The following is a 56,376-nucleotide window of genomic DNA, read 5'->3' as shown; positions in this document are numbered from 1 at the left end:
CGACGAAGCGACCGGCGAGCTCGCCCTTCGTGCCCGTGTAGTTGCTCGGACCGGAGGAGTTGCGCTCGATGCCGTCGATCAGCAGGCGGCCGGTGAGCGAGCGGATGACGTAGTTCGCAGCGAGGGACTCGTCGAGGCGCACCGTGGTGCCGCCGGAGACCGAGTTCACGGTGATGGAGTTCACGTCGCCCGCGGCATCGACCAGTGTGGCGCCCGAGACGATGTCGACCGTGGCCTTGCGGACAGCACCGGTCACGGCCACATCTCCCGAGACGCTGTTCGCGCTGATCGAGCCGGTCAGTCCGCGCACCTGCACGTCGCCGGACACCGAGTTCACGGTGAGGTCGCCGATCAGGGTGTCGACGATGATGTCGCCGGACACCGTGTTCAGCCGGGTGTCGTTGCGGAGGCCGGAGACGAGGGCGCCGGCGCTGACGACGCCGAGGTTCAGCGCGATGGAGCGGGGGACGGCGACGCTCACCTCTGCACGGGGGCCGCCGGAGCCGAAGTTGCGGAACACCTCGAGGAAGTTGTCCCAGCCCAGCTGCGGGTGATCGATCTCGACCTCGCCGTCGTGGGCCTCCACGCGGAGGTCTTTGGTGGTGACGCCGTGCACCTCGATGCGGATGCCGGGTTCGTCATGGGCGATGATGTCGACCTGTCCTCCGACGAGACCGACCTTGAGCCGGGTCGCGGATGCGATGTCGATGACGCGTTCTTCGCCGGGGGCGATGAGCCACTTCTCGGTCATGTCTGCTTCTCCTGTGTCGTGGATCACGATATATCGTGTGTTGGAAGAGTAACACGATATATCTCGATGGTGTCAAGGGGGTGCTGGGAATCCGCAGGAGCAGCCCGCCACTCGATGGTGGCGGGCGCCTCCTGGTCGGGACTGTCCGGCTCAGTTCGGAGGTGCGACGTACTGCACCACCCTCGTCACGGCGTTGTTCGACAGGTTCGATTCGCTGGTGCCTGCCGGCGCGACCAGGGTGACGACCAGCGGTGCGAGGTCGCCGAAGAATGTCGAGCTGTTGATCGTGGCGAAGAACGGCTGGATCGGGACCGTCGTCCCATCGGCGGGGATCGCGATCGGCAGCGAGAACGTCACGGTCCGCGTGTTCCCGGCGATTTCGGAGGTGAGCTCGGTCGCCGGCTCGCCCTGCATCGACACCATCACGTCGTCGAGCAGACGGACATCGAAGCTCACGACCAGCGTCGTCCCCGGTGTGGCGCTCGGACCGAAGGTGGTGGCGTCGAAGGAGTACGGGACCGTCACGTCGAAGGCCAGCGTTCCCTCCGGATTCGTCACGATGATCCTGTCGCCGAACGGCTGCGCTGTGAGCTCGAGATCGATCACCGTGCTCGCGGCGGCGAGCGGTGCGGACATCGCGACGGCGACGACAGGCAGCGACCAGGCGGAGGCCCTGAGGATCGTCCGGCGGCTCGGGTGGATCGGCGTCGAGCGGGTGGTTTCGGGCATGCGAGTGCTCCTCCGGGTGAGATGGCGTAGCGACTCCTCCGGGAGTCCCACCCAGGGTAGGTGAGAGAGATGATGGTTGACCTTGACGCAGCGTCAACTTCTACAGTCGAGATATCGACAACGGAACGGAGGATGCCGATGGAGCGGAAGGACTGGTCGATCCAGGAGATCGCGCGACTCGCTGGGACCACGAGCCGCACGCTGCGTCACTACGACGACATCGGGCTGCTGCCGCCGTCGCGCATCGCGTCGAACGGCTACCGGCACTACGACGCCTCGGCGCTCGTGCGCCTGCAGCGCATCCTGCTGCTGCGGGAGCTCGGCCTCGGACTGCCGCAGGTGGCGGAGGTGCTCGGCCCTTCGACAGGCTCAGGGACCAACGGTGCGGGCTCAGGGACCAACGGTGCGGGCTCAGGGACCCACGGCGCGGATGAGGCATCCGCGCTCGAGACGCACCTCGCGCTGCTGCGCGAGGAGCAGGCCCGGCTGGCGCGGCAGATCGCGGCGGTCGAATCCACCATCCATGCAATGAGAGGAGGTGAAGAACTCATGGCAGAGCACATGTTCGACGGCTTCGACCACACCCGGTACAAGGAGGAGGTCGAGGATCGTTGGGGCAGGAAGGCGTACGCCGACAGTGACCGCTGGTGGCGGGGGATGACGGACGCCGAGCGCGCCGAGTGGCAGCAGCACGTGTCCGATCTCGCACGCGACTGGATCGCTGCGGCGGAGCGGGGCATCGATCCGGCGTCCGACGATGCGCAGGACCTCGCTCGACGCCACGTCGAGTGGCTGGCCGGTGTGCCGGGCACACCGGCCGCTGCCCCTGGCGGCGACGTCAAGGGGTACGTGACCGGACTCGGCGAGATGTACGTCGCGGATCCGCGCTTCGGCGCGAACTATGCGACGTCCGACGGCGGAACCCGTGGCGCGGAGTTCGTCCGCGACGCGCTCCGCATCTATGCGGAAGCCACCCTGTAGCGTCCCGCCCCATCCGCCGAGCGGCCCCCTTGCGTGCGAGCCACCCCCTTGTGGCCGTACCCAACGGGGCCGCTCGCACGCAAGGGGGTCGCTCGGCATCCGGAGGTCGGGCGTAGGGTCAGGGCATGAGGCAGCGACCACGGCGGACGAACGCAGCGCCGCTGTTCGCCGCCGCAGCCATCGCGTACGGTGCGAACGCAGCGCTCGGCACCGCAGTGGCGACGAAGACGATCGACACGCGGAACTTCCGCTGGGTGCACCACGCCCTCTACATCGCGACCTGCGTCACGACCGCCGCGGCGATCAGCGCCGCGGTCTGGGCTCGCCCCCGATCCGCGAGCCGACGCGCTGCGCTCGCGCTGCTGCCGGCCACCGCCCCGCTCGCGGCCATCCCCTACCTCGGCAGTCATACCGCGCGGCATCCGCTGGTCGCGCTCGCCGCAGCCCCGTTCATCGTCGCCGGCCTCGCCTGCTCGCGGCGTCCCTCCGACCGGAAGTGATCACATGAAACTGCTCGACGCCATCCGCCGCCGTAAGACCACGAACGGCCCGTTCCTGCCCGATCCCGTCTCGGAGGAGCATCAGCGGGTGCTGCTCGAGGCAGCCGGGCGGGCACCCTCGCAGTTGAACAGCCAGCCGTGGCGCTTCGTCGTGATCGAGAGCCGCGAGACGATCGACCGGATCGCGAGCATCTCGGGCGAGAGCATGACCGAGGCGATGTCGAACGGCACGTTCTTCGAGCGGTACAAGCCGTACTTCCGGTTCAGCCAGGCCGAGATGGACGAGAAGCGGAACGGGATGCTGTTCGACAAGCTCCCCGCGGCACTTCGCCCGTTCACGAGCCAGGTGTTCACGAAGCGAGGGCAGACGCTCATGAACACCTTCGGCGTGCCCAAGACACTCGGCGCCGAGAACCGCAAGCTCGTCGCCGGCTCGCCGCTGCTGCTCGGCGTGATGCTCGACCGCAGCGAGTACCGTCCTGGACAGCTGTCGTCGTTCTACTCTGTGTTCAGCATGGGCGCCGCGATGGAGAACATCTGGCTCACCACCGTCGAGCTCGGCATGGGCATCCAGTTCATCTCCTTCCCGATGGAGGTGCCCGGTCGCTGGGACGAGATCGTCCGCCTCCTGCACGTGCCGGACGACCTCGAGCTGATGGCCGTCTACCGGCTGGGCTACCTGCCGCCGGAGCAGCGCCGACCGGCGATCGACTGGTCGAGCAGCCAGCGTCGGCTGGCCTCGCAGTACGTCTTCCGCGAGAGCTGCGAGACACCGCAGCAGGGGTGGGACGCTCCGCCGGCAGGCGTCTGACCTCAGCGCCGACCGGTGCGCGGCAGCTGCGGCAGGTCTTTGAGCGCCGGGCCCTCGATCCTGGTGCCGTCGGGTTCGAAGCGCGAGGCGTGCAGCGGGCAGTCCCAGGTGCAGTCCGCATCGTTCCAGGCCAGCACGCCGCCGAGATGGGGACACACGGCGCTCACCGCGCGCGTGACGCCGTCGACCGTGGAGACGCCGACCGGCAGACCGGCGCGATTCGCGACCACGCCCTCGCCCTCGGCCGGCTGAGCGATCGGCACGGTGCGCGACTCGGCATCCGCCCATCCTTCGACAGCCGCCTTGCCGACCTTCGCGCCCTCCGTCGCGCCGCGTCCGAGGTCGGCCGCGACGGTGAGGCGCGTCGAGATCTTCATCATCCATCTGGGCCGGTCGCGGTAGCTCGTCCCGAGGATCTCGTCGGTCAGTCGTCGGGCAGCGGCCGGCGCGTTCGACAGCCCCCACTTCGCGTAGCCGGTGGCGAATCGGATCCGGCCGAGACCGCGGGGCAGGGCGCCAACGAACGGGATGAGGTTGTGCGACTCGTAGTCCTGCGCGGACCAGCGGTGCGTCTCCTCGGCATCCGGGAAGTGCCGGCGAGTCCAGGTGACGAGGTCCTCGATCGCGGCGGCCTCGGAGTCGGAGCGGCCGACCGGATGCCCGTTGCCGCCGACGACGAGCTGCGCCGTGCCGACGGGGCCGTCAGCGGCCGACACCGGACGGATCGATCTGGTCGGGTCATCGACCGAGAGGAAGGTCGTGTCGAGCACCTCGCCGGGCACGCGGAACGAGACGCAGTACGACCGCAGACCTCGGGTCTTCGCGAAGTACAGGCCCCGATCGAGGATCGGGGCACCGGTCGCCAGCACGATGTGGTCGGCTGACATGGGGCCGGCGTCCGTGTCGACGTGGGCAGAGGGCAGTGCATGGGCGCCGGTGACGCGGATGCCGGTGTGCAGCGTCCCGCCCGAGGCGAGCAGATCCGCTGCCAGCGCCCGCGCGACGAGCGCCGGATCGATCATGACCTGGTCGTCGAGCGCGACGGCACCTGCCACCGGGAACGGCAGGGTCGACAGCTCGCTGGTGGCCAGGATCCGTGTCGGCAGCCCGGCTTCGCGCGCCGCCGCGTGCTGTGCGCGCACGGTGTCGACGCCGCTGCGCCCCTGCGCGTAGGAGTGATCCGTGCGGCGGGTGTACGAGACGCCAGCGGCGTCGGCGAAGGCGAGCAGCCAGTCCATGCCGTCACGGTTCGCGTCGACGTAGGCGCGCACGAGCTCGGCCGGGTGGTGCCGACGGATCTCGGCGAGGCGCTTGCCCTGCAGGAGTGAGAGCTTGCCCGTGTTCCCGCCGGTCGCGAGCTCCGCGACGGCACCGGACTCGATCACCGCGACGTCGAGACCGGCGCGGGAGAGCATGACCGCGGTGGTCAGTCCCGTGATGCCGGCTCCGACGATGACGACGTCGTGGTGCGCATCCGCCTCGAAGGGCGAGCCGGCGGGCATGGTCGTGTCGGTCTTCCAGAGGGGCAGCATGTGGTCAGTGAACGCCCGCGAGCGTCAGGCACCCAGCGCCTTGACATTCGGGGGTCGGGCTGTCATCGGCGACTACAGTGGCGATCGTGAACCTCCGCCGCATCCTGCTCGTCGCGCTCGGCGGCACGGTCGGCACCGCCGCCAGGCTCGCGCTCGGGCTCCTGCTGCCGGAGCAGGGCGGGTTCCCGACGGCGGTGCTGCTCGCGAACGTCGTCGGGGCGTTCCTGATCGGCGTCCTGGCGGCACGACCCTTCGGCAGGCTCAGGGACTCAGCGGCGGCCGAGGTGCGACTCCTGATCGGCACCGGCATGCTGGGCGGCTTCACCACCTACAGCTCCTTCATGACGGGAACGCTCGCGCTGTGGGCGGATGCTCCGATCGTGGCCGTCGCTTACGGCCTCGGCTCGCTCGTGCTCGGCCTCGGCGCCGCCGCGCTCGGTCTCCGGCTCGGTCGACCGCACAGTGCGGGGGATGCCGCATGAGCCCGCTGCTGTTCCTCGCCGCCGCGCTCGCCGGGGGTGCGGGCGCCGTGCTCAGGTATCTCGCCGATCTCGGGGTCGCCCGGCTCGCAGGACGCCGCTTCCCCTGGGGTGTCTTCCTCGTGAACCTCACCGGTTCCTTCGCCCTCGGACTCGTGACGGCTGCCCTCCCCGATCAGGCGTTCGTGCTCGGCGCCGGGCTCCTCGGCGGCTACACGACCTTCAGCACGGCGATGCTCGACACGGTCGCGCTCTGGCGCGACGGCGAGGGCAGATCGGCGGCGTTCAACGCGATCGGGATGCTGGCGTCGGGACTCGCCGCGGCAGGACTCGGTCTCGCGCTGGGCACCGCGCTCGTCTGACCGGGAAGCGCGACCTCTCCTGCTCCCAGCATCCTCCCACCGAGGAAATGTACAAATGTACATGTACAGATGTCCTGGGGGTGAGCATGGCGGAAGCAACGCGTCGCCGACGTGACCCCGAGGCACGTCGGCGAGAGATCGCCGCCGCCGCAGCCGAGCTGATCGTCGAGGTCGGCGCCGACGCGATCACGCACCGCCTCGTCGCCGCCCGTGCCGGCGTGCCGCTCGGCTCGACCACGCGGTACTACGACACGCTCGACGACCTGCGCACCGCAGCATTCGGGGTGCTCGCCGACGAGGTCGACGCGCGCCTCGAGGGCATCCGCCGCATCGTCGAGGAGCGCGGCGCCAGCCCTGCCGTGCTCGCGGGCCTCATCGCCGACAGCCTCGACGATGCCAGGACCGTGCAGGCCGACCGCGCCGTCGTGACTGCCGCAGTGCACGATCCGCGCCTCCGAGAGCTCGCCCGCCACCTCTCCGAACAGCTCGTCGCGATGCTGGAGCCGAGCTACGGCGCCGACCGCGCGACCGCTGCCATGATCTTCATCGACGGTGTGATGTGGAACGCGCAGATCCGCGACGCGACGCTCGATCGCCCCTTCATCGAAACCGTGCTCACCAGAATCCTCGGCATGCCCGAGACTGATACCAACCCCGGTCGCATCGTCGCGTCCTCCGCACCCTGAACCGAGGAATCCGCTGTGTCGAATCTCGCAGTCCTGAGCCTGAAGAACCGGGCGCTCATCGCCCTCATCACCATCGTCGCCGCGGTGTTCGGCGGCCTGGCGCTGACCAACCTCAAGCAGGAGCTCATCCCCTCGCTCGAGCTCCCCAACCTCATGGTGATGACCACGTACCCCGGCGCATCGCCCGAGGTCGTGGAGAACGACGTGTCGACGCCGGTCGAGTCGGCGATCCAGGGCGTGCCCGGGCTCGAGGGCACGACAGCCACCAGCACGACGAACGCCTCGATCGTGCAGGCGACCTTCGCCTACGGGACGAACCTCGCAACGGCTGAGCAGAAGATCCAGCAGGCGCTCAACCGCATCTCGAGTCAGCTGCCCGAGGATGTCAGCCCGCAGGTGCTCGCGGTCTCGATCGACGACTTCCCGGTGATCCAGGTCGCCGTCACCGGATTCGAGGACGCAGACAACGCGCAGGCGGAGCTGCAGAGCGTCGCGATCCCCGACCTCGAGGATGTCGACGGCGTCAACGCCGCGCAGATCATCGGTGGCGTGGGACAGCGCATCAGCATCACGCCCGACGTCGCGAAGCTCGCGGCCGAGGGTGCCAGCACGCAGGAGATCAGCTCGGCGCTGCAGCAGAACGGCACGCTCTTCCCCGGCGGCGACATCACCGCCGACGGCCAGACCCTCACCGTGCAGACCGGCGCGAAGCTCGCATCCGTCGAGGAGATCGCTGCGCTCCCGCTCGTCGGCACCGCGGTGACCATCGGCGATGTGGCGACCGTCGTCCAGGAGTCCGACCCGATCAGCTCGATCTCGCGCGTCGACGGCAAGGACGCGCTCTCCATCTCGATCACGAAGCTCCCGGCCGCGAACACCGTCGAGGTGTCGCAGGGCGTGATCGCCGCACTCGACGAGATCGGCAAGGCGTTCCCGGACGCCGAGTTCACGATCATCTTCGATCAGGCGCCATTCATCCAGCAGTCGATCGAGAGCCTCGCGACCGAGGGACTGCTGGGCCTCGCGTTCGCGGTGATCGTGATCCTCGTCTTCCTGCTCTCGATCCGCTCCACCCTGGTGACGGCGATCTCGATCCCGACCTCGGTGCTCATCACCTTCATCGGGCTGCAGGCCTTCGGCTACTCGCTGAACATCCTGACGCTCGGTGCGCTCACGATCGCGATCGGACGAGTGGTGGACGACTCCATCGTCGTGATCGAGAACATCAAACGGCACTACGTCGGCGATGCCGACAAGGGCGATGCGATCAGGCTCGCCGTGCGCGAGGTCGCGATGGCCGTCACGGCATCCACGATCACGACCGTCGCGGTGTTCCTCCCGATCGTGTTCGTCGGCGACATGGTCGGCGAGCTGTTCCGGCCGTTCGCCGTGACCGTCGCGATCGCGATGGTCGCCTCGCTGCTCGTCTCGCTCACGATCGTGCCGGTGCTCGCGTACTGGTTCCTGCGCCCCGGCAAGCCGCTGCTCGACGAGCAGGGCGTCGCGATCGACCCGGAGCACCAGGACGCTCCGCCGACCAAGCTCCAGCGCGCGTACCGGCCGATCCTCGGCTGGACGCTCAAGCACTCCGGCATCACCGTGATCATCGCGATCGTGGTGCTGGGCGGCACGCTCGCGGCGGCGCCGCTGATGAAGGTCAACTTCCTCGGAGACTCCGGCCAGAACACGATGACGGTCACGCAGGACCTCGGCCCGACCGCGAGCCTGCAGGCCAAGTCGGATGCCGCGGTCAGCGTCGAGGACGCCCTGCTCGACATCGACGGCATCGAGCACGTGCAGGCCTCGATCGGGTCGAGCGGCTCCGCCCTGCGCGACGCGTTCTCGGGCGGCGCCGGCATCACCTACTCGGTGCTGACCGACGGCGACGCCGATCAGGAGAAGCTGCGCGCAGACGTGCAGAAGGCCATCGACGGACTCGGCGACGAGGTGGGCGACGTCTCCGTCGCCGCATCCGCCAGCTTCGGGTCGAGCGACATCGAGATCTCGGTCTCGGCTCCGAACGCAGACGACCTGCAGACCGCGACGACCGCCGTCGTCGACGAGCTCGACGGCCGCGACGGCGTCGGTCAGGTGACCGACAACCTGGCCGCATCGCTGCCGTACATCGCCGTCGTGGTCGACCGCGAGGCAGCCGCCCAGCGCGGACTCTCCGAGGTCGCGGTCGGGTCGATCGTCTCGAACACGATGCGTCCGCAGCAGCTCGGCTCCGTCGAGATCGACGACACCGCGCTGACCGTGTACCTCGTCGCACCCGAGCCGCCGACCACGGTCGACGCGCTCAAGCAGCTCACGATCCCGACGCCGCTCGGCGTCGTGCAGCTGCAGGACATCGCGACGGTCGAGCAGCGCAACGGCCCCACCTCGATCACCACCGAGCAGGGACGCCGCACGTCGACGATCACGGTGCCCCCGGCATCCGACAACCTGGCCACCGCGACGGCATCGGTCAACACCGCGCTCGAGGCGGTCGACCTGCCGGACGGTGCGTCGGCCGAGGTCGGCGGTGTCGCGTCGCAGCAGGCCGACTCGTTCTCGCAGCTCGGTCTCGCGATGCTCGCCGCGATCCTGATCGTGTACGTCGTGATGGTCGCGACCTTCAAGTCGCTGCGTCAGCCGCTGCTGCTGCTCATCTCGGTGCCGTTCGCGGCGACGGGCGCGATCCTGCTGCAGGTCGTCACCGGTGTGCCGCTCGGCGTGGCCTCGCTGATCGGTGTGCTGATGCTCATCGGCATCGTGGTCACGAACGCGATCGTGCTGATCGACCTCGTCAACCAGTATCGGGAGAAGGGGCTGTCGACCGCCGATGCGGTGCGGGCCGGTGGTGAGAAGCGACTGCGTCCGATCCTGATGACCGCCCTCGCGACGATCTTCGCGCTCACCCCGATGGCGCTCGGCATCACCGGGCACGGAGGCTTCATCTCGCAGCCGCTCGCGATCGTCGTGATCGGCGGACTGATCTCCTCGACCGTGCTGACGCTGATCGTGCTGCCGACCCTCTACAACCTGGTCGAGGGCGCGAAGGAACGCCGCCGGGCGCGCAAGGGTCTGGATGCCGATGGTCGGACGCCGGTGCTCGTCGGGGCGGATGCCGCGGCGTCCGTCGACTCGAGTGCCGCTGACTCGAGTGCCTCAGACGCCCACGCGCTCACGCGTCGGGAGCTGCGCGAGCGCGGCGAGTAGTCGCCGACCGCCGCTTCATCGACGAGACCCCGCCCTGCAGTCAGCAGGGCGGGGTCTCTCGGTGCAGGGGCGCGCATCGCTCAGGCGAAGGTGATGCCCCACTGCAGGGTCCAGGTCTCGTCGGATGCGAGGCGGCGGATGCCGAGCCCGCTGTTCAGCGCGTCGGCCGGCGCCGTCATCGGCTCGATCGCGACCGCGAGCGACTGACCCGGGTACTTCGGCGTGGTGTACACCTGCACGAAGTCGAAGCCCTCGCCCTGCCACAGCGTCAGGCGGCGTCCGTCCGGTGCGGTCAGCGTGTGTCGCACGAGCCCGTCGGCATCGCGAGCGAGGCCGGTGAACCCGGTGTCGAGCTCGACGTCGCCGAGGCGCACGCCCTCACGGAGCGCGGCATCCGCCGGACGGGTGCCGGTCGGCAGCATCCGCTCGTCCGTCTCGAAGGCGGTCTCGGCCGGCACCTGCAGCACCAGCTCGTGCGGATCGACATCGCCGATCGTGACGAAGGGGTGCGTGCCGAGGGCGACGGGCGCCGGCTCGGCAGAGCGGTTGGTCAGCGAGTGCGTGACCTGCACGCCGTCGGCGGTCAGCGTGTAGGTGACGGAGGTCTCGACCAGGTACGGGTAGCCGGTCTGCGGCACGATCGTCGCGCGGAGCACTGCGGCCGTCTCGGTCTGGGCGACCTCGTAGGCGGTGAAGCGAAGCAGTCCGTGGCTGGCGTTGTGGAACTTCGGCTCCGTGACCGCGAGCCGGCGGGTGGTGCCTGCATCGTCCCACTCGCCGTCGCGCACCCGGTTCGGCCATGGCGTGAGCACGACGCCGGAGCACGAGGGGGTCGGTGCGTCCTCGGGATACGGCGGGACGAGGTCGACACCGCCGATGCGCAGGGAGCGGAGCGAAGCGCCGACCTGCGCGATCTGCGCGGTGACGTCGCCGAGCTGCAGGACGATCTGGGTGCCGGTGGGGGAGACGGAAATCACTCCATCAGCGTAGGGGTCTGGGTGCTCTCTCAGGCGCGTCGGCTACACTTGTGTGGTCGGCTTCGGACACCCGCGCAAGGCGCGGACGTTTTATGTGTGTGAAGTGTGAGTCCAGGGGCCGATGGTGAGCGTCCATCGACGCACATGAACCATCACATGAATGGCCCCCGGCTCCTCCCAACCGGCCCCCTGAGCGTTGCTCATGGTGCGCGCGCGTGCGCGCAGTGCTGTTCTCGTGCGAGAAACGAAAGCAGATACTTCCATGCCGAAGAGCAAGAAGCCCCAGGGCGGCCGCCCCGCCCGCAATTTCGAGCCGCGATACGGCGCGAACAAGACCTCCTTCCACGATCGTCACCACGGCGCTCCGTCTCGCGACGGCGCCCGCGACGAGCGCGGCGGACGCGCGGATGCCGGTGACCGCCGCTCCGCTCCCGCGGCCGGCGGTTACGACCGTCGTCCCGGCAGCCGCAGCGCGAGCCACCGCGGCTACCGCCCGGCCGAAGCCGAGTCCGGTGCACCCAAGCAGCGCTGGAGCGCGCAGGAGCGCGCGGGCCGCGACGAGGCTCGTGGCATCCGCAACCGCGCGGAGTCCGGACGCCGCGAGGCTCCGCACCACCGCGGCGACGAGCGCACCGAGCGCCCCCGCTTCAACGACCGCCCGGCCCGTTCCTTCGACCGTGGCGCAGAGCGCCCTCGTTTCGACCGTGATGACCGCCCGCGTCGTGACGAGCGTGGCGGCCAGCGGCCCACCGGTCCCGGCACCTACCGCGACGCTCGTCCCGGCCAGCGCGACGAGCGTCCGCGCCGCGACGACCGCGGTGCGAGCACCCAGCGCCAGGGCTTCCGCGACAACGACCACCGTGACGGCGGGCGTCCGGGTCGCGACGACCGTCGTGGCCAGCGTCCGACCGGTCAGGGCGGTTACCGCGACGACCGCGGTGGCCAGCGCTTCGACCGCGACGAGCGTCCGCGCCGCGACGCAGGCGCGCCGAGCCGTGGTGGCGAGCGCTCCTACGACGCCGACCGCGCACGTCGCGCATTCGACCGCGATCGCACGCAGCGCTCCTTCGAGGGCGGCCGCGATGAGCGTCGCCCATCGACCGGTGGCGCCTACCGCACCGAGCGCCCGCGCCCGCTGACCTCGGACACCCGTGGGCGTCCGTCGCACAACGAGCGTCCGAGCCGCAACGACTGGAATGCTTCGACGGGCTCAGCAGCCCAGGGTCGCTCCGGCGCGAAGTTCGCACCGGGTGAGGACGTCGTGCATGAGCGCCTCGAAGCCAAGGCCGTGGCCGCTGTCGAGGTCGACGGCGTGACGTTCGGCGATCTCGGCCTCGGCTCGAACATCGTCGAGACGCTGGCCGGACTCGGCGCGGCATCGCCGTTCGCCATCCAGGCCGCCAGCATTCCCGCAGTGCTCGAGGGCCGCGACGTCCTCGCGCGTGGCCGCACCGGCTCCGGCAAGACGATCGCCTTCGGCGCACCGCTCGTCGAGCGCGTGCTGCAGTCGCAGGCGGGCAAGCGCCGCGAGTTCGGCCGTTCGCCGCGTGCGATCATCCTCGCGCCGACGCGTGAGCTCGCACTCCAGATCGACCGCACGATCCAGCCGATCGCCCGCAGCGTCGGTCTGTTCACCACGCAGATCTACGGTGGTGTGCCGCAGGGCCGTCAGGTCGGCGCGCTCAAGAAGGGCGTCGACATCGTGATCGGCACCCCCGGTCGTGTCGAGGACCTGATCAACCAGGGCAAGCTCGACCTGTCGGACTGCCGGATCGCCGTGCTCGACGAGGCCGACCACATGTGCGAGCTCGGATTCGTCGAGCCGGTGCAGCGCATCCTGCGTCACACCGCAGACGGCAGCCAGAAGCTGCTGTTCTCGGCGACGCTCGACCGCGAGGTCGCAGCCCTCGTCGACGAGTTCCTGATCGATCCTGCCGTCTTCGAGGTCGCCGGTGAGGACCAGGGTTCCAGCACGATCGAGCACCGCGTGCTCGTGATCGAGCACCGCGACAAGGCCGACATCCTCACGTCGCTGGTCGACCGTGCGGGCAAGACGCTCGTGTTCGCCCGCACTCGCGCCTACGCCGACATGCTCGCCGAGCAGTTCGACGACGCCGGCATCCCCGCGGTCTCGCTCCACGGTGACCTGAACCAGGCGAAGCGCACGCGCAACCTGGAGCGTCTCACCTCCGGCCGCGTGAACGTGCTCGTCGCGACGGACGTCGCCGCCCGCGGCATCCACGTCGATGACATCGACCTGGTCGTGCAGGCCGACGCACCCGACGAGTACAAGACGTACCTGCACCGCTCGGGTCGCACCGGTCGCGCGGGCCGCTCTGGCCGGGTCGTCACCCTGATCACGCGTCAGCGCCAGCGTCGTATGACCGAGATGCTCGAGCGCGCCGAGATCGACGCGCCGTTCGAGAACGCTCGTCTCGATGACGACATCATCGAGGAGATCGCCGGTCGCGTGCCGACCGCGGCCGACCTCACGAGCTGACCGCCGTCCGAGTCACCGGCCCCGTCTCCGCTTCTGCGGGGCGGGGCCGTGCTCGTCTCCGAGCGGTGTGGCCACGGCGTCGGGCTGAGTACGCGGCGTCGGGCTGAGATCTCCGCGTGGGGCTGACGTGCAGCCCCGAGGGCTCCGCCCATGGGGGAGAACTCCTCCCTGTCGCGTGGCGGTCAGGCGATCTCGTGCTCGTGGATCGTCGTCGTCAGCGAGGTGCCGTTCAGGTCGAGGTAGACGACCTGTTCGGTCACGGTGAGCGTCATGGTGTTGCGGCGCTCCAGATGCGGGACCGCCGAGTCGATGAAGCCGGGGTCGAAGCTGTAGACGCGGATCGCCTCGGACTTGTGGATCTTCTTCCCGGCCCACGGTGCCATGACCTTCGCGGGGTCGCGGTGCGTGTAGACGACCGTGCGCTCGGCGAGGCGGCTGCCGTAGTGCAGGCGTTCGGCGTCGGGGGCTCCGATCTCGACCCAGGCCATGATCGCGCCGGTCATATCGCGCACGATCACCGCGGGCTCCTCGGTCGAGGAGATGCCCTCGCCGAACGCGATGCCCTCGGCGTACTCCAGCCCGTAGGCGAGCATCCGGGTGAGCATGTACGCGTCCGTCTCGGACGGATGCCGCGCCACACGCAGCGAGAAGTCCTCGTAGACGCCCCTGTCCGTGTCGGCCAATTGGACGTCGAACGTGTGCATCGTGGAGCCGGTAGCCATAACTGTCGAGCCTACGCGGCCGCGGCGCTCCGCCGGTTCAGAAGAGCATCGGCTGCGCCGCCGCATCGGATGCCGCGGTCGGCGGGGTGGCCTTCTGCACGCCTCCCTGGCGCCAGATCGAATCGACGTGCCCTTGGCCCGGACGCACTCCGCGCTGCGGGTAGTCGTCTTCGTGGCGGGCGTCGAGGCCGTGCGAGCGGATCAGCGGGCGTGCGCGCTTCGCGAGCCACTGTCGATACCCCTTGGGCGCCTCGGCGGAGACGCCGGGGTAGAGGCCGCGATACGACGACACCAGGTCAGGACGCGCCTCGCCGAGCCATTGGAAGAACCACGGCTTCACGCCGGCCCGCAGGTGCAGTGCCCCGTAGATCACGGTGCGCGCACCTGCTGCCTTGATGCGGGCGAGTGCCTCGTCGATCGCCGCGACCGAGTCGGTCATGTGCGGCATGATCGGCATCAGGAAGACGGTCACCCGGAATCCGGCATCCGCCAGTGCCCGCACGGTGTCGAGTCTCGCCTGCGTGGTCGGAGCACCCGGCTCGATGGCCTTCTGCAGCTCGTCGTCGTACATCGCGATCGACATCTGCACGTCGACCGGCACGCGCTCAGCCGCCTTCACGAGCAGCGGGATGTCGCGGCGGATCAGCGTGCCCTTGGTGAGGATCGACATCGGGGTGCCCGATGCCGCAAGCGTCTCGATGATGCCGGGCATGAGCCTGTAGCGCCCCTCCGCCCGCTGGTACGGATCGGTGTTCGTGCCGAGCGCGACGGTCTCGTGCTGCCAGCTGCCCTTGCGCAGCTCCCGCGCGAGCACCTCGACGACGTTGACCTTCACGACGATCTGCGAGTCGAAGTCGGAGCCTCCGTCGAGGTCGAGATACTCGTGCGTCCCACGGGCGAAGCAGTACACGCAGGCATGCGAGCAGCCGCGGTACGGATTGATCGTCCACGCGAACGGCATGCGCGAAGCGCCTGGCACGTGGTTCAGGGCGGACTTCGACAGCACCTCGTGGAACGTCATGCCAGCGAACTCGGGCGTGGTGACGGTGCGCAGCACGCCCCGGCGCTCCTCCAAGCCGGGGAGCGCAGCGGCATCCGTCTCTTCGAGCTTCTGTCCCTGCCAACGCATACTTCATTCGAACATGTGAACGAACTTCGCGCAAGTGAGATTCGAAGAAAAGGACGATTCGGTTATCCGGTCGGCTCCGTGGCGCGGATCAGCCCGCACTCGACGCACGACCACACGACGAGGAACCGCTCGTCGTCGAGGATCTCGAACGTCAGCGCGCCGCCGCAGGTCGGACAGACCCGGGGATCCAGCGCTCGTGCGTGCATCCCCCCAGCCTACGGACCGTGGAGCGACCCGCTACCCCTGCGTGGGCAGGAACGGATCCGCGCGAGTCGCAGCAGCCAGCGGATGCAGGCGCGCAGCGTCGGGCCGGGGCCCCGCACCGCGCACGTCTGGCACCCTGATGCCGAGTTCCTCCGCCGGGGACCCGGCGCGCACGCGCAGGTCGCGCGCGGCCAGGTCCTCGAACAGCGGGTCCGCCGCGAGCGAGTGCCGGTCATGCCCGAGCCGCGCCCACTCGTCGTCCAGGCGCTCGATGATCTCGAAACCCACGCGTCCGTCGGTCCCCGTCTCACGCGCCGCGTTCGCCGCCCTGGACGCGCCTTCCAACGGCGCGAGGTCCCAGAACAGGTTCAGGTCGCTGTCGATGCCGAAGTTTCGGATGTCGCGGTGGTCCGGATACCCGACGAACGCCGGCATCCCCTCGCCCACCACGATGTTGCGGTGGAACGTGAACGACACGTGGTCCTCCGGGCGGGTGATCGACACCTGCCCGTTGCGCCCGAACGCCCACACGTTGTCGCGGATGATCACCTCGCGGCCGTAGTGCTGGTGGTACGCCTGGCTCGAGACGTCGTGCACGACGTTCTGCTCGATCACGACGTGCGACGACCCCTCGTCGAGGTAGATGCCCCAGCCGCCGTAGTTCGCGCACTCGACGTCGTGGATGTGGTTGCCGCGCACCACGGTCCCCGGCGCGATCCCCAGCAGGTACACGCCGCCCATGTCGTTGAGCAGGCCCTGCCCGAGGTGGTGGATGTGGTTGCTCTCGATGCGGTTGCCCTCGGACGGGCTGTGCAGGTAGTCCCACATCCAGCCGACCGAGATGCCCGAATAGAGGAAGTCGCTGATCTCGTTGTGCGCGATCACGTTGTGCGAGCCGTGCTGGAACAGCACCGCGACCGCGTTCGGGTAGACCTGGCCGCCGCGCTCGATCACGCAGTCCGACACCTCGTTCGCCCGGTTGTAGTCCGCCGCCGAGGCATCGATCCCGCCGCCGGAGCGCACGGCTCCGGCGCCGAGGTCGCGGAACGCCACGCCGCTGAGCAGTGCGCCGCGCGTGCCGGGCCCGAGGCTCACGCCGTAGCCGCCGACGCGCTCGACACCCCCGCCGATCACCGCGCACGACCGCGCGAACTCGAACCGCAGAGCGGCGGGTACCGTGCTCGCCGCCTGCACATCGGCCGCGTAGCGCTCGCTCGGCGGCAGCTGCGGATCCTCGCGCACCCCGAACGGCGGCACGGCAGGCGGCACGGCGTCGAAGTCGGCATCCTCGAAGCGGATGCCCTCGAACCGCACCTCGCGCACGGGCGCCGCGGCAGTGCCGTCGAGCGTCACGAAGGCGTCGACCACCGGCATCCGCACGTCGAGGTCGGCGATGTCGACGCCGGACTCCGGCAGGTACAGCACATGCGGGCCGGATGCTCCGATCAGCTCGCCGGTCGCGTCGAGGTACCACTCGCCGGCGACCTCGCCGAAGCTCTCGGCGACGTTGTCGAGCGAGTAGCGGGCGAAGAGCTTGGCGGCGTCGTCGCGCAGCGCGAAGATGCTGCGGAGCGAGCTCGTGATGGTGCGAGCCGCACGGTCGATCGATTCGATCGGCATCCGCTCCTGCACCCAGTAGTGCGGGACGACGATCTCGACCGAGCGCTCCTGGGCCAGCTCGGGGATGTCGCCCTCGGCGAAGCGGAACGTGGCGGCGCCGTCGAACAGGGTGCCCACGAAGCTGCCTGCGGGGTCGAGGCCCTCCTGCTCCTCGACGCGCAGGAACCCCTCGCGCGGGTAGCGGGGCCGATCCGCGGCGACGCCGTCGACGTACAGCCGTCGTGCGGCCGTGCGAGGGGAGGGCGCTGCGAAGGCGCTCACTCCGTTGATCGAGACCGGCCGCCATCCGGTGATGCGCTCGGATCCGCGGAGCACCGGCGGGTTCGCGGCATCCGCCGCCACCACCGAGGTGAATGAATCGGCGGCGGTGAACGAGACCGGCGCGAGGTGCCGGTACTCGCCGCCCGCCATCCAGATCACGGCCCGCTGCCCTGGCTCGCGCCGCCGACGCACGAGCGCGAGCGCATGCTCGAGATCGTTCGCGGGGTACCCGTGCGAGCCGTCGGCGAACGGCGACCCGTCGGGCGCGACGTAGACCTCGATCCGATCGGTGCTCACGGGTCAGCCCTTCGTGGCGCCGGCGGTGACACCCGCCGAGATCTGCCGCTGGAAGATCAGGTAGACCACGATGATCGGCAGCACCGCGAGCAGCACGCCGGCGATGTACGTCGGTACGTTGTCGGGGTACTGGCCGCGCAGCGCGCTGACGCCGACCATGACGGTGCGGTTCTGCGGTGACTGCATGATGAGCAGCGCGATCAGGATGTCGTTCCAGACGAACAGGGCGTTCAAGATGCCCATCGAGATCAGTGCGGGCTTGCCGACCGGGATCATGATGCGCGCCCAGACGCCGAAGAGTCCGTTGCCGTCGACGCGAGCTGCCTCGGTGAGCTCCTTCGGGATGCCCGAGTAGTACGAGGTCATGAAGAACACGGTGAACGGCAGGAACTGCGCCACGTACGCGACGATCAGCCCTGGGAACGAGTTGATCAGGCCCATGTCGCTGAGCACCTTGATCGTCGGGACCATGATCACCTGGAACGGGATCATCATCATCGCCAGGATGATCAGGAACGCGATTTTGCTGCCGCGGAACGTGAGGTGGCTGAGCGCATAGCCGCACATCGAGGCGAGGACGAGCAGGATCGCGACCGAGAACACCGTCACGATGATCGTGTTCATGAAGTAGCGGCCCATGTCGGCGTTCGTCCACGCGTCGATGAAGTTCTGCACGTTGAACGTCTGGGTGACCCCGAGACGGTCGAGCACGTAGTCCTTGCGCGTCTTCAGCGAGATGTTCAGCCCGTAGAGCATCGGCGCGATGGTGGCGATGGCCAGCAGCATCATCGGGATGGCGATGAGCCACTTGCCCAGGCGTTCCCTGCGCATCAGGACTCCTTCGTGGCGCGGCGGAGCACGCGGATCTGGATCAGCCCGATCACGAGCACGATCAGCAGCAGGAAGACGGATGCCGCGGAGGCGAGCGCAGGTCGCGCCTCGCCGTTGAGCTTCCAGATGAGGAACTCTGGCAGGTAGCTGGCTGCACCGGGGCCGCCGGCGGTCATCGTGTACAGGAGGCCGAAGAGGCCGGTCAGCATGCCGATCGTGGTCGTGACGAACACGAACTGGATGGTCTGGCTGAGGCTCGGGATGATGACATGCACGATCTGCTGCCAGAGGTTGGCGCCGTCGATTTTCGCCGCGTCGAGCAGCTCTGCATCGAGGGTGGCGAACCCGGCCAGGAAGATCGTGAAGGCCATGCCGAAGGTCGCCCAGATGTGCACGACGAGCACGGACGGGAGCGCGGTGTTCGGCAGACCGAGCCAGTCGACCCCGGGGAGGTTGATCGCGCCGAGCGCGTTGTTGATCGGGCCGTTGGCCGCCAGCAGGATGTTGAAGATCGCACCGATGATGATCGGCGACAGCACCACCGGCAGGAAGTACACGCTGCGGTAGAAGCGGTGCCCGGGGATCTTCAGGAACACGAAGGTCGCGAGGATGCCGGCGACGAAGACCTGGATCGGCACGAACAGCAGCACGACGAGGACGTTGCGGGCGGATGCCTGGAACCGCGCGTCGCCGAGCAGGGTGAGGTAGTTGTCGAGGCCGACGAACTGCCCGTTGAGCTCCTTGTCACCGGTGAACGAGTAGTTCACGCCGAGCAGGAGCGGGTAGAGCCGGAAGACGGCGAGGATCAGGATGACCGGCAGCACCATGAGGTAGGGCGCGAGCCGTTCGGACGTCCACGGCTTCTTGCGCAGCGGCACGCCCAGATCGCGACGGCTGCCGCGCTTGGGGCGGCCGCGGCCCGGAGCCCTGTTCGCGAGAACAAGGCTCCGGGTCGAGGTGGTGTCGATCGACACGGGATCAGCCCTCCGACGCTGCCAGCTGGGCGGCGGCATCCTGCACGGTGACCTCGCCGCCGAGCAGCTGCTGCCCGAGGCGGTGGAGCAGGTCGAGCGTCTCGGCTTCGAGCGCCGTGTGCAGCAGCGGCTTGCTGCCGGGGAGCTCTGCGACGATGTCGTTCGCCGAGGCGATGTCGGTGTCGAGCTCGATCGTGGTGTCAGAGGTGATCTGACCGCCGGCGAGCGAGTACGCGGCCAGGGCGTCGTGGTCGACCGTCGCCTTGATCCAGTCGACGCCGAGGTCCTTCTTGTCCTCGTTCAGCACGGCGTAGCCGATGCCGCCCTCGGCGGGGAGCGCCAGCGTCGTGCCCTCGTTCGTGCCGACCGGCATCATGAACCCCAGGTCCTCGCCCAGGAACTCGTCGAACTGCTTCCAGTGCGCCGTACCGCTCATGAGCCCGACGACCATGGCCGACTTGCCGCCGGAGAAGAGGTCGAAGGAGTCGTTGAACATCGCTGTGGAGTTCGCGCCGTCGTTGTACCAGCCGTCCGCCGCGGAGTCCGCCCACATCTGCAGCACCTGCGTTGCGTGCTCGCTGGTCCAGTCGCGGTCGCCGTCGATCCAGGCGTCGTACTCCTCCGGCGTGAAGATGCCGGAGGCGAAGCCCGAGAGGAAGAACTCGATGCCGAGACCCTCCTTGTTGCCGAGCGCGAAGCACGAGGCATCCGTCTTCTCGGTGATCGCGGTGCACGCGGTGGCGAGTTCGTCCCAGGTCGTCGGCGGGGTGTCGGCGTCGAGGCCGGCAGCCGTGAAGAGTGCCTTGTTGTAGTAGATCGGGAAGCCCTGGAGGAACATCGGGGCGGAGTAGGTCTCACCGTCGGCCTGGAACGCGGGCCAGCCGGCCAGCGTGTCCTCGAGGTCGGCGAGCTCATCGGTCACGGGCACCAGCGTCGACGCGCGGCTCTTGAGCTGCGTGCCGCCGTTGAAGAGTGCGACGTCGGGGCCGGTGCCGGCTTCGACCGCGCTGCCGAGCAGCGTGTAGTACTGGTCGAACGGCTGATTCACGATCTCGACCTCGACGTCGGGGTGCGCCTCGGCGAATGCCGCCTTGACGTCCTCGGTGTACGCGGCCGCTGCCTCGTCGGCGTCGCCCCAGTTCCAGACGACGAGCTTGTCGCTCGACCCGGAGTCTCCGGTGGTGCCGGTGGGCGACGCTCCGCCGCAACCGGTGAGTGCAAGTGCCGCCACGCCGATGACGGCGGGGATGGCGATCCTTCGCTTCATTGCGATCCTCTCAACGCTGATAGGTAAGTGTGCTGCAGGGGCCCGTGGGTGCAAGCCCTGCGAGGAAACATACTACGTCTTACGAAAACGATCAAGCAAACATCACATGACCGATGTTCGATCCGGTCGCGCGGCTGCGGTCAGGAGCGCTTCTTGGACGGCAGGCGGCGGCGCGACCAGGAACCCAGGATGTGCTCACTCATCGCGATGCGTGCCGCTTCGGCGTCGCCGGCGGAGATCGCCTCGAGGATCTTCTCGTGCTCGGCCAGGGTGAGTTCGAAGGCATGCTCCGGGTCGACGCCCGTGAAGCGGTCACTGCCGACGGCGTGCGCGATGAGGACGCGGGCGATGTTCTCGGCGAGCGCGTTGTCGGCGAGCTCCATCACGGCGACGTGGAAGCGCACGTCCGCCTCGCGGAACGCCGCCGAGTCGTCGACGTGCTCCGCCATCGCGGTGAGGCTCTCGCGCAGTCGGGCGCGGGCGTCGTCGTCGACCGTGTTCGCGGCGGCGGCCGCCATCGAGGCCTCGAGCGCGCCGCGCACGACGCTCAAGTCGTCGAGCACGCCGAGCGTGGAGTCGTTCTCGATCATGGCCGACAGCACCGAGGGATCGAGCACGTTCCAGCTCGTGGACGGGTTCACGTGCGTGCCGCGCCCCTGGGCGACCGTCACCATGCCCTTCTCCTGGAGACGCTTCATGGTCTCGCGGATGACGGTGCGGCTCACGCCGAACTGCACGCTGATGACGCTCTCGGGTGGAAGGAGGTCGCCGGGGCCGAACTCCCCGGTGACGATCGACTGGACGAGTTCATTCAGAACGGTCGCGCCGATGCGATCGATCGGAGCGCGTGCACGCCCGGTGGCGTGATCTGCGGGCAGGGTCATGCCTGACACTCTATTGACGTCCTCGTCGGTGCGGCAGTGGACACTCGCGAAACGCCAGACATATGATGTATGGTGTTTCCACATTCGATCTCTCACACTCAAGGGCGACATGAAGATCACCGGCTACCGCACGTTGCGCACCGTCCACGACTGGGGACGGCCCGTCGGCGACGTCAACGGATTCATCGCATCCGGCGTCACCGACGTCCCGTTGGTGATCCTCGAGACCGATGAGGGCGTCGAGGGCGTCGGCATGGGATCGCACGCCGACCTCGAGCGGCTCTTCCCGGCCCTCGAGGGGCAGGACCCTCGTGCGGTCACCACCCTCTACGACGCGATGCTCGCCCGGGTGTTCAAGTCGTCGCACGGCGGGGCGACCTTCGGCGGCATCGGCGCATTCGACACCGCGCTCTGGGACATCAAGGCCAAGCTCGCCGGCGAGCCCCTCTGGCGTCTCCTCGGCGCCGGCGACCGCTTCGTCCCTGGATACGCCTCCGGCCTCGACGCCGCGCTCGACGACGAGCAGCTCGCCACGCTCTACCGACGCTTCGCCGATCGCGGGTACACGGCGGCGAAGCTCAAAGGCGGCCGCAACGTGGAAGCCGACCTGCGTCGCTTCGGCATCCTCACCGACATCCTCTCCGCCAACGGCGCGGCACCCGCCCTCATGCTCGACGCGAACGAGTCGTGGAACCTCAAGCAGGCCGTCCGCCACGTCAGCGCACTCGAGGAGCATCTCGACCTCACCTGGGTCGAGGAACCGCTGCGCCGGTGGGATGCTGCAGGGCACGCCCGCCTGAGCGCGGCCATCAAGGCATCCGTCGCGACCGGTGAGAATCTCACCGGACTCGAGCAGTACCGCCCGCTGCTCGACGCGGGCGGCGCTGACATCGTGCAGGCCGGCGCCGTCTGGGGCATCACGCACTTCCTCCGCGTCGCGATCGCCGCGCACAGTCGCGACCTCCCGGTGAGCCCGGTCGGCCTGACCGCCAACCACACCGTCACGGCTGCGGCCGCGGCGGTGCCGAACCACCTGTCCGCCGAGGTGCAGGATCTCGGATCGCCCTTCGGCCTCACGCTCGACCAGGAGTTCCAGGACGGCGGCATCGTGCTCGGGGACCGGCCGGGCGTCGGCATCCAGATCGACGAAGCCATCATCACGAAGGCCCGTAGCGAGGCGGACTGGCAGGAGCCGGCGGGTCCGCACGTGCGCTCGCCGCGTGCCGGCCTGCGGCTGGTCGATCTCGGCACGTGGGGCGAATGATGCAGCTTCGTCACGGCATCCACCGCATCCAGGCTCCGCTCGGGGAGCGCTTCATCGCGATGTACCTGCTCACCGGTCCGACCGGCGCGTTGTTGTTCGATACCGGGGTCGCCGACTCGGTGCCGGAGACCCTGCTGCCGACGCTCGACGAGATCGGATTCGACCTCACCGATCTCCGCTGGGTGATCAGCTCGCACTGCGACTTCGACCACACCGGCGGCAACGCCGCACTCGCGGACGTCGCCCCGAACGCCGAGTTCCTCGCCGGCCGCGCCGACGTGCCGATGACCGAAGACGTCGAGCTGCTCATCTCGGGCCGCTACGGCGAGTTCGCGGCACGTGACCGCTTCGACGATCCGCCGGAGACCACCGCCGAGGTGCGACGCTCCACCCGACTCGTGACGGTCGACCGGGCGCTCGACGGCGGCGAGGTCTTCGACCTCGGCGACCGCACGATCGAGGTGCTCTCGGTTCCGGGGCACTCGCCCGGCCATCTCGCCCTGTGGGATGCCGCGAACCGCGCACTCCTCATCTCCGACGCCGTGCTCGGGGAGACCGTGCCGACCGCCGACGGCCGCGCCGCGTTCCCGCCCACCTATCGCGACACGGTCGCGTACGTCGACAGCATCCGTCGTCTGCAGGCGCTCGACGCCGAACTGCTGCTCACCGCCCACTACCCGGTGTACGAGGGGGCGGGTGTCGACGAGTTCCTCGACAGCTCGCTTGCCTACACCGAACGCGTCGATCGAGTGATCGCGGAGGTGCTGGCCTCGGGGGAGGCCCTCACGTCCCTCGAGCTCATCCGGCGCGCGGCCGCCGACCTCGGGCCCTGGCCTGCGGCGGCGGCCGAGTACCTCATCTTCCCGCTGACCGGCAACCTCGAGCGGCTCGTGCAGCAGGGCGCCGTCGTCGAGGGCGACCGCGACGGCATCCGCACCTGGCGGTGGGTCGCGTGACCGGCGTGAAGGTTCGGCTCGGCGCGATCGGCGCCGGCTGGTGGGCCACCAGCAACCACTTCCCGCTGTTCGCCGAGCGCGACGACGTCGAACTCGTAGGCGTCTGCGGCAAGGGCGAAGGGCTCGAGGCGGTGCGCGAGAAGTTCGGCTTCGGCTTCGCCACCGAAGATGCGACGGAGCTGCTGGATGCCGACATCGACGCGGTCGTGATCTCGACCCCGCACGACCTGCACCATCCGCTCGCCGCCCAGGCGCTCGACCGTGGACTGCACGTGCTGTGCGAGAAGCCGATGACGCTGCACGCCGCAGAGGCATGGGACCTGGCAGCCCGCGCCGAGCGCGCAGGCACCGTCTTCCTCGTGCCCTATGGCTGGAACTACAAGCCGTTCACGGTCGCCGCCAAGCGGATGCTGGAGTCCGGCGCGATCGGCGAGATCCAGTACGCGCTGTGCCACATGGCATCGCCGACGCGCGGGCTGTTCGGCACAGACCCGACGCACATGCTCGAGCGCTGGAACTCCGACACCGCGCCCGACCCGACCACCTGGTCGAGCCCGGAGCACGGCGGCGGCTACGCACACGGCCAGATCACCCACTCCTCGGCGCTGCTGTTCTGGCTCACCGGGCTGCGTGCGGCATCCGTCGCCGGTCGTGTGATCACCGCCGGCGCGCCCGTCGACCTGTTCGACGCCGGGGTCATCCGCTTCGACAACGGCGCACTCGGCTCGCTGTCCGGCGCCGCGACCCTCGCCGACGGCGACAGGTACCAGGTCGACATCCGGCTGTTCGGCTCGGACGGTGTGCTGATGATCGACGTCGAGCGCGAGCGCGTCACGCTCAACCGCTACGACGGTCGACGCGAGGAGCTCGCGATCGCGGAGGGCGAGGGCGACTACGAATGCCTCGTGCCGCCGGCACGCTTCATCGAGCTGATCACCGGTGCGAGCCGCGAGAACAACTCCGACGTGACGGTCGCCGCACGCTCGGTCGAACTCATCGATGCGCTCCTGCGGTCATCCGCTGCCGGCGGCGTCGACACCCCCGTCTGAACTCGCCTTCGAACACCCACGCACCACAGAGGTAGGAAATGTCTGAGACATCAGCCCGCGGCATTCTCGACGGGTACCGCGTCATCGACTGCTCGATCGCGATGGCGGGGCCCTTCGCCGCCCAGCGCCTCGGCGACCTCGGCGCCGACGTGATCAAGGTCGAGCCCACCGCCGGCGAGTGGCAGCGGTTCGCCTCGGCCGGTGGTGCGAAGGGCAACGAGATCAACGTCTCGTTCCTCTCACTGAACCGCAACAAGCGCTCGCTCGCTGTCGATCTGAAATCGGATGCCGGTCGCGAGGTCGTGCGTGCGCTGATCGCCGACGCCGACGTCTTCCTGCAGAACTATCGACCTGGCGTCGCCGCCCGCCTCGGACTCGACTACGAGAGTCTGGCCGCGATCAACCCCTCGCTGGTCTACGTCTCGATGTCGGGCTACGGCGAGGACGGCCCGTACAAGGATCGGCCAGGTCAGGACCTGCTGCTGCAGGCCATGAGCGGCGCGATGCTCTCCGCAGGGCGCGAGGGAGAGCCGCCGTCGCCCGCTGGCCAGTATCTGGCGGATGCCGTGACGGCCTCGACCGCGTTCGAAGGTGTGCTCGCCGCGCTGCTGCACCGTGAGCGCACGGGTGAGGGCCAGCTCGTCACCGTCAACATGCTCGATGCGCTCACGACCCTGCAGATGCAGGAGCTCAGCGTCTACACGGTCGGGGGCGTGCCGCAGCAGCGCGGGACCGAGCCGAACGCGCACGTCTACATCCGAGCGCCCTACGGCGTCTTCGCGACCAGCGACGGCTATCTGGCGTTGGGGTTCGCGGATCTCGAGAAGCTCGGCGAGGTGCTCGGCGAGCCGTCGTTCGCGGGCCTCGACGCCGAGGTGCACGGGTGGACCCATCGCGACGAGCTCTACGCGACGGTCGCCCGCCATCTGCGCGAGCAGCCGACGCAGCACTGGCTCGACACGCTGCTGCCGGCCGGCATGTGGGTCGGGCCGGTCTACGGCTACGAGGACCTGGTGAACGACCCGCAGATCATCCACAACGGCACGTTCGTGGAGTACGACCACCCGACGGAGGGGCACATCAAGACGCCCGGCTTCCCGTACAAGTTCGCGAAGACGCCGGCGCGCATCGACCGCGGCGCCCCGCTGACCGGTGAGCACACCTCGGAGATCCTCGCCGAGCTCGGCTTCACGCAGGAGCGGGCGCAGGAGCTGCTCGACTCGGGCGCCGTGGCGCAGACCGCGTCGGCCAAGACCCCGGCCGCGCCGCTGAGCACCGTCGCATCGTGACCGAGTACGTCGGCCTCACCTGGGATCACCCCCGCGGGCGCACCGCGCTCGAGGCGGCATCCGGTGATCTCGGAGACGGCGACACGCTGCGCTGGGAGGTGCAGCCGCTCGAGGGCTTCGAGTCGGCGCCCATCGATGAGCTCGCGCGTCGCTACGACCTGCTCGTGCTCGATCACCCGCACCTCGGCGATGCGCTGGCGAACGACAGCATCCGCCCGCTGGACGCGCTGTTCGACGAGGCGCAGGTGCGCGCCTGGGCGGATGCAGCGGTCGGCCCGAGCATCGCCTCGTACTCGCTCGACGGTCGGCTCTGGGCCCTGCCGCTGGATGCTGCGACGCAGGTCTCGGTGCGGCGCCGCGATCTCGTGGTCGACGCCCCGGAGACCTGGGATGACGCGCTGGCGCTGGCCGAGCGCGGCCTCGTGGCCACGAGCCTCGCCGGCCCGCACGCCTTCCTCTCGCTGTGCTCGATCGCGGTGTCGCTGGGCGACGCCCCAGGACGGGACCTGCCGTTCTTCGACCGCGCCATCGCGCTCCGCGCGCTCGACCTCCTCACGCGTCTCTCGTCCGAGGCGCCGGAGGGGACTGCCGCCCTCAACCCGATCGGCCTGCTCGACCGGATGCGCGACCGCGGCGACATCGGCTACATCCCGCTCGTGTACGGGTACGTGAACTACAGCTCGCCGGTCATCGCGTTCGACCGCGCGCCGGCATCCGACGGCCGCATCGGCTCGACGATCGGCGGCACCGGCATCGCGGTGACGCGGCGCTCCGAACCCTCGGCTGCGCTGCTCACGCACCTGCGCCGCCTGCTTTCCGACGAGACGCAGCGGGGGTTCATCCCCTCGCACGACGGTCAGCCAGGGCTGCGCGCCGCGTGGACGGATACCGCGGTCGACACCGCAGCGCACGGCTTCTATTCGCGAACGCTGTCGACCATCGACGCATCGTGGATCCGGCCGCGGGTCGCCGGGTACATCCCGTTCCAGTCCGAGGCATCAGCCATCGTCCGCGCCGTCGTCGCCGGGAAGCGGGATGCCGCCGGCGCGCTCGATGCGATCGACGAGCGCTTCGCGGCGCTCGTGGACGCTTCGACAGGCTCAGCGACCCGGGGTGGCGGCTCAGCGACCCGGGGTGAGACACCGTTCAAGGAGACAGCATGACCGAGGAACTCATCGTCGTCGAGCAGCAGGGACATGTCGCGACCGTGCGGCTCGACCGTCCGGCGAAGCTGAACGCCGTGACGCAGGGCATGAGCGACGAGCTCGTTCGTATCGTCCGCGCCCTGAACGACGACCCGGAGGTGCGGGCCGTCGTCTACACGGGCACCGGGCGCGCGTTCAGTGCCGGCAGCGACATCGCCACGCTCGACCAGTACGAGACGCCGTGGGAGTTCCGCAATCGCCGCGACTACTGCGATGCCCTGCGCGAGCTCCGCAAGCCCGTGATCGCCGCGATCAACGGTTACGCGTTCGGAGGCGGGCTCGAGGCGGCGCTCACGTGCGACATCCGGATCGCCGCCGACACCGCGAGCTTCGCCGCCCCCGAGATCAAGCTCGGCTGGATCGGCGGGGGCGGCATGTCGGTGCTGCTCGCGAACTCGATCGGCGCGAGCAACGCATCGCTGATGCTGCTCACCGGCGACCCGATCGACGCGCAGCGCGCGCTCGCCTGGGGCCTGATCAGCGAGGTCGTTCCCGCCGACGAGCTGCTGCGTCGTGCACAGGAACTCGCGGCGACGATCGCGGCTCGACCTCCCATCGCAGCCGAGACCGCGAAGGCCAACCTGCGTGCGGCGTTCAACCTGCCGCAGGATCAGGCCATCGCCTACGAGCGCGAGATGCAGGGCATCACCTTCGCGACCGAGGATGCGGCCGAGGGGCGAGCGGCCTTCGCCGAGAAGCGGCCCGGCGTCTTCCGACGTCGCTGACGACAGACCCGAACGAGGAGAGACCATGAGCGAGCACTGGACCGGCGATGCCGGCAGCATCCTGCCGGCCGATGCGAGCGGCGCGCTGCTCGTCGGACGCGTGCAGACCCCAGCGGGGCCGAGCGTCGTGGCGCTGCGCGACGGCATCCTGCACGATCTGTCGGCAGCGTTCCCGACGATGACCGCCCTCACCGAGCTGGCGGATCCCGCAGCGGCCGTCACCGCAGCGGAGGGGCCGGCGATCGGTGCCTTCGCCGAGGTGTGGGCGAACACGCCGATCGGCACCCGCGACGATGCACGTGCGTGGCTGCTCTCGCCGATCGACCTGCAGGTCGTCAAGGCGTCCGGCGTGACCTTCCCCGTCTCGATGCTCGAGCGCATCATCGAGGAGAAGGCACGAGGCGAGGCTGAGTCGGCAGACGGCATCCGCGCCACGATCCTCGAGGCACTGGGTGGCGACGTCCGCGACCTCGTCCCAGGGTCGCCCGAGGCCGCTCGCCTCAAGCAGGTGCTGATCGCCGCAGGACTGTGGAGCCAGTATCTGGAAGTGGGCATCGGACCGGATGCCGAGATCTTCACCAAGGCACCCGTGCTGGCCACGGTCGGTGCCGGCTCCGAGGTCGGCGTGCTCGCCGAGTCGAAGTGGAACAACCCCGAGCCGGAGGTCGTGCTCGTGGTCGCCTCGAACGGTGAGATCGTCGGCGCGACGCTCGGCAACGACGTGAATCTGCGCGACATCGAGGGCCGGTCCGCCCTGCTGCTCGGCCGCGCGAAGGACAACAACGCCTCGGCATCCGTCGGCCCGCTCATCCGGCTCTTCGACGACCACTTCGGTCTCGACGACCTGCGCGCCGAGTCCGTCACGCTCGCCGTCGACGGTGAGGACGGGTTCCGGATGGAGGCCGAATCGCACATGGCGCAGATCAGCCGCGACCCGGCCGACCTCGTACGGCAGGCGAACGGCGATCACCACGCCTACCCCGACGGCTTCGTGCTGTACTTGGGGACGATGTTCGCCCCGACCGACGACCGCGACGAGGCGGGTCACGGATTCACGCACCACATCGGCGATGTCGTGCGGATCTCCTCGCCGCACCTCGGCGCACTCGTGAACCGGGTGCAGCACAGCGAGGCGCTCGCGCCGTGGGACTTCGGCATCGGCGCCCTCATGACCAACCTCGCGCAGCGGGGCCTGCTCGGAAGGACGAGTGCATGACCACCCTCACCACCACCGACCCTCGCACCGGGGCATCATCGGACACCGGGATCGACGCGACGGATGCCGACGGCGTCGCCGCGATCACGGCGGCTGCGGCATCCGCCTTCGCCGAGCTTCGCCGTCACCCCCGCGCCTGGCGCGCCGGGCTGCTGCGGGCGCTCGCCGACGGGCTCGAAGCCGACCGTGCAGCGCTGGTCGAGGCGGCGCTGGCCGAGACCGGACTCCCGGAGGCCCGCCTGAACGGCGAGCTGTCGCGCAGCGCCTTCCAGTTCCGGCTGTTCGCGGATGCCGTCGACGAGGGCGGCTACCTCGAGGCGATCATCGACCACGCGGGGCAGACGGCCCTCGGGCCCGGCCCTGACGTCCGTCGCATGCTCGTGCCGATCGGCCCGGTCGCCGTCTTCGGTGCCAGCAACTTCCCGTTCGCGTTCTCGGTGATCGGCGGCGACACCGCGTCGGCGCTCGCAGCCGGCAACCCGGTCGTCGTGAAGGCGCACAGCTCGCATCTCGTCACCTCGCAGCGCTCGTACGAGTCGCTGTCGCAGGCGGCGGCGGCATACGGCGCTCCTGCCGGCACGCTCGGCATCGTCTACGGTCAGCAGGCCGGGGCGCAGCTCGTGGCCGATCCGCGCATCACAGCGGTGGGCTTCACGGGATCGCTGTCGACCGGCAGGATCCTGCAGGGGATCATCGACGAGCGCGAGACGCCCATCCCGTTCTACGGCGAGCTCTCGAGCCTGAATCCGCTCGTGATCACGCCAGGAGCCGCAGCGCAGCGCACCGCCGCGATCGGCGAGGGACTCTACGCCTCTGTCACCGGTTCGGCGGGGCAGCTGTGCACGAAGCCCGGCGTGGCATTCGTGCCGGCCGGCGCGGAGGGCGACGCACTCGTCGCCGATGTCGTGGCTCGGGCCCAGGGGGCAGCGGCGCAGACGCTGCTGAACTCGCGCATCCACGGCGCGTTCGACGAGATCCGGGTGCGGTTGATCGAGGAGGGTGGGGCACGCAGCCTCGTCGCGCCGCACGCCGGAGAGGACGGCTTCTCGCTCACGCCGGCCGTGCTCGAGATCGACGCCGCAGCCGTGACGGCGGCGGTCGCGGAAGAGGCGTTCGGTCCGCTCGTCGTGATCGTGCGCTACGCCGCGCTCGACGAGGTGCGCCGCGCCCTGCAGGCCGTGCCGCACTCGCTCACCGCGACGCTGCACAGCGAGCCGGAGGAGACCGGCGTCCGCGGCGACCTCACGGATGCGGTGGAAGACCTCGTCGGCCGCATCGTCTACAACGGTTACCCCACCGGCGTGCGGGTCTCGTGGGCGATGAACCACGGCGGGCCCTGGCCGGCCACGAACACCCAGCACACCTCGGTCGGCGTCACGGCGATCCGCCGCTTCCTGCGGCCGCTCGCCTGGCAGGACGCCCCGGCCGACGTGCTGCCGGTCGAGCTGCGCGACGGCGCGGTCGACGTGCCGCGACGCGTCGACGGCGTGCTGGAGCTGGCTTCCGCCTGACGGGCTGGGTCCCTGAGCCTGTCGAAGGGTCCCAGCCCGCTGGATCCCTGAGCCTGTCGAAGGGTCTCACCCCGTTGGGTCCCTGAGCCTGTCGAAGGGTCTCACCCTTTTGGGTCCCTGAGCCTGTCGAAGGGTCCGGTCGCAGTTCCTGCCGCCTCGGGCCGCCCGGGGCGACATGAACTGCGACCGGAAGCCGGGCTCAGGTGCGTCCGGCGGGGTCGGGTCCCTGAGCGTGTCGAAGGGCCGAAGACCGGGCTCAGCCGAACACGCCCTCCGGCAGCAGCCCGCGCGCGATCAGCGCATCCCACAGGGCGTCGTCGATGGTCGCTTCGAGCCGGTCGATGCCCTCCGACACCTGCTCGCCGTCGCGGCATCCGAGCACGACCGACGAGACCGCCGGATGCCGCAGGCTGAACTGCATCGCCGCGGTCGGGAGGTCGGAGCCGAACTCCTCGCACACCTCGGCGATCGCATTCGCCCGTTCGATCAATGCCGCGGGCGCTGGGACGTAGTCGTAGGTCGCACCGGGCGCCACGCGAGGACGGGCGAGGAGCCCCGAGTTGTAGACACCGACGTTCACGATGCCGACGCCGTGCTCGAGGGCGGCCGGCAGGAGATCGGCGGTGGCCCCCTGCTCGAGCAGCGTGAATCGTCCGGCGAGCATCACGACGTCGATGTCGGTCTCGCGGATGAAGCGGGCCGGCATCGCCGACTGGTTCATGCCCACGCCGATCGACGTCACGACGCCCTGCTCCCGGAGTTCACCGAGCGCGCCGATGCCCTCGGTCGACGCCTGCTCCCAGTGGTGGTCCGGGTCGTGCAGGTAGACGATGTCGAGCCGGTCGACGCCGAGGCGCTCCAGGCTCTGCTCGACCCCGCGCAGGATCGCGTCGCGCGAGAAGTCGAACTCGCGACGATACGCCGCCGGCACCGCGAAGCCGCCGTCGTCGAGCTGGCCCTCGTCATGTTCCTGCGGCACGAGCGTGCGGCCGGCCTTGGTCGACAGCACGAACGCATCGCGCTGATGCGCGGCGAGCAGCCGGCCGAGCCGCCGCTCCGAGTACCCGAGGCCGTAGTGCGGCGCGGTGTCGAACAGACGCGACCCGCGCGCCCAGGTGGTGTCGACCGCCGCGTGCGCCTGCTCGTCGGTCGTGACGCGTCCGAGGTTGCCGAGCTGAGCGCCGCCCAGCCCGAAGCGGGTGAGCGGCGTACCGGTGCGCAGCTGTGCGGCCTGCATCGATGGTCGATCCATCAGCGGCCGAGCCATCCGCCGTCGACCGGCAGCACGACGCCGTCGACGTAGTCGGATGCCGCCGACGCGAGGAACACCGCGGCGCCGCCGAGATCGGATGCCTGGCCCCAGCGTCCTGCCGGGATGCGCGAGAGGATCGCCGCCGAACGATCGGGGTCGTCGCGCAGCGCCTGCGTGTTGTCGGTGGCGATGTACCCCGGCGCGATCGCATTCACGTTCACGCCGCTGCCGGCCCATTCGTTCGCGAGCGCCTTGACCACGCCGGTGATGCCAGACTTCGCCGCCGCGTAGCCCGGCACATTGATGCCGCCCTGGAAGCTGAGCAGCGACGCCGTGAAGATGATCTTGCCGCGGCCGCGCTCCAGCATCGACCCGCCGACTGCCTGCGCGAGGGCGAACTGGCTGGTCAGGTTGATCTGCAGCACGCGCTCGAACCACTCGATCGGATGCTCAGCCGCCGGTGCCCGCAGGATCGTGCCCGCATTGTTGACGAGGATGTCGACCTCGGCCGTGCGCAGCTCTGCGCCGAGATCGGCGACGGCCGCGGCATCCGACAGGTCGCAGCGGATGGCTCGGAACGAGCGCCCGTGCGCGGTCACCGCCGACTCGATCTCGCTGCCGGAGGACGCGATGGTCGCGCTGACGCCCACGATGTCCGCTCCGGCCTCGGCCAGCGCGGTCGCCATGCCGAACCCGATGCCGCGGTTGGCGCCGGTGACGACGGCCCGCAGGCCCGTCAGGTCGAACGCGCCGGTCATGCGTTCGACCCGGCCTGCACGTCGATCAGGATCTTCATCGCGCGTCCGGCCTCGAGCTCGGTGAAGGCGTCTGCCGTGTCGGACAGCGGGACGATGCGGGTGATCACCTGATCGGTGGGGATCGCACCGTCGGCGAGCAGCTCGATGGCCCTCTCGAAGTCGACCCGCTGGTAGACCCGCGCGCCGAGCAGACGCAGTTCGCGCCAGAACACACGCTGCAGATCGACCTCGCGCGGCGTCGGGTGGATCGCGACCACGACGATCGTTCCGCGTACCTTGGCGAGCGCGGTCATGCCCCGCACCGCCGCGGCGGCCCCAGACACCTCGAAGACGACGTCGGCGCCGACGCCGTCGGTCCACTCCTCGACCCAGGCGACCTGGTCGATGGCAGCGGGGTCGACGGTCGTGAAGCCGAGCGACTCGGCCTGGGCGCGACGGCCTTCGTCGATCTCGATCACCGTGACATCGGCGCCCGTGTGCCTGGCGACGGTGGCGATCAGCGTGCCGATCGGGCCGCCGCCGATGATGACGGCCTTCTGTCCTGCCGCCAACTCCGACCGGCGGACGTCGTGCACGGCGACCGCGACCGGCTCGACGAGCGCGGCATGGTCGAGCGCGAGGCCGGCGGGGAGCGCGAGCAGCGTCTCGGCCGGCACGTTCCACGAGCCCTGGAGCGATCCGGGGGAGTCGATGCCGATGAAGTTCAGGTTCTGGCAGATGTGCTCGTTGCCGGCACGGCACGCGGGGCAGGTGCCGTCCCAGTCGAGCGGCATGACGGTGACGGCGTCGCCGATGCTCCAGCCGGTCACGCCCTCGCCGACGGCGGCGATCGTGCCGCTCATCTCGTGGCCGAAGACCAGCGGCATGCGCACGCGGGCGTCCATGCTGCCGTGCAGGATGTGCAGGTCGGTGCCGCACAGGCCGGTGTAGGCGACGCGGATCTGCACCTGTCCGGGCGGCGGCGGGGTCGGCTCGGCGGTGCGCACGTCGAGTGTGCGGTCGCCCACGTAGTTCACAGTCAGCACTGATTGCTCCTCATCTCAGACTTCCAGATTACTCATACGTATGATGAATCGACAAGGAGGATCCGGCGTGGGGATCCTCGGTTGCGGGGTGCGTCGGTGGTGGCATCCAGCCTCCCGGGAGACAATGGGTCAATGCCCTCCCTGCCGCACGCTCAGCATGCGGCCGCGCCCTCACCGCTCCGCGGCCCGGCGCTGCCGATCGGCATCGCGGTGACTGCGCTCGGCATGCTGCTCTCGATCGCGACCGCGCCGCTGGCACCGGCCGACCCGAGCGCGATGCCGGAGCCGGTCGCGGTGATGCAGGTGCCGTCGGTGCAGGTGGATGCCACGACCGCGGCCGACCCGTGTGCGGATCCCGCTGTGCAGGACGCGCTCGCTCGCGGGGATGACGCCGCAGCGATCGCCGGCTTCGGCGGCGGAGAGCCGTTCAGGGCGGCCGTCGTGGCGGGCAATGCGCCCTGCATCTCGTTGAGTGATCCGGCGCGCATCTGGGTCGTCGTGAACAAGGCCCGTCCGCTCGAGCCTGCCGACTACGCGCCGGCCTCGCTCGCGGAGGTGCCGCTGCAGATGACGACGCTCTCGGGCGATGTGCGCTCCGATGTCGGTGCCGCCGTCGGGCAGATGGCGGAGGATGCCGCCGCCGCCGGCGCCGGCAGGATCGGGGCGAACAACGGCTACCGCTCCTACGGCCTGCAGGTCACGACCTACGACTCGCATGTGCGATCGCAGGGGCAGGAGGGTGCGGATGCCGGTTCGGCGCGACCGGGCCACAGCGAGCACCAGACCGGACTCGCGCTCGACGTCGTCGCATGCGACACGCGCTGCGGCGGTCTCGACGGGTTCGGCGCCACCGGGCAGAGTGCCTGGGTCGCAGCGCACGCCTGGGAGTACGGGTTCGTCGTCCGCTACGAGAGCGTCGGCAGCGGCGTCACCGGATACGCGCCAGAGCCCTGGCACCTCCGTTACATCGGCGTCGACCTCGCGGCGGCCTATCAGGCCGGTGGATTCCACACGCTGGAGGAGTTCTTCGGGCTGCCGGCGGCTCCCGACTACACGCCCTGATCGGGTCGATCGGGGCCGTCTGGCGGCATCCGACAATCGCGGTACCCAGTCTCACCGATTGTGGGATGCATTCTCACAACTCCCTGTCTTCGCTGCACTCCCCGACATAGAATCGCGGGAGCAATGACGCACGAGACGTTCAGGAGGACGCGATGGAACGCGACATCTACGAAGAGGATCACGAGGCCTTCCGCGACCTCGTCAAGGATTTCGTCAAGCGCTACGTGACCGGCGAGGCGATCGAGCGGTGGGATGCCGACGGAGAGGTCGACAGGGCCACCATGCTCGCCGCAGGCGAGGCCGGGATCATCGGCCTGTCCGTTCCGGAGGAGTTCGGCGGAGCGGGGATGCTGCAGGACTACCGCTTCCGCGCGGTCGTGAACGAAGAGGTCATCGCGGCCGGTGCCGGCTCGCTCGCCGGCGCCTTCGGCATCCAGGACGATCTGGCTGTTCCGTACCTCGTGCACATGGGCACGCAGGAGCAGAAGGCCAAGTGGCTGCCGCGCATGGCCACCGGTGAGGTCGTCGGAGCGCTCGCGATGACCGAGCCAGGGGCCGGGTCCGACCTCCGCGGCATCAAGACCACCGCGAAGAAGGTCGACGGGGGCTACATCGTCAACGGTGCGAAGACGTTCATCTCGTCCGGTGCGACCGCAGACCTCGTCGTCACCTTCGTCAAGACCGGCGAGGGCAACCGTCCTGACGCGTTCAGTCTCGTGCTGCTCGAAGACGGTATGGAGGGCTTCGAGCACGGCAAGAAGCTGCACAAGATGGGCTTCCAGGGTCACGACACCGCCGAGCTGTCGTTCACCGACGTGTTCGTGCCGGAGGAGAACCTCATCGGCGGCGTCGAGGGCAAGGGCTTCGTGCAGCTCATGATGAACCTGCCGCTCGAGCGCCTCTCGATCGGCGTCGCAGGAGCCGCGGCGGCGCAGGCGGCCCTCAACTGGACGATCACGTACACGAAGGACCGTGAGGCCTTCGGTGAGCGGATCATCGACTTCCAGAACACCCGCTTCAAGATCGCCGACATGGCCACGACCGTCGACGCGCTCTGGGCGTACATCGACCGTGCGCTGCTCGCCTACTCGCAGGGCAAGCTGTCTGCGGAAGAGGCCGCGAAGGTCAAGTTCTGGGCGACCGAGCGCGAGTGGGAGGTGCTCGACACCGGCGTGCAGCTGCACGGCGGGTACGGCTACATCACCGAGTACCCGATCGCCCGTGCGTTCCTCGACGCCCGCGTGCATCGCATCTACGGCGGCACGAACGAGATCATGCGCGAGATCGTCGGACGGCAGATCGCAGGCAAGCGCTGAGGGTCTCCGCACTCCGGCTCGCCTGCCGATGCGGGGTCGGAAATGCGCCTCTGACGCGGTTGCGAGGTGCCTTTCCGACCCTGCACGGCCGCGCGGCGGCATCCGGTGGTTGAATCAGGGGCATGACGCAGACGCTGCAGCAGATCCTGGACGACCACGTCTCGCGGGGGACCGCTCCGGGGATCATCGGCGTCACCGGCGATCCTGACGGGAGGACCGAGATCGTCACGGCCGGTGACCTCGCCGCGGATGCGATCGTTCGCATCCAGTCCATGACCAAGCCGATCATCGCGGTCGCCGCGCTTCGGCTCGTGCAGGACGGGCGCCTCGGACTCGACGACGCGGTGGAGACCTGGTTGCCGGAACTGGCCGACCGGCGGGTGCTGCGTTCGCCCGGAGCATCCCTCGACGATGTCGAACCGGCGGTGACGCCGATCACCGTCAGACATCTGCTCACGAACACCTCGGGATACGGCGTCATGACCGCGCCGTCGCCGTTGCAGGCGGCGATGATCGCCAACCGGACCGAAGCGGGGCAGGAGCCCGTCTCGCTCGGAGCGCAGGACTGGCTCGAAGCGCTCGCCGCGCTCCCTCTGGCCTTCCAGCCTGGGACCGGGTGGCGCTATCACCACTCCTTCGGCATCCTCGGCATCCTGCTCTCCCGCCTGGTGGACGGCTCGCTCGAGGAGCATCTGCGGCGCGAGCTCTTCGGGCCATTGGGCATGGTCGACACCGGGTACTCCGTGCCGGTCGAGCAGGCGCATCGGCTGCCTGCCGCCCATCGACACGACGGGGAGTCGCTGGTCGAGGTCGAGCCGGCGGCCGCTGGTTTCTCGGTCGCGCCGGCGCCGTTCGACGTCAGCCATTCGGAACTCGTGTCGACAGCGGCGGACTACGCCGTCTTCGCGCGGATGCTCGCCACGGGTGGTCGGCACGATGGGCAGGTGGTGCTGGCGCCGGAGCTGCTCGCGGCGATGCGGACCGATCAGGTGCCCGCGAGCGCCAAGGCATCGGACAGTTTCTACCCCGGGTTCTGGGACGCCACCGGCTGGGGATACGGCGTGGCCATGCAGACCGAGGGTGAAGGTGCAGGGCGATACGGCTGGTCCGGCGGACTCGGGACCGACTTCTCGGTCGACCCGGACGGATCGTTCCGGATCGTGTTGACGCAGGTCGAGATGGGGCCGGAAGTGCTGGGGCTGTTCGCCGATACGCGGTGAGGGGAGGGGGCGACGTCTTCGTCCTCTCTTCTCCTTCTCCCCACTCTTCTTTCTCCCCACTCTTCTTTCTCCCCGCTCTTCTTTCTCCCCACGTTTCTCGTTCACCAGGATGCCGGTATGCCGGAATGCGATTCGAACAAAGCTTCGAAAGTCGATGGTGGTCGGGATAAAATGAGGGTATGGCGAAACTGGTCGGGGTGCATGAGGCGATGGCCCGCCTGGACGCGGCCTGGGCGGATGCTCATGATGCGACCGAGTTGTCGCGGAGGCAGTTGATCGCGGTGAACGCGGCGATCGGGGTGCTGCAGCGGCGGGTGGAGGCGGTGCAGGCGGATGTCGCGGCGGGGATCGCCCATGAGTCGCGGCCGGAGCTCGGGGCGGAGAGTCTGGCGAAGCAGCAGGGGTTCCGGAGCCCTGCGAAGCTCATCGCCGCGACGACGGGAGTGTCAGCGGGCGATGCGGCCCGGTTGGTGGCGGTGGGTGAGGCGACCGCACCGCGGGCTGACCTGGTCGGGTCGCCGGTGCCGGCGAAGTATCCGGTCGTGCGCGACGCGCTGGCGACGGGTGCGCTCGGCGTTGCTGCCGCGGGGTTGCTCATCGCGCTGTTGGAGCGGTGCCGGGTGGCCGCGGGTGTGGAGCGGACCGCGGAGGGCGAGCGGGTGCTTGTCGAGAAGGCGGCGGGGCTTGCGTTGGATGACGTCCGGAAATTGGTGGTGCGGGCGGAGGCATGGTTGGACCCGGCCGGGGTGGAGCCTCGCGAGGAGGAGCGGCGGGTCCGGCGGTCGGTGACGATCTTCGAGCGGGACGGGATGGTGCACCTGAACGCACTGCTGGATGCGGAGACCGCGGCGCCGGTGGTGACCGCGATCCGTGGGTTCGTGACCGCCGCGTTCGCCGCCTGCAAGGATGCCACCGATGCGGATGCGCCGGACGCTGATCGGCGGACCGTGCCGATGATCCAGGCGGACGCGTTGCACGTGTTCTGCGCCCATGTCCTCGGCTGCGAGACGACGCTGCCGCTGGCTGGCGCGACGGTCATCGTCCGGATGAACCTCGACGACCTGGAATCCCGTGCGGGGGTGGCGGGGGTCGATGGGATCGATCAGCCGGTCAGCGTCGGGGTGGCCCGTCGGATCGCGGCCGGTGGCGGGGTGATCCCGTGGGTCCTCGGTGGGGAGAGCGAGATCCTGGACTGGGGGCGGGAGAAACGGTTGTTCACGAGGGCGCAACGCCTCGCACTGGTGGAGCGGGATGGTGGGTGTGCGATGTGCGGGCTGCCACCGGAGATGACCAGAGCGCACCACATCCGGTGGTGGCAGCGAGATGCGGGACCGACGGACCTGTCCAACGGGGTGCTGCTGTGTGAGACGTGTCACCATCGCATCCACGACAACGGGTGGGAGATCCGCATCGACGGTGTCGGGACCGCGGCACGGGTCTGGTGCATCCCACCCGCATACGTCGACCCCGACCGCACACCACGCCTCGGCGGCCGCGCACGACTCGACATCGCCGCCTGAAGCGTCAGCGCGGGGGTGGCGCTCCGATATCACCGCCCGAACGACGCCGAAGATCGGACACTTCGGTGCTTCGACATCGCGGCCCGAACCGGTGCTTCGACATCGCGCCCCGAACCGGGGCCGTGGCGACGCGCAGGCTCAGGGCTCGCTTCGGCAGACACCGTGGCGCAGGTTGGGCCGTTCAGAGGTGCGAGTATGCCTGAATCGCCGAGTCGGTATGCGAGTTCACGGACGGCGACGCCCGCCGACGCCGGCGCGACGGAGACGGTCGGCGATCAGGATGCCGAGAGCAGTGCCGGCGAGGCAACTTGCCATCGTGATCGCGAAGAAGGCGATTCGCACGCCGACCGTCATGTCGCCGAGGTTGAACGACGCCCACGCGAGAATCGGATAGACGATGCCGACCACGACCGCGCCGACGTAGTGCATCCAGGTTCCCCAGTAGCGCCAGAGCACGAAGAGGAACGGCAGCTCGGTGAAGGCAGCCCACCAGAGGTTCGTCGCGACGCTGCCGAACCCATAGCCCGAGAACGGGACGATGACGAGTCCCGCGAGCAGCCCGACCAGCAAGCCCACCAGCGGGCGGCGCAAGAGCCGGAGCGCGATCACCGACGGCAGCAGCCACAGCCCAGCCAACGCGACGCTGACGAACGGGAGCCCCGGGAACAAGATCGTCGAGATCCAGTTCGCCGGTGCGAGGAGCAGTCCACCCGCGACGCCGAGCGCGGCGCACGTGAGCAGGATCGCGGTCGGGAACCGGAAGCGTCCGCCCTTCCGCGGCGCCGACGTGCCGGCAGTGCCGGCAACGGTATCTGTGGCGAGCGCATCACCGGGAGCATCCATGTGCGCAGGGGCGTCTGTCGGGAGAGCGTCGCCGGCGGCATCCGTCCCGCTCATGCGAGGGGCTCCGCCGCTGCCTCGCGAGCGGCCTTCGACGCGGGGGAGGCCGCGCCGATCTTCCAGTAGCCGCAGAAGCTGACCGAGTTCTTGTCGACGCCCCGTTCACCGACCAGGTGCTTGCGCACACCCGAAGCGAGGGCCTGCTCGCCGGCCGCGTAGGCGTGGAACGGGGCATCCGGCAGCGCCGTCGTGTGCAGCGCCGTCAAGGCCAGTGCGCCCGGCTGCTCCTCATGCGGACGAATGATCCAGACCACCTCGATGCCGGTCGGATGCGGGAACTCCAGCGCATCCTCATCCGACGGAACCTCGATGATCGCGGTGCCGGTGGCATCCGACGGCAGCGACGCGCAGATCGACGAGATCGCCGGCAGCGCCGTCTCATCGCCGACCAGCAGCACGCGCGCCGTGCCGCGCTCGGGATTGAACGTGAGGCCCTCGTCGATGATCAGCACGTGCTCACCGGGGGTGCACGTCTCCGCCCAGCGCGACGCAGGACCGGCGGTGCCGTCGGACGCCGAGCCGTGCAGCACGAAGTCCACATCGATCTCGGCACCAGCGGCTGCCGTCGCCGGCCGGTATGCGCGCACGCTGTAGTTGCGCATCACCGGCCGCTCACCGTCGGGGATGCGCAGGAACTTCAGATACCCGAACATCCTGTTCGCCTTCGCCGGCACGCGATCGAGCCCCGCATCGCCGCCGATCGGCAGGAACAAGCGGAACCACTGATCGAAGCCCATGTGCCGGAACTTCTCGACCTCACCGCCGCCGAGCGTCACGCGGATCCAGTGCGCCGACAATCGCTCCGATCGCAGCACCGTCAGGTGGATGAGCTCGGTGGACTCGGGCTTGACCATCTTGCTGAACGCCATCAGGACGCCTTTCCGGGAAGCTGCCAGGGGAAGAAGATGAAGAAGATGACCGCGGATGCCGCGAGGCACAGCACGATGAAGACGGTGTCGCGTGCACGGAACGGCACCAGATGCCGCTCGGTCCGCGTCGGGTGAGCGCCGAAGGCGCGTGAGTCCATCGCCAGGGCCACGCGCTCGGCGTGCCGGATCGCACCGGCCAGCAACGGCACGATGTAGCCCCAGCCGCGGGCGATCCGCGCGAACGGTCCGCGCCCGCCGTGGTGGCCGCGCACCCGGTGCGCCGCACGGATGACCGCGAGCTCATGTCCGAAGCGCGGCACGAATCGGAACGCCGCGAGCGCGGTGTACCCGATCCGATACGGCACCCGCAGCTGCTGGACGCTCGCGCGCACCAGATCGGGCCCGCTCGTGGTGAGTCCGCCGACGAGGGCGAGGGCGACGATCGCCCCCAGACGCAGGGCGGTCGCGAAACCGATCTGCAGCGCGCCGGCGAACAGCGTCCAGTCGCCGATCTGCACGAGCGGTGCGGTGTCGTTCACGATCGCGGCATCCACCCACAGCGAGAAGCCCAGACCGATCGCCGCCATCCCCACCGGCACCGCCAGCAACAGGATGAGCAGCACGCGCGCCGTCATGCGGGCGCCGAACAGGATCAGGGCGTACGCGAGCACGAGGAACGCGGCCGGCGTCGCGAGGTCGCGCACGAACACCAGCAGCACCATGGCGGGAGCGAGGCCCGCGACCTTCGAGAGCGGGTTCAGCGCGTACAGGAACTGATGCCGCGAGGTCGCGACCATCGCCGCGTACGGATCGAAGATCGCGGCGCTCATGACGTGGCCCCGCTCATGACTCCACCGATCTCGGATGCGTCGCCAGCACGCGCTGCAGCGCAGGGAGCCGCAACCCGGCATCGGTGAAGACGCGCTCGTCCTGGAAGAGCTCGGCGGTCCGCCCTGCGGCGTGCACCCGCCCGTCCGCGAGGATCACGGTGTGCGTCGTGTGCTCCGCGACCAGCTGCAGGTCATGGGTCACGATCATGATCGTGGTGCCCTCGTCGCGCAGCCCGCGCAGCAGATCGAGGAGCTCGGATGCACGGGCGCGATCCTGCCCGAACGTGGGCTCGTCGAGCGCGAGCACCTGCGGACGTGTGATGAGCGCCGTGCCGACCGACAGCCGCCGCTTCTCACCGCCGGAGAGCAGGAACGGATGCACCTCGGCCTTGTGCTCGAGGCCGAACCGGCCGAGCATCTCCTCGACGCGCGCTGCGACCTCGGCATCCGACATCCGCTGGCCTTTGGGCCCCTGAGCCTGTCGGAGGGTCAGCCCGTGCGCGAGCTCGTCGAACACCGTGTGCGCGATGAACTGATGCTCCGGATTCTGGAACACGAAGCCGATGCGTGACGCCAGCTCGCGCGGCGAGGCGGTGGCCGGGTCGAGCCCGTCGACGTCGACCTGCCGCTTGGGCGGCGGCACGACACCGGCGAGCGCCTGGATGAGCGTCGTCTTGCCGGCGCCGTTCGCGCCGACGATCGCGGTCAGGCTGCCCTGCTCGACATCGAGATCGACGCCGTGCAGGATCTCGGTGCGGTGACGTGTGACCGTCAGTCCCCGTGCCCGGATGACGGGCGTCGACGCCACGGATGCCGTCGGCGTGACCGCACGGGCGATATCCGCGACACCCGGGTGCGCGTCGAGCGCGACGGCGAGCTCGTCGGCGGTGAGGGGGAGCGGGGTCAGCGGCGCGCCTTCAGCGCGCAGTCGCAGCGCGGCGAGCGTCGCCGCCGGCAACCACACGCCCATCGCCACGAGCTCCTCGGCGTGGGTGCGGATGATCTCGGCGGCCGGACCGTCGAACACGACCGTGCCAGCGCGGTCGAGCACGATCGTGCGGGTGACGAAGCCCATCGCGGCGTCGAGGTTGTGCTCCACCAGCAGGATCGCCCGGTCGCCGGTCGCGACGACATCGACGAGCGCTGCGTACACATCGTCGATGCCCTGCGGATCGAGGTTCGCCGTCGGCTCGTCGAGCACGATCAGCGGCGAGCCCATCGCGAGTGCACAGGCGATCGCGAGGCGCTGGCGTCCACCGCCGGAGAGCCGATCCGGGTTCTCGTCGCGGCGCTCCCAGAGGCCCACCCGGCGCAGCGAGTGCTCGGTGCGTGCGCGCACCTCGTCGAGGGAGAGCAGCAGGTTCTCGGGCCCGAACGCGACCTCGTCGTACACGGTGCCGGTGACGATCTGGGCATCCGGGTCCTGGAACACCATCGCCACGTGGGTGCTGAGCGTGGCGGTCTGCGCGGATGCCGTGTCGATCCCACCCGCCTCGACGGTCCCGGTCATCGTCGCCGGCAGCGCGTGCGGGATCAGTCCGTTCAACGCGAGCGTGAGCGTGGACTTGCCCGACCCCGACGGGCCGAGCAGCAGCACGACCTCGCCGGGCGCGATGTCGAAGGTGACGTTCCCGGGCGATGGGTGCGCGGCATCGGCGTGGGTGAGGGAGAGATCACGCACGCGGAGAAGAGGCGCGGATGAGCGCACGGCGGAACCCCGGGTCGGTGGAACGTACCGTACTAACTTAGCTGAGCCTTACCTGTGTTGCCACGCTCGATCTCGCGGCGGACGCGAACTCAGCGTCGAGCCACACCCGCGCGGCTCAGCGCCGTGCCGACACCGAGGCCGACCGCGGTCCAGCCGATCGGGCCGAGCACCGAGAGGGCGAGGTACGCGATCTGCGCCCACAGCGCCAATGAGCCCAGATGCGCCGCGAAGAACACGACGACCGCCACGATCACGCCGATCACCGCCGCCGAGATGAAGAAGCGCCACGGACCCCACGCCCGATAGCGGGTGAGTGCGGCGACGCCCTCCTGGATCGCACCGAACAACAGGGCGGTGCCGATGAAGCGCAGCGACCAGGCCGGGTTGAACGCGCTGGCGACGAGCGCGGCGATGAAGTGGGTGACCAGGGCGACGAGCGGTCGGCGCAGCACCTCCTGCGCGATGATGCCGGGCAGCACGTGCGAGCCGAGCAGCAGGCCGTATGCCCACGGCGCGGCGACCAGCACGACCGGCGTCAGCAGTCCGGCGATGCCGCCGATGATGCCGGTGGCGACCCCGATCGCCGCGCAGACGAGCAGCACGCGGGTCGACAGGACGGGGGTTCGGGCCACGGTTCCAGCCTAGTTGCGCGAATGAGGCGGATGCCCCGCGGCGACCGGGAGAAATCGCCCGTTCGTCGCGCGGTCGGCGCCGCTCGTCGCAGCATCCGCTCTCCGTCGTCTGCGCGCACGCACGCCTTCATAGCGTTGGACAACGCAATGATGCGCACACCGAGGAGAACCCCATGACTGCACCTTCGTCGCGGCGCCGCGGTGCCGGAACCGTCGATGACGAACCCGACATCGTCACCGATCCGAAGCTCCCATCCGTCGCCCTCTCCGATGAGCACCACGAGAAGGCGAATCGCTGGACGCTGCCCAAGATCATCCTGTGGGCGGCGATCGCCCTGCTCGGGGCCCTCGCCTGGACGATGCTCGCGATCGTCCGCGGTGAGACCGTCAACGCGATCTGGTTCGTGTTCGCTGCCGTCTGCACGTATCTGATCGGCTACCGCTTCTACTCGAAGGTGATCGAGAAGTACATCACCCGCCCTGACGACCGCCGCGCCACCCCGGCCGAGGTCAAGCAGGACGGCAAGGACTACGTCCCGACAGACCGCCGCGTGCTCTACGGTCACCACTTCGCCGCGATCGCGGGCGCAGGCCCACTCGTCGGCCCGGTGCTCGCAGCGCAGATGGGCTACCTGCCCGGCACGATCTGGATCATCGTCGGCGTCGTGCTCGCCGGTGCCGTGCAGGACTACACGGTCCTCTTCTTCTCGATGCGCCGAGGCGGCCGCACGATCGGCCAGATGGCGCGACAGGAGCTCGGTCGCATCGGCGGCACCGCCGCGATCATCGCCTCGCTGCTGATCATGCTGATCATCGTCGCGATCCTCGCGCTCGTCGTCGTCAACGCGCTCGGCGAGAGCCCCTGGGGCGTCTTCTCGGTCGCGATGACCATCCCGATCGCCATCTTCATGGGCATCTACCTGCGCTTCCTGCGCCCGGGCAAGGTCACCGAGGTGTCGATCATCGGCTTCGTGCTGCTGATGGCCGCGATCATCGGCGGCGGCTGGGTCGCCGGCACCGACTGGGGCCAGGCGATCTTCCACCTCGACCGCACCACCATCGCGTGGGGCATCATCATCTACGGCTTCATCGCCGCGGTGCTCCCGGTCTGGCTGCTGCTGGCTCCCCGCGACTACCTGTCGACCTTCATGAAGATCGGTGTGATCGTGATGCTGGCCGGAGCGATCATCCTGGTCCGCCCCGAGATCACGGTCCCCGCGGTCAGCGTCTTCGGCGAGAACGGCATGGGTCCCGTGTTCGCGGGTCCGCTCTTCCCCTTCCTGTTCGTGACGATCGCCTGCGGCGCGTTGTCGGGCTTCCACGCGCTGATCGCCTCCGGCACCACCCCGAAGCTCATCGAGAAGGAGCGCCAGACGCGCTTCATCGGGTACGGCGGGATGCTGATGGAGTCGTTCGTCGCGATCATGGCGCTCGTCGCCGCGATCTCGATCGACCAGGGCATCTACTTCGCGATGAACGCGCCGACGGCTGCGACCGGGGGCACGGTCGAAGGGGCCGTGGCCTTCGTCAACTCCCTGGGGCTGACGGGGGTGAACCTCACGCCCGAGATGCTCACCGGCACGGCCCAGGCAGTCGGCGAGGAGTCGATCGTCTCCCGCACGGGTGGTGCGCCGACGCTCGCGCTCGGCCTCGCGCACATCATGCAGCAGGCGCTCGGCGGTCAGGCGATGATGGCGTTCTGGTACCACTTCGCGATCATGTTCGAGGCGCTGTTCATCCTCACCGCGGTGGACGCCGGCACCCGCGTCGCCCGCTTCATGCTGCAGGACTCGATCGGCGCCTGGTTCCCCAAGTTCCGTGACGTCTCCTGGCGCCCCGGCGTCTGGATCTGCACCGCGATCATGGTGGCCGGCTGGGGAGCGATCCTCATCCTCGGCGTCACCGATCCGCTCGGCGGCATCAACACCTTCTTCCCGCTGTTCGGCATCGCGAACCAGCTGCTCGCCGCGATCGCGCTCGCCGTGGTCCTGGCCATCGTCGCCAAGCGCGGTCGGAGCTACGTCAAGTGGCTGTGGATCATCGGGCTGCCGCTCGCGTTCACCGCGGTCGTCACGATCACGGCTTCGCTGTACAAGATCCTCTCCCCGGTCCCCGCGATCGGCTACTGGGCGAACCACTTCAAGTACGTGACCGCCCGCGACTCCGGCGACACCTCGCTCGGAGCACCCGAGGTGCTCGACGCCGTCATCCGCAACACCGCGGTGCAGGGCACCCTGTCGATCATCTTCGTCACCCTCGCCATCGTCGTGATGGTGGCTGCGGTGATCGTGACGATCAAGGCGATCCGCAACGGCGGTGGCGAGAACACCGAGGAGGCCCCGGTCGCCTCCCGGCGCTTCGCCCCGGCCGGCTTCCTGCCGAACGCGGCAGAGCGCGAGCTGGAGAAGCAGTGGGAGCCGCTCCTGGCCGACGACCGCAAGGCGTCGAGCCACTGATGAGCGCATGATGACGGATCACACGGATGCCGCGACCACCCCGCTGCGCGCGCTGCTCGGCGCCGTGGGGCGGGTCGGCCGCGGCATCCGCTGGTACATGACGACCTTGATGGGCGACACGGCGTACGCGACGTATGTCGCCCATCACGGGCGCGCGCATCCGGGGGAGGAGCCGATGACCGAGCGGCAGTTCTGGCGGCAGCGGATGGACGACCAGGATCGCAACCCCGGTGCCAGGTGCTGCTGAGACGCGCTGGTGCTGAACGCGCTCGTTCTGCGGCCATGTCCATCTTCTGCGGTCGATACGCCTCCTTCCAGCCGCACGAGGTGGATCGGGCCGCAGAAGTGACCGAAGGCGGGCGATGTCACTGCCTAGGCTGAACCCATGACCGACGTCGTCCTCGCCGCGATCCTCGGCGTGCTCGGCGGCATCGTGCTCTCGGTGCTCCTGCTCCTCGCGCGGCGGCTCGCGCGCCGGGCGCCGGACCTGGGCAGCGACGCGGAGCAGGCCGCGCTCACCGCGCTGCACCACGCGAGCCTCGCGGCACCGCACCTGCGTGCCGGGCTCTCGGCGCCGGACGTGGTCAAGGCGGCACGGCATCTGCGGGTCCTGCTCGGCAGCGCGGCCGTGGCGATCGTGAGCGACGACGACACCGTGTCGTTCGACGGTCCGTCCGACGGGCTGGAGTCGGCGGCGCTGCGCATCGCGACCCAGGTCAGAGCATCGGGGCGGCGGCAGGTGTTCCCGGCTCCTGGGCCCGACGACGATCTGGCGGCCGTGGGTGCGCCGATCCTGGTCGACGGCCGCGTGGTCGGGGTCGTCGTCGCGTTCGCGGCCCCGGTGCCGGCGGCGCTCGTCCGGGCGGCGGAGGAGGTCGCCGACTGGTGCGCCGCACAGGTCGAGCTCGGCGGTCTCGACGCCTCACGCACCCAGCTCGCCGAGGCGGAGCTGCGATCGCTGCGTGCGCAGATCTCGCCGCACTTCATCTACAACGCCCTCACGGCCATCGCCTCGTTCATCCTCACCGACCCCGCCCGAGCCCGCGAGCTCGTGCTCGAGTTCGCCGACTTCACCCGCTACTCCTTCCGTCGCCAGGGGGAGTTCACGACCCTGGCCGAGGAGCTCGGCAGCATCCATTCCTACCTGGAACTCGAACGCGCGCGCTTCGGCGATCGCCTGCGCGTGACACTGCAGATCGCGCCGGAGACCCTCGCCACCGTCATCCCGTTCCTCTCCGTGCAGCCGCTCGTCGAGAACGCGGTGCGGCACGGGCTCGAGCCCGGCGAGGGCGGCGGCGAGATCCGCATCGTCTCGCATGACGACGGCACCCACACCGAGATCACGGTCGAGGACGACGGTGTCGGCATGGACCCCGAGGGCCTCAGAGCGACGCTCACCGCCGGTGACGACGGTCTGCACGTCGGGCTGCGCAACGTCGACACCCGACTGCGGCAGCTCTACGGCAGCGACGGCGGGCTCGTGATCGAGACGAACACCGGCGCAGGTACCCTGGTGCGCATGCGGGTGCCGAAGTCGCAGCCGCTGCACGACCCTGACACCGAGTGATGACCCGTGCACGGACGACCGAGACCTGGAGCGAGGCGCGCATGATCGACGTCCTCGTCGCCGACGACGAGAAGCCGGCGCTCGACGAGCTCGTGCACCTGCTGCGCACCGACGAGCGCGTCGGCGAGATCCTCACCGCGACCTCCGGCGCCGACGCGCTGCGGCAGCTCTCCGAGCGTGCGGTGCGCATCGCCTTCCTCGACATCCACATGCCCGGGCTGCTGGGCACCGACCTCGCGCGGTCGCTGCTCGCGCTCGCCGCCCCGCCGGCCGTCGTCTTCGTGACGGCCGATGAGGCCAGGGCCGTCGAGGCCTTCGAGCTGCGCGCCGTCGACTACCTGCTGAAGCCGGTGCGGGCAGAGCGGCTGCGTCGTTCGATCGACCGCGTCGTCGAGCTCGGCGACGCCGCGGCATCCGGCGATGACGAGATGCTGCCGGTCACGGTCGGGTCGATCGTGCGGTTCGTGCGCCGCAGCGAGGTGCGGTGGGTGCAGGCGCAGGGCGACTACTCGCGACTGCACACGGGCGACGGACTCGGGCATCTCGTCCGCGTGCCGATCTCGGAGCTCGAGACGCGATGGGCTGATGCCGGATTCCTGCGCATCCATCGATCGTCGCTCGTGCGGACATCCGCCGTCACCGAGGTGCGACTGTCGGGCGCTGAACCGTCGGTCGTGGTCGGCGACGCCGCGCTGCCGGTCAGCCGCCGACTCGTGCCGGCGGTCCGCGACGCGCTCGTCCGTGGCGAGGGCGCAGGATGACCGAGGCGCCGAAGCGCGTGCGCGTGACGGCCGATGTGCCGGCACGACGCTCGGCTCCGTTCACGCGCGGCATCGCGCTGCCCGGCTCGCCGGTCGACGAGGCGGATGCCGTGTACGCCAGAGCCCTGATGCGCAGCCAGCTGCGGCTCGCGCTCGGCACGGTCGCCGGCTTCGTGCTCGTGGTGATCGCCCTGACCCTGACGATCGCGCTGATCCCAGAGATCGGTGAACTCGTCGTGTGGGGGCTGCCGCTGTCGTGGGTGCTGCAGGCGTACGCGTTCTATCCGATCATCCTGGTGTTCGCGGTGCTGTACGTGCGCACCGCCGCGCGCAACGAGCGCCGGTACCGTGCGCTGCGGGACCGCGAATGAACGCCGTGATGGACCTGGTCGGCGTCGCGCTCGTCGTGATCGCGACCCTGCTCATCGGCGTCTACGGGCTGCGGATCTCGCGCACCACGAGCGACTTCTTCGTCGCCTCCCGAACGGTGCGACCGGTGTGGAACGCCTCGGCCATCAGCGGCGAGTACCTCTCGGCCGGCACCTTCCTCGGACTCTCCGGCCTGGTGCTGCTCGACGGTGCCCGCGGGTTCTGGTTCCCGATCGGCTACGCGGCCGGGTATCTGCTCGTGCTCGCCTTCGTCGCCGCTCCGCTCCGCCGCAGCGGCGCGTACACGATCCCCGACTTCATGGAGGCGCGGCTGGAGTCCACCTCGGCGCGCCGGGTCACGAGCATCGCGGTGCTCATCATCGGCTGGCTGTACATCGTGCCGCAGCTGCACGGCGCCGGCATCACGCTGCTGGTCGTGGCCGGCGTGCCAGAGTGGGTCGGCGCCGTCACGGTCGCGGTGCTGGTCGCCGCAGCGGTGGCGGCTGGCGGCATGCGTGCCATCACCTACGTGCAGGCATTCCAGTACTGGCTCAAGCTCACGGCGCTCCTGGTGCCTGTCGTGTGCATCGCGTTCGCGCTGAGCGGCGGGCCGCACGACTTCGACCCGGCGCTCGTGTTCCCGGCCGAGGCGGGGCCCTCCGGGTTCGACGCCTACGAGACCGCATCCCTGCTGCTCGCACTGCTGCTCGGCACGATGGGACTCCCGCACGTGCTCGTGCGGTTCTACACGAGCCCGACCGGGGTGTCGGCCCGACGGACGACCGTGATCGTGATCGCGATGGTCAGTGCGTTCTACGCCGTCTCGAGCACCATGGGCCTGCTCGCCCGGATCGCGGCTCCCGACCTCGCGGTGCCTGGCATCGCCGACACCGTCGTGCTGCTCCTGCCGTCGCGCGTCTTCCCCGGCGTGTTCGGCGAGCTGCTCACGGCGCTGATCGTTGCCGGGGCGTTCGCGGCGTTCCTGGCGACCTCGGCCGGACTCGTGGTGTCGCTCGCCGGCGTGATCAGCCAGGACGTGTTCTCCGGCTCGGTCCGCTCGTTCCGGCTCTCGGCCGTGCTCTGCGCCCTCGTGCCGCTCGCGGTCGCCCTGCTCACGGCCCCCGCAGGACTCGGCTCGAGCGTCGGCGTCGTGTTCGTGGTGGCGGCCTCGACGCTCTCGCCGGTGGTGCTGCTCGGCGTCTGGTGGCGCGGGCTCACCGCACGCGGAGCGGTCGCCGGCATGGTGTCCGGCGGCCTGGCCGCCGGCCTCGCGCTGCTCGTGCACGCGCTGATCGACGGTGTCGGGGCGGCAGCGCCCTATCTCGCGCAGCCCGCCGCGTGGACGATCCCGCTCGCCGCGGGGGTCACGGTCGCGGTCTCGCTGCTCGATCCGCGCGGTCCGTCGACGCGCACCGACCGGTTCCTGGCGCGCGTGCACACGCCGGAGCGGGCCTGAGCGGCAGCATCCAGGACCGCGTCAGAGTGTGCGGCTGCGCGGCATCAGCCGAACCGGGGGCAGCGGCGGGGCCGGGATGCGCACGTCGTGACCGTCGACCGTTCCGAACCGGGCGGACTCGGCCTCCCACTCCTCGCGAGCCGCGACGATCTCCTCGTGCGTGCGTCCGGCGAAGTTCCACCACATCACGATCTCGTCCTCGAACGGCTCGCCGCCGAGGACGAACAGCAGCGCACCCTCGGTCGTGGAGACCTCGACCTCGTCGCGCGAGTCGCCGAGATACAGGAGCCCGTTGCGATCGAGCAGATGCTCCGCCACCACGACATCGCCATCGCCATCGACGAGCATCAGGGCGTGCTCCCACTCGGGGCGCAGCGGCAGCCGAACCGTCGATCCGGCCGCCAGCACGATCTCGGCGCCGACGATCGGCGTGTGCACGGTGGCGGGGGAGCGCACGCCGGCGAACTCGCCGAGCACGACGGTGGCCTCGGCATCCGTCCCTGCAACAGCCGTCACCGTGAGGGTCGGCAGGTCGGTGTGCCGCTCGAACCCTGCCTCGCCGTGGCGAGCCGACTCCGGCAGCACGACCCAGAACTGCAGCGCATCGAGAGGGATCGGCTCGTCGCCGATCGAATACTCCGAGTGCGAGATGCCGTTGCCGGCCGTCATCAGGTTCAGCTGGCCGCGGCGCAGGTCCGCGTCGCTGCCGAGCGAGTCGCGGTGGCGGATCTCGCCGACGAGCGGCCAGGTCACGGTCTGCAGCCCGATGTGCGGATGCGGCTCGACGCGCATCCGGGTGTCGGCAGGACCGAAGCGGTCGAGGAAGCACCAGGCGCCGATCGTCGGCAGGTTGCGATGCGGCAGCGCTCGCAGCACCGTCATCCCGCGGACTCCGCCGAGCGGCACCTCGCGGGGTTCGAGGAGCAGGCGGCGCGCGCCGATCATTCCGGGTCTTCGGTGGTCGTGGCTGAGCGCTTCGGCCAGCGGATCTCCGCGCCCTCGATCTCGTGCGTCTCGAGGTACTTCGCGATGTACGGGCACAGCGGCACGATCGCATGGTCGGATGCCGCAGCATCCGCGAGTGCGTAGGCGGCGAGCTTGCCCGCGAGGCCCTGCCCCTGGAACGCGGGGTCGACCTCGGTGTGCGTGAAGCGCACAGCGCCAGGGCGCAGCTCGAACTCCGCGAACCCCGCGAGCACGTCGTCGGAGCGGATCTCGTAGCGCGAGGTGTCGTCGTTGCGGGTGATGGTGACAGCGGTCATCGGATGCTCCTTCGATCGTCTCCGCTTAACCTACGCCCGCCCCGGGCGGCGGGGGCGGCGCCGGCGGTGGACGGGTCGGCGCGAAGGTGGGCGGGGGTCGTTACGCTGGAGGGATGCCGCAGACTCCCCGTGACCCGTACGCAGGATGGGTCCCTGAGCCTGTCGACGGGTACGCCGACGAACCGTACGACGACGGCTGGGAGCCGTCAGAGCCGCCGGAGCCGATGGACTGGGAGCCGCAGGGAGCGGGCTTCGAGCCGCCGCTGGACTGGGGCCCCGGTCCGGTGACGCCGGTGACCGCGGCATCCGCTCGTCCGGCATCATCCCGGCCGGCCGGGGTGCCTGCTGCTGCGCGCAGGGCGACGCCGAGTCGGTACCCGACCGCCGGTGCGGCTCTGCACACCGTCTTCGGCTACGACGAGTTCCGCGGCGATCAGGCGGCGATCGTCGACCAGGTGATCGCCGGCGGCGATGCGGTCGTGCTGATGCCCACCGGTGGCGGCAAGAGCATCACGTACCAGGTGCCGGCGCTCGTGCGCGAGGGCACCGGCCTCGTGATCAGCCCGCTGATCGCCCTCATGCATGATCAGGTCGATGCGCTGCGCGCCAACGGCGTCAGTGCCGCGTACCTCAACTCGACGCAGTCGATCGACGAGCGGCGCGAAGTCGAGCGGGCGTACGTCGCCGGCGAGCTCGACCTCATCTACGTCGCGCCCGAGCGGCTGTCGAGCCCGCAGACCACCGCGCTGCTGCAGCGCGGCACGCTCAGCGTGATCGCGATCGATGAAGCGCACTGCGTCTCGCAGTGGGGCCACGACTTCCGCCCCGACTACCTCGCGCTCGGCGACCTGGGCGAGCGGTTCCCCGGGGTGCCGCGCATGGCGCTGACGGCCACCGCGACCCGCGCGACGCACCAGGAGCTCACCGAGCGCCTGCGCCTCGACACCGCGAAGCACTTCGTCGCGAGCTTCGACCGTCCGAACATCCAGTACCGGATCGTGCCGAAGGTCGATCCCCGCAAGCAGCTCGTCGCGTTCATCAAGGCGCAGGAGCCTGGCGCAGCCGGCATCGTCTACGCGCTCAGCCGCAAGTCCGTCGAGCAGACCGCGACCTATCTCGCGGCGCAGGGCCTCGACGCGCTCCCGTACCACGCCGGGCTTCCCGCCGAGGTGCGGCAGGCGAACCAGTCGCGCTTCCTCCGCGAGGACGGCGTCGTCATGGTCGCGACGATCGCCTTCGGCATGGGCATCGACAAGCCCGATGTGCGTTTCGTCGCCCACATCGACCTGCCGAAATCGGTCGAGGGCTACTACCAGGAGACCGGTCGTGCGGGCCGAGACGGCCAGCCAGCCGTCGGGTGGATGGCGTACGGACTCGGCGACGTCGTGCAGCAGCGCCGGCTCATCGACCAGAGCCCGGGCGACCGCACGTTCAAGATGCGGATGGGCCAGCACCTCGACGCGATGCTCGCGCTCTGCGAGACCGTGGAGTGCCGCCGGCAGAACCTGCTCGGCTACTTCGGACAGGAGTCGCAGCCGTGCGGCAACTGCGACACGTGCCTGGAGGACACGGCCACCTTCGACGGGCTCGTCCCGGCGCAGAAGCTGCTGTCCACGATCGTGCGGCTGAAGCGCGAGCGCAATCAGTCCTTCGGCGCTGGACACCTGATCGACATCCTCCGCGGCGCATCGACCGAGCGCATCCGGCAGCAGGGCCACGAGAAGCTCGCGACCTACGGCATCGGCGCCGACCTGTCGGACCAGGACTGGCGGAGCGTCGTGCGGCAGCTGCTCGCCCGCGGCATCCTCGTCGCCCAGGGCGATTACGGCACCCTCGCTCCCGGTGAGCAGTCCGCGGGTGTGCTTCGCGGCGAGACCCCGGTGCCGCTGCGCAAGGACACGATCGGCCGCGCGACCACGACTCGCGCCCGCAAGGCATCGGCGGCGGATGCGCTGGGCGAGGGCGATCGTCCGCTGTTCGAGGCGCTGCGGGTGTGGCGTGCCGAGACCGCGAAGGCGCAGGGCGTCCCCGCGTACATCGTGTTCGGCGACGCGACGCTGCGTGCACTCGCCGAGCACCGCCCGGCATCCCTCGCCGACCTCGAGGGCATCACCGGCATCGGTGCGAAGAAGCGCGAGGCGTACGGTGACGGCGTGCTCGCGGTGGTCGCCGCGAACTGAGGATTCGTCGCGCGCGAGCTGAGTGCTGCGTCGCGCCCGGTGCGTGACCGGCCTGCGGGTGAAGCCTGCGTGACCGGCAGGCCGCTGCGGCGTGCCGCGCGGGAGGAGGTGTCACGTGTGGCCGCTTCGCGCGTGCGGATGCGGCAATCTGCGCCCCCCTCCCGGCGGGGAGGTGTCGCGAATGGTCGGCTCGAACGAGTCGATGCGGCCATCTGTGACACCTGCCCGGCGGCGCACGCGCGAGCGAGCCTCGGTGGATCAGTCCAGGACCTGTGCACGGGCAGGTCCAGCGACCCGGCTCAGCGCGCCGGCAGGACGTCCTCGAGGTGCGCGCGCAGCTGTGCGGCGGTGTCGACGGCATCCCGGTCGTACAGCCACTGGTACTGCAGGCCGTCCCACAGCGCGATGAGCCAGACCGCCTCGTGCGCCGGGTCGCGGTGCTCCGGGAGATCGCCGTCGACCTGCGCCAGCCGGAACAGCTCCGTGAAGTAGCCGATCGCATCAGCGAACCGCGTCTCGAAGTACTCGTGGGCCGGATGGCCCGCCGGCACCGCCTCGCACGAGAGCACGGCGTAGACCTCGATCAGGCCGGGCTCGTCGCTCGCACTGTGCGCAGCGCCCTCCGGGAGGCTGCGCAGCAGATCGGCCGCCGAGGCGGGCGCGACCACGGCCTGGTGCACACCGATCGCACTGTCGCGCTCGGCGAGCACGGCGCTGAGCAGCGCCTCCTTCGAGGCGTAGTGGTGCAGGAGTGTCGACTTCGAGACGCCGACCGCGTCCGCGATGTCGCGCAGGCTCGTGTCGCCGTACCCGTCACGTGCGAACAGGCGCATCGCGTCGGCGACGATCTGCACCCGCCGACGTCGACCGACCGCATAGCCGGGGTCGCCCTCGGGGGCCGGCGTGGTGAACACCGGCGGGAGCGGCCCCGCCGGTGTACCTCCGGACGGCACGTCGTCCGGATCCCGCCAGCCGAGCGGCAGCGCCCACAGGCTCTCCCGCTCCTCGAGCATCTCGACCACGTCGACCCGGTCCGGCAGGTACTGCGAGAGCAGCTGCAGACCGTCCCAGCCGGCGGTGTGCCGCACGGTCTCGCCCTCGACGTCGCGATCATCGGCGACCACCCCGTGGTACTTGGCGTCCTCGAGGACGTCGGCGCTGAGTCTGCGCAGGCGGGCGTAGCGCTCCCGCATACGTCCGTGTGCCGGGTGCCCTGGGGCGGATGCTTCGCCGGTGAGCGCCGCGAACAGCTCGAGGTATCCCTCGGTGCGGGCGTTGCGCTCGGCGAGCGCGGCGAAGATGAGTTCGCCGGGTTCAGCCGCTGCGGCCAGCCCGTTCGACACGGCCTCATTGTCGGCCTCGAGCTCGGCGACGACCTCGGCGAGCAGTTCCTCCTTGGAGGGGAAGTGGCCGAGGAGCCCTGGATGGCTCACGGATGCCGCGGCTGCGATGTCGCGCAGCGACGTCGAACGATAGCCGTTGCTGACGAACAGGTCGTGCGCGGCGGTGAGGATGCGCTGCCGGGTGGCGGCGGCGCGATCGTGCCGTGAGCCCGTCGGCGTCATGGTCGTCATCGCATCCTCCTCCTGCATCCATTCTCGCTGATTACCAAGCGGTCTGTATTCACTTACCAATCGGTCGACTTTGGTGTATCTTCATCTCAGCGCCGCGTTCGCCCGATGACGTGCGGCATTTCGAAAGGGACCTCATGACAGAGCTGTCATCCGCCGCGAGTGCGGCCGCGGTCGGCACCACCGGCTTCAAACTGCCCGGGACGACGCCGCCCCGCACGCCCCGCGGCTACACCCCGGGCCTCGCCGCCGTGAACTTCGGCGTCTACCTCGCACTGCTCACCCCCGTGATGGTGTCGATGGCCTTCAAGATCCAGCACATCGATCCGACCAACACCGAGGGCAGTCTCGGACTCGTGATGGGTGTCGGCGCCGCCTTCGCCCTCATTGCCAACCCGCTCGTCGGCCGTCTCTCCGACCGCACCACCTCGCGCTGGGGCATGCGTCGCCCCTGGATCCTCGGCGGCGCGATCGTCGGCCTCGGCGGCTTCGCGATCATCGGCGCGGCGACGTCCATCTGGATGGTGCTCCTCGCCTGGTGCCTCGTGCAGACCTCGATGAACGCGGTGCTGGCGGCGGCCAACGCCACGCTCCCGGACCAGGTGCCGGTGCGCAGCCGCGGCAAGGTGTCCGGCATCGTCGGCATCACGACCCCGATCGGCATCCTCGCCGGCAGCTTCCTGGTGAACTTCCTCCCCGGCGACTTCGAGCGCTTCGTGGTCCCCGGTGTGATCGCGCTGATCCTCGTG

The 56,376-nt window shown here is 69.8% G+C and carries 51 protein-coding genes (2 of these 51 running past the window's edge); 28 read left to right on the top strand and 23 right to left on the bottom strand.

The window, feature by feature from the left end; all coding sequences use genetic code 11:
• Both V7Z82_RS06780 and V7Z82_RS06775 read right to left on the bottom strand, forming a co-directional pair.
• Positions 1-751: the 5' portion of a DUF4097 family beta strand repeat-containing protein gene (locus tag V7Z82_RS06780; RefSeq protein WP_334149366.1), read on the bottom strand. The gene continues 92 nt to the left of window position 1, outside the view; only the first 751 of its 843 coding nucleotides appear in the window; the start codon lies at positions 749-751; its stop codon lies beyond the left edge, outside the window.
• A gap of 150 nt (positions 752-901) precedes the next feature.
• The gene (locus V7Z82_RS06775; protein ID WP_334149364.1) at positions 902-1,480 is read right to left on the bottom strand and encodes a hypothetical protein; all 579 of its coding nucleotides are present in this window, start codon (positions 1,478-1,480) and stop codon (positions 902-904) included.
• Positions 1,481-1,618: 138 nt separating this feature from the next.
• Here V7Z82_RS06775 and V7Z82_RS06770 point away from each other — a divergent pair, with 138 nt between their 5' ends.
• The 3 genes from V7Z82_RS06770 (at position 1,619) to V7Z82_RS06760 (ending at position 3,772) form a co-directional block, all read left to right on the top strand.
• Positions 1,619-2,461 carry a MerR family transcriptional regulator gene (locus V7Z82_RS06770; protein ID WP_334149362.1) on the top strand — a complete coding sequence of 281 codons (843 nt, stop codon included), beginning with the start codon at positions 1,619-1,621 and terminating at the stop codon, positions 2,459-2,461.
• A gap of 125 nt (positions 2,462-2,586) precedes the next feature.
• Positions 2,587-2,961 carry a hypothetical protein gene (locus V7Z82_RS06765; protein WP_334149361.1) on the top strand — a complete coding sequence of 125 codons (375 nt, stop codon included), beginning with the start codon at positions 2,587-2,589 and terminating at the stop codon, positions 2,959-2,961.
• 4 nt (positions 2,962-2,965) lie between these two features.
• Positions 2,966-3,772, top strand: a complete 807-nt coding sequence (locus V7Z82_RS06760) for a nitroreductase family protein (protein WP_334149359.1) — start codon at positions 2,966-2,968, stop codon at positions 3,770-3,772.
• Between the two features lie 2 nt (positions 3,773-3,774).
• Here the strand turns inward: V7Z82_RS06760 and V7Z82_RS06755 are convergent, their stop codons facing one another.
• Positions 3,775-5,304: an FAD-dependent oxidoreductase gene (locus V7Z82_RS06755; protein WP_334149357.1), complete on the bottom strand. Its 1,530-nt coding sequence runs from the start codon at positions 5,302-5,304 to the stop codon at positions 3,775-3,777.
• A gap of 86 nt (positions 5,305-5,390) precedes the next feature.
• Between V7Z82_RS06755 and V7Z82_RS06750 the strand changes: the two genes are divergently transcribed.
• The 4 genes from V7Z82_RS06750 (at position 5,391) to V7Z82_RS06735 (ending at position 10,032) form a co-directional block, all read left to right on the top strand.
• Entirely contained in the window at positions 5,391-5,786 is a 396-nt protein-coding gene (locus V7Z82_RS06750) for a fluoride efflux transporter FluC (RefSeq protein ID WP_334149355.1), read from the top strand.
• Positions 5,783-6,145, top strand: a complete 363-nt coding sequence (locus V7Z82_RS06745) for a fluoride efflux transporter FluC (protein WP_334149353.1) — start codon at positions 5,783-5,785, stop codon at positions 6,143-6,145. The genes V7Z82_RS06750 and V7Z82_RS06745 overlap by 4 nt, the downstream gene beginning before the upstream one ends.
• A gap of 86 nt (positions 6,146-6,231) precedes the next feature.
• Positions 6,232-6,831 carry a TetR/AcrR family transcriptional regulator gene (locus V7Z82_RS06740; RefSeq protein ID WP_334149351.1) on the top strand — a complete coding sequence of 200 codons (600 nt, stop codon included), beginning with the start codon at positions 6,232-6,234 and terminating at the stop codon, positions 6,829-6,831.
• Between the two features lie 15 nt (positions 6,832-6,846).
• Entirely contained in the window at positions 6,847-10,032 is a 3,186-nt protein-coding gene (locus V7Z82_RS06735; RefSeq protein ID WP_334149349.1) for an efflux RND transporter permease subunit, read from the top strand.
• An 80-nt stretch (positions 10,033-10,112) separates the two neighbouring features.
• Here V7Z82_RS06735 and V7Z82_RS06730 read toward each other — a convergent pair whose 3' ends face one another.
• A complete protein-coding gene (locus tag V7Z82_RS06730) occupies positions 10,113-11,009 on the bottom strand; it encodes an aldose 1-epimerase family protein (RefSeq protein WP_334149347.1) in 897 nt (298 codons plus the stop codon).
• 262 nt (positions 11,010-11,271) lie between these two features.
• On the opposite strand from V7Z82_RS06730, the gene V7Z82_RS06725 reads away from it, so the two are divergent.
• Positions 11,272-13,509 carry a DEAD/DEAH box helicase gene (locus tag V7Z82_RS06725; RefSeq protein WP_334149345.1) on the top strand — a complete coding sequence of 746 codons (2,238 nt, stop codon included), beginning with the start codon at positions 11,272-11,274 and terminating at the stop codon, positions 13,507-13,509.
• Between the two features lie 182 nt (positions 13,510-13,691).
• Here V7Z82_RS06725 and V7Z82_RS06720 read toward each other — a convergent pair whose 3' ends face one another.
• The 8 genes from V7Z82_RS06720 to V7Z82_RS06685 form a co-directional block, all read right to left on the bottom strand.
• Positions 13,692-14,231, bottom strand: coding sequence for a YaeQ family protein (locus V7Z82_RS06720; protein WP_334149343.1), 540 nt, complete (start codon positions 14,229-14,231; stop codon positions 13,692-13,694).
• Between the two features lie 37 nt (positions 14,232-14,268).
• Positions 14,269-15,360, bottom strand: coding sequence for an Rv2578c family radical SAM protein (locus V7Z82_RS06715; RefSeq protein ID WP_334149341.1), 1,092 nt, complete (start codon positions 15,358-15,360; stop codon positions 14,269-14,271).
• Positions 15,361-15,422: 62 nt separating this feature from the next.
• Positions 15,423-15,566: a hypothetical protein gene (locus tag V7Z82_RS06710; protein WP_334149339.1), complete on the bottom strand. Its 144-nt coding sequence runs from the start codon at positions 15,564-15,566 to the stop codon at positions 15,423-15,425.
• Between the two features lie 31 nt (positions 15,567-15,597).
• Positions 15,598-17,742: a right-handed parallel beta-helix repeat-containing protein gene (locus tag V7Z82_RS06705; RefSeq protein WP_334149337.1), complete on the bottom strand. Its 2,145-nt coding sequence runs from the start codon at positions 17,740-17,742 to the stop codon at positions 15,598-15,600.
• Between the two features lie 3 nt (positions 17,743-17,745).
• Positions 17,746-18,573, bottom strand: a complete 828-nt coding sequence (locus V7Z82_RS06700; protein ID WP_334149335.1) for a carbohydrate ABC transporter permease — start codon at positions 18,571-18,573, stop codon at positions 17,746-17,748.
• Positions 18,573-19,547, bottom strand: a complete 975-nt coding sequence (locus V7Z82_RS06695) for a carbohydrate ABC transporter permease (protein ID WP_334149330.1) — start codon at positions 19,545-19,547, stop codon at positions 18,573-18,575. The genes V7Z82_RS06700 and V7Z82_RS06695 overlap by 1 nt, the downstream gene beginning before the upstream one ends.
• Positions 19,548-19,551: 4 nt before the next feature.
• The gene (locus tag V7Z82_RS06690; protein WP_334149328.1) at positions 19,552-20,814 is read right to left on the bottom strand and encodes an ABC transporter substrate-binding protein; all 1,263 of its coding nucleotides are present in this window, start codon (positions 20,812-20,814) and stop codon (positions 19,552-19,554) included.
• 140 nt (positions 20,815-20,954) lie between these two features.
• Complete coding sequence (locus V7Z82_RS06685) at positions 20,955-21,698, bottom strand: FadR/GntR family transcriptional regulator (RefSeq protein ID WP_334149326.1); 744 nt, start codon at positions 21,696-21,698, stop codon at positions 20,955-20,957.
• A gap of 109 nt (positions 21,699-21,807) precedes the next feature.
• Between V7Z82_RS06685 and V7Z82_RS06680 the strand changes: the two genes are divergently transcribed.
• From V7Z82_RS06680 to V7Z82_RS06645, 8 genes are read left to right on the top strand one after another with little or no spacing between them, the layout of a single operon-like run.
• Positions 21,808-22,962 carry a mandelate racemase/muconate lactonizing enzyme family protein gene (locus V7Z82_RS06680; RefSeq protein ID WP_334149324.1) on the top strand — a complete coding sequence of 385 codons (1,155 nt, stop codon included), beginning with the start codon at positions 21,808-21,810 and terminating at the stop codon, positions 22,960-22,962.
• Positions 22,962-23,918: an MBL fold metallo-hydrolase gene (locus tag V7Z82_RS06675; protein ID WP_334149322.1), complete on the top strand. Its 957-nt coding sequence runs from the start codon at positions 22,962-22,964 to the stop codon at positions 23,916-23,918. Before V7Z82_RS06680 ends, V7Z82_RS06675 begins: the two co-directional genes overlap by 1 nt.
• On the top strand, positions 23,915-24,967 hold the full coding sequence (locus tag V7Z82_RS06670; protein ID WP_334149320.1) for a Gfo/Idh/MocA family protein: 1,053 nt from the start codon (positions 23,915-23,917) through the stop codon (positions 24,965-24,967). Before V7Z82_RS06675 ends, V7Z82_RS06670 begins: the two co-directional genes overlap by 4 nt.
• A gap of 38 nt (positions 24,968-25,005) precedes the next feature.
• On the top strand, positions 25,006-26,256 hold the full coding sequence (locus V7Z82_RS06665) for a CaiB/BaiF CoA transferase family protein (protein WP_334149318.1): 1,251 nt from the start codon (positions 25,006-25,008) through the stop codon (positions 26,254-26,256).
• Positions 26,253-27,419: a hypothetical protein gene (locus V7Z82_RS06660; protein ID WP_334149316.1), complete on the top strand. Its 1,167-nt coding sequence runs from the start codon at positions 26,253-26,255 to the stop codon at positions 27,417-27,419. The genes V7Z82_RS06665 and V7Z82_RS06660 overlap by 4 nt, the downstream gene beginning before the upstream one ends.
• Positions 27,416-28,186 carry an enoyl-CoA hydratase/isomerase family protein gene (locus V7Z82_RS06655; protein WP_334149315.1) on the top strand — a complete coding sequence of 257 codons (771 nt, stop codon included), beginning with the start codon at positions 27,416-27,418 and terminating at the stop codon, positions 28,184-28,186. The genes V7Z82_RS06660 and V7Z82_RS06655 overlap by 4 nt, the downstream gene beginning before the upstream one ends.
• 25 nt (positions 28,187-28,211) lie before the next feature.
• Positions 28,212-29,402, top strand: coding sequence for a fumarylacetoacetate hydrolase family protein (locus V7Z82_RS06650; RefSeq protein WP_334149311.1), 1,191 nt, complete (start codon positions 28,212-28,214; stop codon positions 29,400-29,402).
• Positions 29,399-30,913, top strand: coding sequence for an aldehyde dehydrogenase (NADP(+)) (locus V7Z82_RS06645; protein ID WP_334149309.1), 1,515 nt, complete (start codon positions 29,399-29,401; stop codon positions 30,911-30,913). The genes V7Z82_RS06650 and V7Z82_RS06645 overlap by 4 nt, the downstream gene beginning before the upstream one ends.
• 256 nt (positions 30,914-31,169) lie before the next feature.
• Here the strand turns inward: V7Z82_RS06645 and V7Z82_RS06640 are convergent, their stop codons facing one another.
• From V7Z82_RS06640 to V7Z82_RS06630, 3 genes are read right to left on the bottom strand one after another with little or no spacing between them, the layout of a single operon-like run.
• Positions 31,170-32,150: an aldo/keto reductase gene (locus V7Z82_RS06640; RefSeq protein WP_334149306.1), complete on the bottom strand. Its 981-nt coding sequence runs from the start codon at positions 32,148-32,150 to the stop codon at positions 31,170-31,172.
• Between the two features lie 14 nt (positions 32,151-32,164).
• Positions 32,165-32,923 carry an SDR family oxidoreductase gene (locus V7Z82_RS06635; RefSeq protein ID WP_334149304.1) on the bottom strand — a complete coding sequence of 253 codons (759 nt, stop codon included), beginning with the start codon at positions 32,921-32,923 and terminating at the stop codon, positions 32,165-32,167.
• Entirely contained in the window at positions 32,920-33,948 is a 1,029-nt protein-coding gene (locus V7Z82_RS06630; protein ID WP_334149303.1) for a zinc-dependent alcohol dehydrogenase, read from the bottom strand. Before V7Z82_RS06630 ends, V7Z82_RS06635 begins: the two co-directional genes overlap by 4 nt.
• A 132-nt stretch (positions 33,949-34,080) precedes the next feature.
• On the opposite strand from V7Z82_RS06630, the gene V7Z82_RS06625 reads away from it, so the two are divergent.
• The 4 genes from V7Z82_RS06625 (at position 34,081) to V7Z82_RS06610 (ending at position 39,066) form a co-directional block, all read left to right on the top strand.
• Complete coding sequence (locus tag V7Z82_RS06625; protein WP_334149301.1) at positions 34,081-35,010, top strand: M15 family metallopeptidase; 930 nt, start codon at positions 34,081-34,083, stop codon at positions 35,008-35,010.
• A gap of 152 nt (positions 35,011-35,162) precedes the next feature.
• Positions 35,163-36,326, top strand: a complete 1,164-nt coding sequence (locus tag V7Z82_RS06620) for an acyl-CoA dehydrogenase family protein (protein WP_334149299.1) — start codon at positions 35,163-35,165, stop codon at positions 36,324-36,326.
• Between the two features lie 122 nt (positions 36,327-36,448).
• Positions 36,449-37,546 (top strand): serine hydrolase domain-containing protein, encoded by a 1,098-nt coding sequence (locus V7Z82_RS06615; RefSeq protein WP_334149297.1) that lies wholly within the window; start codon positions 36,449-36,451, stop codon positions 37,544-37,546.
• 179 nt (positions 37,547-37,725) lie between these two features.
• Positions 37,726-39,066 carry a DUF222 domain-containing protein gene (locus tag V7Z82_RS06610; RefSeq protein ID WP_334149295.1) on the top strand — a complete coding sequence of 447 codons (1,341 nt, stop codon included), beginning with the start codon at positions 37,726-37,728 and terminating at the stop codon, positions 39,064-39,066.
• 225 nt (positions 39,067-39,291) lie between these two features.
• Here V7Z82_RS06610 and V7Z82_RS06605 read toward each other — a convergent pair whose 3' ends face one another.
• The 5 genes from V7Z82_RS06605 to V7Z82_RS06585 form a co-directional block, all read right to left on the bottom strand.
• Complete coding sequence (locus V7Z82_RS06605; RefSeq protein ID WP_334149293.1) at positions 39,292-39,963, bottom strand: ECF transporter S component; 672 nt, start codon at positions 39,961-39,963, stop codon at positions 39,292-39,294.
• Positions 39,960-40,835 (bottom strand): siderophore-interacting protein, encoded by an 876-nt coding sequence (locus V7Z82_RS06600; RefSeq protein ID WP_334149291.1) that lies wholly within the window; start codon positions 40,833-40,835, stop codon positions 39,960-39,962. Before V7Z82_RS06600 ends, V7Z82_RS06605 begins: the two co-directional genes overlap by 4 nt.
• Complete coding sequence (locus tag V7Z82_RS06595) at positions 40,835-41,665, bottom strand: energy-coupling factor transporter transmembrane component T (RefSeq protein ID WP_334149289.1); 831 nt, start codon at positions 41,663-41,665, stop codon at positions 40,835-40,837. The genes V7Z82_RS06600 and V7Z82_RS06595 overlap by 1 nt, the downstream gene beginning before the upstream one ends.
• Before the next feature lie 13 nt (positions 41,666-41,678).
• Positions 41,679-43,373, bottom strand: coding sequence for an ABC transporter ATP-binding protein (locus V7Z82_RS06590; RefSeq protein ID WP_334149287.1), 1,695 nt, complete (start codon positions 43,371-43,373; stop codon positions 41,679-41,681).
• Between the two features lie 89 nt (positions 43,374-43,462).
• Positions 43,463-44,005, bottom strand: coding sequence for an ECF transporter S component (locus tag V7Z82_RS06585; protein WP_334149285.1), 543 nt, complete (start codon positions 44,003-44,005; stop codon positions 43,463-43,465).
• A gap of 173 nt (positions 44,006-44,178) precedes the next feature.
• On the opposite strand from V7Z82_RS06585, the gene V7Z82_RS06580 reads away from it, so the two are divergent.
• The 6 genes from V7Z82_RS06580 (at position 44,179) to V7Z82_RS06555 (ending at position 50,614) form a co-directional block, all read left to right on the top strand.
• Complete coding sequence (locus V7Z82_RS06580) at positions 44,179-46,461, top strand: carbon starvation CstA family protein (protein WP_334149283.1); 2,283 nt, start codon at positions 44,179-44,181, stop codon at positions 46,459-46,461.
• A 7-nt stretch (positions 46,462-46,468) separates the two neighbouring features.
• Positions 46,469-46,708: a YbdD/YjiX family protein gene (locus tag V7Z82_RS06575; RefSeq protein WP_442927596.1), complete on the top strand. Its 240-nt coding sequence runs from the start codon at positions 46,469-46,471 to the stop codon at positions 46,706-46,708.
• 138 nt (positions 46,709-46,846) lie between these two features.
• A complete protein-coding gene (locus V7Z82_RS06570; protein ID WP_334149281.1) occupies positions 46,847-48,028 on the top strand; it encodes a sensor histidine kinase in 1,182 nt (393 codons plus the stop codon).
• A 41-nt stretch (positions 48,029-48,069) separates the two neighbouring features.
• A complete protein-coding gene (locus tag V7Z82_RS06565; protein WP_334149885.1) occupies positions 48,070-48,789 on the top strand; it encodes a LytR/AlgR family response regulator transcription factor in 720 nt (239 codons plus the stop codon).
• Positions 48,786-49,160, top strand: a complete 375-nt coding sequence (locus tag V7Z82_RS06560) for a heavy metal transporter (protein ID WP_334149279.1) — start codon at positions 48,786-48,788, stop codon at positions 49,158-49,160. The genes V7Z82_RS06565 and V7Z82_RS06560 overlap by 4 nt, the downstream gene beginning before the upstream one ends.
• The gene (locus V7Z82_RS06555) at positions 49,157-50,614 is read left to right on the top strand and encodes a sodium/solute symporter (protein ID WP_334149276.1); all 1,458 of its coding nucleotides are present in this window, start codon (positions 49,157-49,159) and stop codon (positions 50,612-50,614) included. Before V7Z82_RS06560 ends, V7Z82_RS06555 begins: the two co-directional genes overlap by 4 nt.
• A 21-nt stretch (positions 50,615-50,635) precedes the next feature.
• On the opposite strand, the gene V7Z82_RS06550 is transcribed toward V7Z82_RS06555, so the two are convergent.
• Together V7Z82_RS06550 and V7Z82_RS06545 are read right to left on the bottom strand one after the other, a co-directional pair.
• On the bottom strand, positions 50,636-51,559 hold the full coding sequence (locus V7Z82_RS06550; protein ID WP_334149274.1) for a pirin family protein: 924 nt from the start codon (positions 51,557-51,559) through the stop codon (positions 50,636-50,638).
• Positions 51,556-51,876 (bottom strand): GNAT family N-acetyltransferase, encoded by a 321-nt coding sequence (locus V7Z82_RS06545; protein ID WP_334149272.1) that lies wholly within the window; start codon positions 51,874-51,876, stop codon positions 51,556-51,558. Before V7Z82_RS06545 ends, V7Z82_RS06550 begins: the two co-directional genes overlap by 4 nt.
• Before the next feature lie 113 nt (positions 51,877-51,989).
• Between V7Z82_RS06545 and recQ the strand changes: the two genes are divergently transcribed.
• Entirely contained in the window at positions 51,990-54,056 is a 2,067-nt protein-coding gene (recQ, locus tag V7Z82_RS06540; RefSeq protein ID WP_334149270.1) for a DNA helicase RecQ, read from the top strand.
• Between the two features lie 299 nt (positions 54,057-54,355).
• On the opposite strand, the gene V7Z82_RS06535 is transcribed toward recQ, so the two are convergent.
• Complete coding sequence (locus tag V7Z82_RS06535; protein ID WP_334149268.1) at positions 54,356-55,630, bottom strand: TetR/AcrR family transcriptional regulator; 1,275 nt, start codon at positions 55,628-55,630, stop codon at positions 54,356-54,358.
• 134 nt (positions 55,631-55,764) lie between these two features.
• Between V7Z82_RS06535 and V7Z82_RS06530 the strand changes: the two genes are divergently transcribed.
• Positions 55,765-56,376, top strand: the beginning of a protein-coding gene (locus V7Z82_RS06530; RefSeq protein ID WP_334149266.1) for an MFS transporter. The gene runs 687 nt beyond the window's last position; the window shows 612 of its 1,299 coding nt (coding positions 1-612); the start codon lies at positions 55,765-55,767; the stop codon falls past the right edge of the window.

Origin of the sequence: Microbacterium sp. (assembly GCF_036823965.1) — a bacterium.
GTDB lineage: Bacteria > Actinomycetota > Actinomycetes > Actinomycetales > Microbacteriaceae > Microbacterium.
This window is presented reverse-complemented; position numbering and strand designations above follow the sequence as displayed.

What these genes read in the sequence shown, in the direction of transcription:
- V7Z82_RS06775 (WP_334149364.1), bottom strand. Translation starts at nt 1,480, where the DNA reads ATGCCCGAAACCACCCGCTCGACGCCGATCCACCCGAGCCGCCGGACG.
- V7Z82_RS06770 (WP_334149362.1), top strand. Translation starts at nt 1,619, where the DNA reads ATGGAGCGGAAGGACTGGTCGATCCAGGAGATCGCGCGACTCGCTGGG.
- V7Z82_RS06765 (WP_334149361.1), top strand. Translation starts at nt 2,587, where the DNA reads ATGAGGCAGCGACCACGGCGGACGAACGCAGCGCCGCTGTTCGCCGCC.
- V7Z82_RS06760 (WP_334149359.1), top strand. Translation starts at nt 2,966, where the DNA reads ATGAAACTGCTCGACGCCATCCGCCGCCGTAAGACCACGAACGGCCCG.
- V7Z82_RS06755 (WP_334149357.1), bottom strand. Translation starts at nt 5,304, where the DNA reads ATGCTGCCCCTCTGGAAGACCGACACGACCATGCCCGCCGGCTCGCCC.
- V7Z82_RS06745 (WP_334149353.1), top strand. Translation starts at nt 5,783, where the DNA reads ATGAGCCCGCTGCTGTTCCTCGCCGCCGCGCTCGCCGGGGGTGCGGGC.
- V7Z82_RS06740 (WP_334149351.1), top strand. Translation starts at nt 6,232, where the DNA reads ATGGCGGAAGCAACGCGTCGCCGACGTGACCCCGAGGCACGTCGGCGA.
- V7Z82_RS06725 (WP_334149345.1), top strand. Translation starts at nt 11,272, where the DNA reads ATGCCGAAGAGCAAGAAGCCCCAGGGCGGCCGCCCCGCCCGCAATTTC.
- V7Z82_RS06720 (WP_334149343.1), bottom strand. Translation starts at nt 14,231, where the DNA reads ATGGCTACCGGCTCCACGATGCACACGTTCGACGTCCAATTGGCCGAC.
- V7Z82_RS06715 (WP_334149341.1), bottom strand. Translation starts at nt 15,360, where the DNA reads ATGCGTTGGCAGGGACAGAAGCTCGAAGAGACGGATGCCGCTGCGCTC.
- V7Z82_RS06710 (WP_334149339.1), bottom strand. Translation starts at nt 15,566, where the DNA reads ATGCACGCACGAGCGCTGGATCCCCGGGTCTGTCCGACCTGCGGCGGC.
- V7Z82_RS06700 (WP_334149335.1), bottom strand. Translation starts at nt 18,573, where the DNA reads ATGCGCAGGGAACGCCTGGGCAAGTGGCTCATCGCCATCCCGATGATG.
- V7Z82_RS06690 (WP_334149328.1), bottom strand. Translation starts at nt 20,814, where the DNA reads ATGAAGCGAAGGATCGCCATCCCCGCCGTCATCGGCGTGGCGGCACTT.
- V7Z82_RS06685 (WP_334149326.1), bottom strand. Translation starts at nt 21,698, where the DNA reads ATGACCCTGCCCGCAGATCACGCCACCGGGCGTGCACGCGCTCCGATC.
- V7Z82_RS06680 (WP_334149324.1), top strand. Translation starts at nt 21,808, where the DNA reads ATGAAGATCACCGGCTACCGCACGTTGCGCACCGTCCACGACTGGGGA.
- V7Z82_RS06675 (WP_334149322.1), top strand. Translation starts at nt 22,962, where the DNA reads ATGCAGCTTCGTCACGGCATCCACCGCATCCAGGCTCCGCTCGGGGAG.
- V7Z82_RS06665 (WP_334149318.1), top strand. Translation starts at nt 25,006, where the DNA reads ATGTCTGAGACATCAGCCCGCGGCATTCTCGACGGGTACCGCGTCATC.
- V7Z82_RS06655 (WP_334149315.1), top strand. Translation starts at nt 27,416, where the DNA reads ATGACCGAGGAACTCATCGTCGTCGAGCAGCAGGGACATGTCGCGACC.
- V7Z82_RS06650 (WP_334149311.1), top strand. Translation starts at nt 28,212, where the DNA reads ATGAGCGAGCACTGGACCGGCGATGCCGGCAGCATCCTGCCGGCCGAT.
- V7Z82_RS06645 (WP_334149309.1), top strand. Translation starts at nt 29,399, where the DNA reads ATGACCACCCTCACCACCACCGACCCTCGCACCGGGGCATCATCGGAC.
- V7Z82_RS06640 (WP_334149306.1), bottom strand. Translation starts at nt 32,150, where the DNA reads ATGCAGGCCGCACAGCTGCGCACCGGTACGCCGCTCACCCGCTTCGGG.
- V7Z82_RS06635 (WP_334149304.1), bottom strand. Translation starts at nt 32,923, where the DNA reads ATGACCGGCGCGTTCGACCTGACGGGCCTGCGGGCCGTCGTCACCGGC.
- V7Z82_RS06625 (WP_334149301.1), top strand. Translation starts at nt 34,081, where the DNA reads ATGCCCTCCCTGCCGCACGCTCAGCATGCGGCCGCGCCCTCACCGCTC.
- V7Z82_RS06620 (WP_334149299.1), top strand. Translation starts at nt 35,163, where the DNA reads ATGGAACGCGACATCTACGAAGAGGATCACGAGGCCTTCCGCGACCTC.
- V7Z82_RS06615 (WP_334149297.1), top strand. Translation starts at nt 36,449, where the DNA reads ATGACGCAGACGCTGCAGCAGATCCTGGACGACCACGTCTCGCGGGGG.
- V7Z82_RS06610 (WP_334149295.1), top strand. Translation starts at nt 37,726, where the DNA reads ATGGCGAAACTGGTCGGGGTGCATGAGGCGATGGCCCGCCTGGACGCG.
- V7Z82_RS06605 (WP_334149293.1), bottom strand. Translation starts at nt 39,963, where the DNA reads ATGAGCGGGACGGATGCCGCCGGCGACGCTCTCCCGACAGACGCCCCT.
- V7Z82_RS06600 (WP_334149291.1), bottom strand. Translation starts at nt 40,835, where the DNA reads ATGGCGTTCAGCAAGATGGTCAAGCCCGAGTCCACCGAGCTCATCCAC.
- V7Z82_RS06595 (WP_334149289.1), bottom strand. Translation starts at nt 41,665, where the DNA reads ATGAGCGCCGCGATCTTCGATCCGTACGCGGCGATGGTCGCGACCTCG.
- V7Z82_RS06580 (WP_334149283.1), top strand. Translation starts at nt 44,179, where the DNA reads ATGACTGCACCTTCGTCGCGGCGCCGCGGTGCCGGAACCGTCGATGAC.
- V7Z82_RS06575 (WP_442927596.1), top strand. Translation starts at nt 46,469, where the DNA reads ATGATGACGGATCACACGGATGCCGCGACCACCCCGCTGCGCGCGCTG.
- V7Z82_RS06570 (WP_334149281.1), top strand. Translation starts at nt 46,847, where the DNA reads ATGACCGACGTCGTCCTCGCCGCGATCCTCGGCGTGCTCGGCGGCATC.
- V7Z82_RS06565 (WP_334149885.1), top strand. Translation starts at nt 48,070, where the DNA reads ATGATCGACGTCCTCGTCGCCGACGACGAGAAGCCGGCGCTCGACGAG.
- V7Z82_RS06560 (WP_334149279.1), top strand. Translation starts at nt 48,786, where the DNA reads ATGACCGAGGCGCCGAAGCGCGTGCGCGTGACGGCCGATGTGCCGGCA.
- V7Z82_RS06555 (WP_334149276.1), top strand. Translation starts at nt 49,157, where the DNA reads ATGAACGCCGTGATGGACCTGGTCGGCGTCGCGCTCGTCGTGATCGCG.
- V7Z82_RS06550 (WP_334149274.1), bottom strand. Translation starts at nt 51,559, where the DNA reads ATGATCGGCGCGCGCCGCCTGCTCCTCGAACCCCGCGAGGTGCCGCTC.
- V7Z82_RS06545 (WP_334149272.1), bottom strand. Translation starts at nt 51,876, where the DNA reads ATGACCGCTGTCACCATCACCCGCAACGACGACACCTCGCGCTACGAG.
- recQ (WP_334149270.1), top strand. Translation starts at nt 51,990, where the DNA reads ATGCCGCAGACTCCCCGTGACCCGTACGCAGGATGGGTCCCTGAGCCT.
- V7Z82_RS06535 (WP_334149268.1), bottom strand. Translation starts at nt 55,630, where the DNA reads ATGACGACCATGACGCCGACGGGCTCACGGCACGATCGCGCCGCCGCC.